This window comes from Geminocystis sp. CENA526 (assembly GCF_050753365.1).
GTDB lineage: Bacteria > Cyanobacteriota > Cyanobacteriia > Cyanobacteriales > Cyanobacteriaceae > Geminocystis.
Genome location: NZ_JBLZFY010000020.1, coordinates 1 through 51,008 on the forward strand (window position 1 = coordinate 1; position 51,008 = coordinate 51,008).

A 51,008-nucleotide genomic window follows, 5' to 3' on the forward strand; every position below is an offset into this window, starting at 1 on the left:
GGCAAATTAATTGTATGTTTACTTTGTGAAAGGCAAAAGGCAAGAGGCAACAAAGATTATGGGTTATTTCCATTAATTTTAAAATATACAATCTATTTTGCTTTAGTGTTGGATAATTTCCGCTTGAAGCCTACACTTTACAAACGTAAGTGTATGGAGCGTCACTACTTATGATAAATTATGTCAAAAAAAAGGTATCAGGTATCGGGTAACAGGTATTAGGTTAAATTCAAACTGTTAATTTATAACAATTGCATTTTTAAAAGAATCGTGCGATAGGTAAGTGAGCATATGGTGCGATAAATTCAGGTAATTAGAGAATTTAACAAAGTATTTTCAATTTATAGATGCTTGTGTTGTTTTCCCAATGGGAAGAATAACCGTTAATCTTCAAATTCACTTGGGTAAACCTTGTATCGCAGGTACACGCATTACTGTACAAAGTATTCTCGAATTGCTTAATGATTGACTTTCTTTTGATTCAATTATTCAGGATTATTACCTCGATTTACAAGTTGAGGATATTCTTGCCTATATCAAATAGCGTTTAATTGCGTATATTTACTAATACTAAAAAAACAATTTAAAGTTATTATAAAGATAAGGTAATTTATCAGTATAAATACGTTAAATTTTATTAAGATTTTAGAGTCTAAATTAAAAAGGGTGCGCAAAAATGAAAAACAATAAAGAAAACATAAGTAACTTGTGGATGTGGGTTTTTCGCAGTCAAGTTTTAAATAGTAAAAATAAAGAAAAAGGTAATACTTTAATTATTGCTATATCTTTAGGATTAGTCATTTTAGCCGCTACCACCACAGGGATTTTTATGGCATCGAAAAATAAAACAAATGTTTATTCAGAGGAAAGTGCTAAACAAAATGTAGCCATTACGGAAGCTGGAATTAATAATTTAATTGCTCAATTCAACGCCAATTCTCAAAATAGAGAGTTACTCATCCGAACCTTTGATCCCAATGGACTTTTGGGAACTGCTCTTAATGAATGGACAGATACGACAAAAGATTTAACTCTTCAATACGCCATTAATTCCTGTGGTTCTTCTGCTGACGATGTCGCTAATAATTTAACAGTTATTACCGTTGACAGTACAACAGGTAGTGTGACTCGCAATAGAGTTTCAACAGGTACAGGTTCTAGTGCTGGTGTATTTGAACTATTAGCTTATCGTTATGATGAACCCAATAATTTAGGACGTTTATTAGTTCAAGGAGAATTAAATCGTCAATCCAATAGTCGCTCTCGTTTGTTAGTGGAATTTCCCGTTACCATTGAACCTGTTGGCGGTGGAGGTTCAGGCCCTGCTCTCATGGCTTCTGATTTTAATATGCGACAAAGTGATGCTATTACAACTAATGTTGTCTGTACAGATCCAGCACAGTGTCAATTATCCTGTTCAGGGGGTGCCACACAACCAAGTACAAATGACTTGAGAGATTCTTTAGGAGCAACCACTAACTCCGTTATCAATAATCCTTATCAAGGACAAACTACAGACATAAAAATAGGTTCTTTAAGTATCCCTGCAGTTCCTCCCCCACCTAGTGGAGTAACAATTAATACTTTTACCTCTCCCGGAGATATTACTCAGAATAGTCATCCAACTCTCCCAAGATCTGGAGATGTGGTTTCTAATGTGGATGTGGACGGAAAAACAAAACAAGTTTATTATTATCAAATTCGTGATTGGGATAGAAGTAGGATTCTAATTAATACCAATGCGGAAGTTCGTATCTATATTTCTGGGAATGTAACTCAAAGTGGAAATGATGATTTAAGATTAGTTGATGCTACGGCTACTCCTCGACCTGGACAAATCAGAGTATATGGTAATCCCCCTTCTAATAGTACTCAAAATTGGTTATTGTCAGGAAACGCTTGTACTATGGCTTTTATCCATGCACCTTATGCTAATGTAGGTATTGATGGGGGGGGTAATGGTTGTTCTGGTCTAGATGTGAATGATGCTGTCAGAGATGCTAATTTGATAGCGGGTAGTGGAACTTATACTGCTTCCAATTTTAATAGTCCTGGGGGAACAAATATTTATGGTGGTGTATGGGCAAAAAGTTATAACGTGATAGGTAATCCTAGTAACAGTTCTGTATTTTTTGAACAACCAGGATTAATGGAAGTTATCGGCAGTGGAATTGGTGGTTTCCCCGGATTTCAAGCTGTTAAAAGTGGTTCATTAACTTCTTGGCAAAAACAACCAGTAAATTAATATTTAATCAATTTTGATTGTGTTAATTGTGAAGTTTTTTTCAGAAAGATTTCGATCGATCCCCATAAACCCAAAGATCGATCGAGTTAGCAATAATTGAGAATAAGAGATTGCTTCAGATTGCTTCGTACCTCGCAACGCAAAGCGCCTCGCAATGACATTTTATTTTAGGTTACAGATCAGCAAAACCTCTTTTTTTCTTAACTTTCTTCGGCTTTTTAGCAGGAGGTTGATTGCGATAACCGGGGCGATTACCTCCGAACATTCCTCCCATGCCCGGCATTCCCGGCATCTGGGGCATTCCTCCTCCCATGCTCATTTGTTGCATCATGGTGCGCATTCTAGTAAAGTCACTGACAAGACGAGACACCTCTTTTTCTTCATGCCCCGAACCCTTAGCGACACGGCGACGACGACTAGGGGATTGCGCTAAAAGTTGCGGATTTGCCCTTTCTTCCTTTGTCATGGAATTGATCATGGATTCAGTTTTTTTCAGTTGCACTTCTCCTTGTTCGAGCGCCCCTGCCCCTAATTTATTCATACCGGGGATGAGTTTCATTACCCCTGCAAATGATCCCATATTTTTTAACAGGCGCATCTGTTTGAGGAAGTCGTTAAAGTCGAATTTCGCCTCCATCATCTTCCGTTGCATTTTTTCTACGTCGGCGATGTCTAATTCTTCCTGCGCTTTTTCTACAAGGGTGACAATATCCCCCATATTTAATATACGGGATGCCATTCGATCGGGATAAAAGGGTTCGAGCGCTTCGACTTTTTCCCCAACCCCAATAAATTTAATGGGTTGCCCTGAAATGGTACGCACGGATAAGGCAGCACCGCCTCGACTATCCCCGTCCATTTTGGTTAAAATTGCACCCGTAATGCCGATTTCTTCATGGAAGGTACGAGTAACGTTAGCGGCTTCCTGCCCAGTCATGGAATCCACCACTAAGAGAATTTCGTGGGGGTGTGCCACTTCTTTGATTTGGGCTAATTCTGCCATCATATCTCGATCGATCTGCAAACGTCCAGCAGTATCGATGATGACGGTATCAACTTTTTGCTCTTGCGCTTGGGCGATACCTTGACGGGCAATTTCTACGGGATTAGCATCTTTGCCTAACTCAAAGACGGGGATATTAATTTGTTTCCCTAAAGTGATTAACTGATCGATCGCCGCAGGTCGATATACGTCCGTAGCCACTAACAAACAAGAGCGATTTTGTTTTTGCAGATATAAAGCTAGTTTAGCAGTAGCGGTGGTTTTACCTGCACCCTGTAAACCAGCCATTAAGATTACTGTAGGAGATTTTTCTGCTTTGGCAAGGGGTACATTACTTTCCCCCATGACTTTAACTAATTCATCGTAAACAATCTTGATAAACTGCTGTTGAGGATTCACCCCAGAGATAACTTCTGCACCGAGGGCTTTTTTTTCGACTTCGGCTACAAAACTTTTGACAACCTGAAAATTAACATCCGCTTCTAATAAAGCCCGTCTTACTTCCTGTAAAGCCTCTTGAACATTGGAGGAGGTTATCTTACCTTGCCCTCGTAACTTTTTCCATGTATCTTCTAAACGTTCCGCTAAAGCATCAAACATAACTTATTGTATCAAAATAAAAATTACCATAATATAACTGATTATTATACTAGGCAAGGGAATAAAAGATATTGATAAGCTAGTTGGTATTTAAGTTTACTGATGATGCTAGGGAATGGAAATTAAATAATTTAGTTAAGTTGGATTGTCATTGCGAGGCACGAAGCAATCTCGAAGCTAATAGCTAAAATCTGCTAAAGCGATTTCATACTGAGTTGCGAAATATTACTTAAATCATTTTTTACCCCATAAATCGTTAATTTTGTCAGATTTTTTGTAAGAAAATGTTTCGCCTATAGATTCATGAATTATAGGGCGAATGAATGTTCGATCGTTCCATAAATTTAACGCCATTTTTAGAGAAAATATCACTTTCATCATTTTATGTCTATAGCCATGCGGTAATAATCTGCACAGGATTAAGAGGATTAAAACGGGTATTTTTAGCGATAGCTAACGATTTTGATATTTGTACATGAAGAATCTCATAATTCCAACTATTCTCTTTAAACCATTGTAAGGCTTCGTTTAAGTTTTCGATCGTGGCTAAGGCTATGACAATTTTTCCTTCGGGATGAATTTTTGTTTGAATAATGTTTAATAAAAGGGTTAAATTTCCACCGCTACCACCGATAAAAATACGATGAGGATTAGGCAAATCTGAAATGATTTTTTCAGCCTTGTTATGAATTACTGTGATATTTTTTACTCGAAATCTCTCACTATTTTCTCTGATTAAATTTGCCCCCATTGCCGTTTTTTCTATGGCATAAATTTTACTAGAATTTACTAATCTACCTATTTCGATCGAAACACTACCAGTACCTGCTCCTATATCCCAAATGATTTGATTTTGTTGTAAAGCTAATGCCCCTAATATCATCAATCTTACTTCTTTTTTGGTGATTAATCCATGTTGATCCCGAAAGGTTTTAAATAAGTTATCTGGCAATCCCATCAGAGGTAATTTTTTGACATCTAAAACATCTCGATCGAACTCCTGTTTTTTAATTAAAATAATGATATTAAGAGGAGATATATTGTCTAGGTTTATATCCTCTGTTGTTGCGATGAGAGTAATTTTTTCATCTTGACTCCCAAGATTTTCACATAACCAAAAATCATAAGAAAAACTAGATTTTAATTGATGATAAACTTGCCAAATAACGAGGGGATTATTAGTATTATCTGTGAGAATAGCCATTTTTTCATAACCTTTTTTTAATGCCTCAATTAAAGCATCAATATTTCTGCCGTGCAGACTGATAAATATTGCATCCTGCCAAGGTATTTTTAATTTATTAAAACCTAGCTGAACACAACTATAATGAGGGTAAAATTCTAATTCTTCTTTAGTAAAATTATTGACTAAAATTCTACCAATACCAAAAAATAAAGGATCACCTGATGCTAAAATAACAATATTTTCTCCTTGTTTTTGATATTTCTTAATATCTGTAATTATTGACTCTAAATTATTAATTTTTATTTTTGTTACTTGATAGTTACTAAAGTATTGTAAGTGTCGATCGGCACCCATTAAAACCGTAGCTTGATTAACAATATCGAGGACAAAATTAGTTAAACTATTTTTACCTTCTAAACCGATACCGACAACTTTAATAGTCATAAATAGGGAGAAAAAATATATATAAAATAAATAATTATTTGCTACACTTTTTAATTCTTAATTCTAATTATTAATTTCAAACATATCCACATAATTAATTTTAGCATAGGGTTCTAACGATCGTAAAATATTAATACCATAACTACGGTAATTAACCCGATTATCTAATAATGCAATTACCCCTTGATTTTTTCTAATAGACATAGTTGATTGTTGTAAAATTTTAATGGCATAAGGTAAGAGAAATAAACGAAACCAATCTTTTTTTTGATTTTTATAATGGGTAACTTGAGCGCCAATAAGGGGATTTTCTAAAGAAGGAATTGGTAAAGTAGCAAAGATTAATAGGATAGGATTTAATAGTTTATCCTGATAGTTTAACCAAAATTTTATATCGCAGACTAAAATACTATTTTCCCCTATATCTAAAGAATTTAGTTTAACTCTCGAACCGAAATAACTCGCTAAATTAGCGGTAATTTGCCCTTGTAATGGCACATCATCAACGATGATAATAATTGGATAGTGATTAACTTTAATACTGCTAACTAAAGCGACTATTTCTTGACTAACTCGATGTTGAAAATGAGGATTATTAGGAAAGGGAAAATTACGAGGAAAATAAAGATTGAGATTCTGATTTTGTCCATCAGGAGAAAATTTTAAGCAAGTAAAATCTTCTAAATTTAATCCTAATGATTGACTATAATCTAGGGGATATTTGTTTGTATCTAAATAACTAGATAGTAAAATAAATGTTCTATTTTGCCAAATATTATTAATTAAATTTTTTAATTCCAAAGGTGAAGATTTGAGGGTAAAAGAACCGTTCGATCGATTCACGGTAAAATAGTTAATATATTGATGATTTTGACTTAATGCTTCACAAAAATTAATCAACTTTTTATAAACAGGCTCTTGAGTAGTTTTTTCTTTGACTAAATTACATAATTCTTGAATAATAATAATTTCTTCATCTTCCAATAAATAACTATTATAGGGATTGTTAGGATGACTATAAATTAGTTTTGTTAATCTAGCTAGTTTTTCCCTAAGAAAATTTTGATGATGGGGTAACAATAATTGCAAATTATACCAATCTTCGGCGGTAATTTCTTGGGTTAAATATTCGGTGATAATATCTAGTAAATTTTCAGCTTCTTCGATAATCGTAACTGCTGATTCATTCAGTACATTATTAAACACTAAATCTAACCAATATTGATAATTAATTACATATAAAGTAGCCGATTTTAAACCTTTTTCTTGACAATTAGTACTTACAAATTTATCTGTATTTAACCATTGTTGTAAACAAGGTATTTTCTCTTTAACTAATAATTGTTGAATCTCCTTTTTTGCTACAATAATTACATCATCATTAGCCAATAATGCAGGGATTAAATAACTAGGATAATATTGCAGATAACTTGTGCCAGTTTGAATGATAGTCGATCGACCTAATCTTAACCCACGAGCTACCATTCTCGCCATAGTTAGATGGTGTATCCAACCTAACTGGGATTTTTGCCGTAAAAAATTTCGTAACTCTGAGTGGACTTCGACTTCTAACATTACCAAATAGTTATATAATGAGTTTATCTCTAATTTTCAAATTTTACCGTTGATAACTCAATGTTATGAGAAAATAGGTAAAGTTATAGTTTAATAAAAAATCATAGGAAATATCATTAATGGCTCAAATACAATTTGCCCAAGGCGTAATCGAAGAATCTATCCCTGATGTTAAATTAACTCGTTCCCGTGACGGTAGCAATGGTACTGCAACATTTCGTTTTGAAAGTTCCAAAATACTAGAAAGTGGCAATACTCAAGAAGTGACTGGTATGTATTTAATCGACGAAGAAGGGGAATTAGTCACCCGTGAGGTAAAGTGTAAATTCGTTAACGGCGAACCCAAGGCGATCGAAGCAATTTATGTGATAAAATCTCCTCAAGAATGGGATAGATTTATGCGTTTTATGGAACGCTACGCAGAAGAACATGGTTTAGGGTTTACTAAATCTTAATAGTGAATAGTTGATAGTGAATAATGAATAATGAATAGTCAATAGTGCATCTCGACTACGCTCGATAACCATAGTGAGAAGTTTTTAATTCTTAATTCTTAATTCTTAATTCTTAATTCTTAATTCTGCATTCTTAATTCTCAATTCTTATGGCTATTCCTCATCAAAATTTACCGATTTCTAGTGTTAATTGTGCAGTAATAACTGTTAGTGATACTCGCACTTTTGAGACGGATATGAGTGGTAAATTAGCTCAAGAATTGTTGATAAATGCTAATCACAAAATTATTCATTATGATATTGTAAAAGATGAACCTGAACAGATAAAATCTTTGTTAATTAGTTTAGTAAAAAATCCCATTTTAGATACTATTATTTTATCGGGAGGCACGGGAATTTCTCCTAGGGATAATACCTATGATATAGTTAGTCAAATGTTAGAAAAAACGTTGTCTGGTTTCGGGGAAATATTTCGCTATTTAAGTTATCAAGAAATTGGCTCTCGATCGATGTGTTCTAGGGCAACGGCAGGATTATATAATGGTAAAATAGTTTTTTCCTTACCCGGTTCGAGTAATGCCGTTAAACTAGGGTTAGAAAAGCTCATTATTCCCGAATTAACTCATTTAGTGACTCAAATAAATCAAGGTTAATGTTATATGTCTAATCCTGATCATCATAACTTAAAATCTGTTAGGCTCGATCGAACTAAGCTCATCAAATTTCAGGAATGGTGTGCTAAAAATGAGTTTAATTATCGAGGTGTAATAGAAAAATTTATAGAGGCTTGTTTAGAAAATAATCCTATTATTATTGAGCAAATAATTCATCAAAAAGATAATATTGATTTTGAGGAAAAAATAAATTTAATTATCAATAAAACTCTACAACCTTTTATTCAAAGAATTGAAGATTTAGAAGCACAATTAGAAACGAAAAAAGATAATAATAGCCAAGAAAAAAAACCTATATCTTATTCTCCACTTTCGACAAATTTACCTCAAGAAGATATTAGTAAAAGAGTTTATTTACCCCGTCAACAAGTATGGCAAAGATTGAAAAAAACCGATTATATTAAATACGCAGGTTATGATAGTTTTTTACAAGCAAAAGGAGATCAACTTATAGAATATGGGATTTTTTTTGATGACGATAAAAAGCGTTTTTATATCCTTGATGATTAGAAAAAAATTATTAATTATTAATTCTTCTATTGTAAGGGAATAATATTATTATTTTCGGGGATAGAAAATGTATTCTCGTCTATTTCTAAGGGAAAAATGGGAATCTCTTTATCTTCTCCCGTGATTCTGCGAACGGGAATAACAGAAAACACTACATCAAAATTTCGATCGAGCCGTTGATTGAGAAACTCTTGTACTAACTTGACTTGTTTTGGTGAGATTTGTTTATCAGTTTGTAGGGTGACAGTAATTAAAGGGTTTTTTGTAGTCCAAACAATTTTGACTCGAACATTTTCTACATCTTTCCCTACCGTAATAGTTTCATTAACTAATTTGCGATTAATCTCCGTTTCAATGCGTTGTTGCTGTAATAAACGGAAAAAACTAGCGCCCAAGGGTATCATTAAAAACACCGTCAATAAAGTAGTTAATCCTAAGGCTTTCGTTGCTTTCGTATAACCAGAAACGATAAAAGCAATCATACAAGCCAGAGTAATACCTAACAGGTTTGTAATATATAACAAAAAAGCTCCAACGGCATAGGGATAGTTACCCATAGCCAAAGAAATTCCCACTACACACAAAGGAGGCATCAAAGCCACCGCAATAGCTGTACCCGCTAAAGTTTCACTGATACCCTCTCGGATTTTGCCAAAACCACTAATGCCTCCAGCAGTGATAGCAATACCTAAATCGATCAAATTTGGTTGAGTTCGAGCTATAATTTCTGAGCCCATATCTGGTAAAGAAGCAATAGTTGCGATCGAACTGGAAAGAAAAAGAGATAATAAAGTAGCCCCAACAATAGAGAAAATAGCCTCTTTAAATAACTTTAAATCTCCTTCACAAGCAGAAAAAGCTAACCCCCTTAAAGGTAACATCAAAGGTGCAACAATCATCGCCCCAATAATCACGGCTGTACTATTACTAAGTAAGCCAAAAGTAGCAATTAAACAAGCAGATATAGTACAGAGTACAAAGTCGGTATTCCAAGAAGAATCATAAGATAATTTTTGATGCAATGATTTAACCTTTTCTGGGGTTGTAGGAGGAATGAGACGATAAAAAGTCATTCTCCACCAACGCAAAACCGCTTTAACTCTTTTCCCATTTAACCCTTTAGGAGAGCGCTTATTGTTTTTCTCAGAATTTTTCACTTTATCCATACATAAACAATTAATAGTGAATAGTAAATAGTTGTTAACTAGGCTAGTACAGATGGGTGAAAGTAATTGATAACTTAAGTTTCAATCTTGTCACCTTTAAGATTGTACACTGCATTTGATTAAGACTCTCTTATAGTCATATTTGGTGATTTTTGAGCAGTTTTGACGTTTTTTCCCGTAAAGACTTCCTTATATCATCTAATTTCTTCTGATTATTAATTGGCTCTCTAGGTTTTGGTAATTCATTATTAGGCCAACCCTCAACATCACTACAGACACAACCTTCCGAAGATAAACCTAATTGTATCATCGGTACAGGCATTTCACAACGGGCGCAGTTACTTATTTCCCATTTTGGGGATAGTAATTCTTGAATGGTTTGTATTGTACCTTCTAAATAGCAATCTCCTGTTTTCTCATCGCTGATTAACGCCCAACATTCCTCAAATTCTACACTATATCGATCGCCATTGATAATTCGAGATGGACATAAAGACAGATTGCCATGGGGAATAATAATTTTTTTCCCTAGTTGAAGCCAATATGCTAAATATTTTTTAACCTCTGTCGATGATGCCATAAAAAACTCACAACTCTTTTTCTTTCTATCCTAACCTCATTCGTCAATGGATGCCAAACACTAATAGGTAATAGAGATTCTCAAAATTAGAAAAAAGTAAGTTAAATGTGTTTGAGTTTATCATCAATTTAAAATTAACTTAACAAAAAATACTTAAGTATAAAAAAAATAGAAAAAATAGAAATAAAAGTTTATAAAGTTAACTTAAAAAATACCGAAATATACTGATGGTTTTCTCAAAAAAAAAAATTATGATGTTATATATAGGGACATATTGTTGAACAGAGGGAAACATCATGGAAGCAGAGTTAGTTTTGAAACCAAAAATGGAAAAACCTTGGTGGAATCGTCCATTAGTCGGGGAAAAAACCCTTGTGGATTATCTGTTAGGGCAAAAATTACGTTCTGATATTCCCTCTGAACATTTATTTCTCTATCATAGTGCGATCGAAAAAATAGAGAATCTTAGTTTAACTCTTAAGGCTTTATTTAACGAAAATTTTAGTAATAAAGACTTTTTAGTTTATGCAAGAATCCAATCTTATTTAGATAAATATTGTCAACAGAAAAAACATTATTTCATCATAGGAAAAGAGTTTTTAAAACCCCTTTTAGATAATCTGGATATTTTTATTAAAATTGATGAAGTAGAAGAAGAATATAACGATGTTGTTTTCTTTGAATTTTATAATGAATGTCTTGAATTGATAAGACAACAACAAAATAAATTGATTTTTCAAGAAAAATTGAGAAAGTTAAAACAATCTTTTCAAGAAAAATTATATGAAGAAAAAGAGAAAGTTATTATTAGTGTTTATGTCAAGTATTTAGTAACAATTTCTGAAATACCTAATTTATTAAACATTTTTTATGAAGTGAAAATTAATGATATTCACCAATGGAATTTATTTAAAAAAATTCAAGAATTTATTAACTATAACCTTGATTATCACACTGAAGAATTAAAGTCTTTTGTGCTTTTAGTTAAAAATAATGAAAAAGAATTAATGAATATTGCCACTAAAATTATTAAAATAAAAAAAGAAGAAACAGAAGATTTTTTGATTCTTTCGGGAATTTTGCAATATATCACTTTAAGCTATAAGTATGAGCAATATTATTTGCAATTTAAGTTGTTTTTAGACTATTTGAGTAAATGGGAAAAAACTTATTTTTATATTCAACATTTCCGAGACAAATATCCTAATCAAGAATATTATCAACCTTCTTCTTTTAAAGTGAAAGTAGCAGGATTTGATCTTTACAAAAGTTATCATGATTATTTAGATTCTACCTATCTCAATAAATACCATAAATAAGGATTCCTCAAATTTGTTGGGTTTCGTATTCTCAACCCAACCTACAATATTTCCAAACTATAAATAATTACGGGAAATTTCCACAATTCGATCGGACGCTTTACCATCCCCAAAAGGATTAATCGCTTCTGCCATTTGTTGATAATTCGCTTCATTGCCTAATAAATCACTGGCTGATGATAAAATTCGATTCGATCGAGTGCCGATGAGTTTTGCAGTACCTGCGGTTACAGCTTCGGGTCTTTCTGTAGTTTCTCGCAATACTAACACAGGTTTTCCTAAACTAGGGGCTTCCTCTTGTAAACCGCCCGAATCTGTTAACAGTAAATAACTGCGTTGAATTGCACCTACTAATTGTTCGTAGTCTAAAGGATCGGTTAAAAAGACTCGATCGTGATCTCCTAATGCTTTTTGTAAAGGTTCACGAACGATCGGATTACGATGTAAGGGTAATAATATGGCAGTATCAGGAAATTTAGCTAAAACTAATTTTAAACCAGCGATGATGTCTTGTAAAGGTTCGCCCCAATTTTCTCGACGATGTACTGTTACTAATAAAACTCGATATTTTTGCCAGTCTAAACCCTCAATATCACAGGGAGGATTTTTTTCGGCAACGGATAATAAAGCATCGATTACCGTGTTTCCCGTGAGATGAATTTCTCCTGTGACTCCAGACTTTTTGAGATTTTCTACGGCTAAAGTGGTGGGGGCAAAATGTAATTGACTGATTTGAGAAATTAAACGGCGATTCGCTTCTTCGGGAAAAGGATTATAAATGTTATCTGTTCGTAGTCCAGCTTCCACATGGGCAACGGGAATTTGTTGATAAAAGGCGGCTAAGGAAGCACTAAAAGCAGTGGTGGTGTCTCCTTGAGAGATAACTAAATCAGGTTTTATCTCTTGAAAAATTTTTTCTAATCCCTGCAAACTGCGACAGGTAATATCACTTAAAGTTTGTTTTGTCTGCATGATGTCTAAGTCAACAGTGGCGCTCAAGTTAAATAATTTCATCACTTGGCTAACCATTTCTCGGTGTTGACCTGTTAAAATCACTTTAGTATCGAAATCTTTGGCTTCTTGAAAACGCTTAATTACAGGGGCTAATTTTATCGCTTCGGGTCGTGTTCCCAATGTTATACAAACAGTTTTTAAACTCATGAAAATTAAAAAGTAAGATGTAAGAATTAAGAATTGAGGGAGTTCGGGTATTTTCCCAATATTTTGATAAAAATTATTTATTCTTTAATAACTCAATAAATTCCTCCACTTCTGAGTCAGCTTGTCGGATAATAGCTCTTAGAGTTCCTTTATCAAGATTTTAGGGAAAGTGTTACTGTTTTAACTTTATCTTCAGGAATAATACGTCCTTCTTCCCGAAGAAGTTCAAGATATAATTCTATTGCTTCTTGAATATTAAAGATTGCCTCCTCTTTTGTTTTTCCTTGACTAATACAAGGAGGCAAACTGGGACATTGAGCAACCCAATAACCGTTTTCTCCGGGATAGATAATTATTTGTCTCATCAATGATTTGTCGATAAAATTTTATCATTTTGATCCTAGCATGATTGTAGAAGATTTCTCTTAGTATTTTTTTTGAGTGCGATCGAGTTTAGGGGGGTTCGATCGATTTTAACTTTGGATAACATCTTCCTGTAAATCTGAGCTTTGGGCGGCTTGGAAGGCAAGTCGATCGCACCTTTCATTTTCTTTGTTGCCTGAATGCCCTCTTACCCAAATAAAATTTACTTGATGTTGTTTACATAATTCTAAAAGAATTTCCCATAAATCAGGGTTTTTCGCCTTTTCCTTGGCGTTACGTTGCCAATTATTTTTTTGCCATTTTTTCGCCCAACCTTTAGTTATGGCATTGACTACATATTGAGAATCGGTGTAAAGATTCACACGACAGGGTTTTTTCAGTGCCTGTAAACCTTTTATCACCGCTAAAATTTCCATGCGATTATTAGTCGTATATTTATACCCTCCTGATAATTCTTTGCGATTATCCCCTGCTAATAAGACTACGCCATAACCTCCTTGCCCCGGATTATTCAAACAAGAACCATCGGTATAAATTTCTACTTGTGGTAATTGGTCATTCATTAATTTTTCTGGTTCGATCGAAGGTTAATAGGTAGTTTTTGGAATAAATCTTTGATCCCCTGTTCATAGTTCGATGCGATCGCCAATAAAGCACCACCGAAAATGTAGAGGGGAAGAGGGATAAAGAAATTTTTTAGCCACAAGACAAATTGAGCTAAGACAAAAATAAGTAAAAAACTGATAAATAGAACTTTCATTGATACTCCTCACAAAAATTGCAGTCTTTAGAATACCCTAAATTTTATAACTGCTATAGAATTTTGATTTATCTTTTATCATTTAACCAAAAAGACGGCATACTCCTTGTAAAATGCCTTGAATTTCCACTTGCTCTAAAGGAGCATTAATGGGTTCATAATTGGGATTAGAGGCTTTTAAGACTACGTTATCCCCAGAAAAATAAATCCTTTTGAGAGTAGTACCTTGTCCTTCGACTCTGGCAGCGACAATATCTCCCTCTTGAACTTCGCTGGAGTCCTCGATCGATCGCATGATCACATAATCTCCCTCCGTGATATGATCATCAATCATACTATCTCCAAGGACTTGTAAAGCAAAACAATTTGAATCATTAAACATTGAGCCTAGATCAAGTCTTTCCTGTTCATCGGAGAAAGGTTCAACTAATCCTCCTGCGGTAATTTTGCCTTGTAATGACAACCCCTGATTATAATTTTTGAGAATTTTCAGAGTTCGGGCTTGTCCTTCTAACCAATCAATATAACCCTTTTCGCGCATTTTTCCTAAACGACTTTGAATCGGTGCTGGCGATCGTAAATTCATTGCCGTCATCATCTCTCGAATAGAGGGAGAGTGTTTATTAGTTTGAATGTATTGAACTAACCAGTCATATAACTGTTTTTGAGGAGGGGTTAAATTTTCCATAATTCACCTATAGAAGAAATTATTATTACTTCTAATTTAACCTAGAACACTCGTACTAAGCAACTATTATCAAAAAATGTACCTCATAATTTTAAAAACCGCTATATTTTCACCTACCTGTACTAGATCTAAAACCTGAACCATCGATCGAGGATCATCAAACACCAACGACGATACCATAATTTTAAGTTAATTTTGCCCTCTAATTTACCAACGGAAAAAGAATCTTTCCACTCGTTATCTATCCATGTTTGAAAGGGAAACATAAAGCCTTTTTTCGGTTTATTTACTACCCATTCTGGCAATTCATCAACGGCATTCACTAACAGTTGTTTTTTCTGGGCTAGTCTTAATTTACTGCTGATGGGGGATATTTGTTCTAGTAAAGTTCGATCGACTAATGGTACTCTTAACTCTAAACCATGACGCATACTCATTACATCACTATCCCTTAACAGTTGATTACGCATATAACCTGTAATTTCCAGATAACTAACTTCATCTTCTAAAGTCGGTTGTGAAATAATTGCTTGAGAATTAACGTTTTTAACTCCCTGCCTTACTAAGCAGATATAACGGCTGAATGACTAGAAAAGCTCATTTTTTTTGTCCATAAAAAAGCCTCAGCTATATAAAACATCGTATAATAAGCTCTTGATCCTGCAAAATTATATAATTTATTTTCTAATAAAAGTTCAGAGGCTTTCAAGCTCTCTTTTGCCTTCTCTATTAATTTTATCGCCTCTATCATCATATAACAATTCCTTCTTTTTTTATATTCTGTAAAAATGGGTTATTACCATGATTAAATTTTTCTAAAGAAACAAAATGACGAGACAAAACTACATCATAATCTAGGCTTATTTGAGCTATAATATTTCCTGTTTTATCTATTTCTTCATAGGGATTAATATTATCTCTTAAAACCACCAGAATATCTATATCAGAATCGATTTGAGCATCTTGTCTAGCTTGAGAACCATATAAAATAATTTTATCTAACTGTTCTCGATATAGATTAGTTAAAGATTTTTTGACCTGATTTAAAATATCTTTTAAGTGAGGATGTATCATCGTTTAAAATTTTACTAATTCTATGTAAAATATGTTTAACTATTAGGATAAATTCCAGCTAAAATAAATAATTTACGTTCTTTTATTCGTTCTTTATTATTAAATTGTAGTAATTTAACTGTAACTCTACCTTTAGCAGTTTTTGGAATAATTTCTCCATTTACAATGGTAAAATGTTCTGACCAAATATCTTGACGAGGGTGAAAGAGTTGTACAATTTTACCCGTCTGAGGATCGATCGATGTTAAATCAGTACCCTTATATTGATTACATAAAGTACAGGATAAAGCTAAATTGTGCAATTCTGTTAAACCTCCGTGTTTTTCAGCAATCACATGCTCAATTTGATGAGATGCAAATGTTGCTATTTGAGGGATTAAACAATATTCACAACTGTTTTTGGCTCGATCAAAAATAATCTTTTTTAAACGAGAGGAGATATAAGTTTTACTCATTCTTTACATTGGTTTTTCCTGTAATTTGATATAGGCTTTAGCTTTAGCAAGACGTACTAAATGTTCTAAATATTGATACTGTTGCCACAATTTTTTTTCATCTTGAGTAAGATTACCATGACGATTTTTTTCTAAAAGGGAATCTATCTTATTTTGTAAGTCAGGAGTTGGATGTAAAGCTATGATTTCTTCGGGAGAAGGTAAAGAAACTAAAAATTCTAATACTTCGGCAAAACCCTTAAATCCCATTTGATTAGAAGCATTAAATTCTCTTATACCTAACTCCATAATTTCTGTTAATTTTTCTTCTAAACCATGAAGACGTATCATCATTTCTTCTGGTAAATCTAAAGTTATTTGTGTCATTAATTACTCCTTTTTTGTATTTAATTATTAATACTTAATATATTAATTTAATTAAAATTAAATCATTACTAGCTTTAGGACAGAAAAATCTTTTTCTCTATTTTAATCTTAAATTACATCAGCAAAAGTTCTTTCCATTTTACGGAAAAACCAAATTCCTGAAACTAAAAATAAACCCACAAAAATCAGGGAAACGGTAAAACCTAATAAATGTAATTGATATTCTCCTCCTAAAATTGCCCAACGGAAACCATCAATTACCCCCACCATCGGATTTAACGAGTAGAGTAAACGCCATTTTTCAGGGACGATCGAACTACTAAAACCGACAGGAGAAACATATAAGCCAAATTGCACCACAAACGGCACGATAAAACGAAAATCTCGATATTGGACATTAAGAGATGCAAACCATAAACCAGCCCCCATAGAAAGGGCAAAAGCGATGAGAATAAATATCGGTAGAGTGATAATTCTCCAAGTGGGTACAAAATTATACCATATCATTAGAGCCAGTAAAATCATCCCCGAAATCATAAAATCCACAAAACTCACTACAACAGCACTCGTAGGTACAATTAAACGGGGAAAATAAACCTTAGAAATGAGATTGGCATTACCAATTAAGCTATTACTACATTCTGATAAAGAGTTAGCAAAAAATTGCCAAGGAAGCATTCCTGCAAAGACTAAAATAGGATATGGTACACCTTCTGAAGGCAATTTGGCTAAGTTACCAAAAATGACAGTAAACACCACCATTGTCAAAAAAGGACGGATTAATGCCCAAGCAATGCCGATCGCAGTTTGCTTGTAACGAACTAGAATATCTCTCCATGCCAAGAAATAAAACAATTCACGGTATTTCCATATATCCTTCCAGTATTGTTTTTCGGTTCTACCTGATTCGATAATGATTTCTTGGATAACTTCTGCCATTGTTATTATTGATAATGGAATTGAGATGACATTTAAAATATTAACCGATGATGCTTAAAATTTAGCAATGAAACAAAAATAGTTTCGTAGGAGTTGAATAATATTTAACCCGAAAGGTTTAGTTTTTTATATTGAAAAACGACAAGAAAAACTTATTGCTATAATCGAGAATGAGAATAGTAATTATGAAAGGTAATTTTTATGACAGTAGCAAAAGAACTCGAAGAAATTAAAAAAAATGCCGAATATTATCGTAAGAAAATCGGTGTAAAAAAGAAAAATCCTGAAGAATTAGACAAGTTATTTTCTCAGATTAATGAAACTTTAGAAAAAATGGCAAAATCAGGCAATATGACAGTAGATGAGTTAATCGAAATTTTAGACCCCAATAATCCTTTTCCTTATTAAGAAATGCTTTTAGTTGTTGATGCCAATATTTTGATCGGAGAATTATTAAGAAAAAGAGGACAAGAATTAATTAAAGATTCTCGCTTAACTTTGTATATTTCTGAGCGAATTATCGGAGAAACAAATTATGAATTGAGTAAAAGAATCAACTTAATGATTGAACAAAATAAAATATCTTATAATGATGGTATAGAAAGACTTTACCATGCCAGAAACATTATTGATAATCTTATTAATATTGTTCCTTTCAATAGTTATCAACATTTAGAAAATAAGGCTAAAAACCTAATTCCCAGATATCCAAATGATTGGGAAATCGTGGCTATTTTTTTGTTGCTAGATATTGATATTTGGACTAATGATTGTGATTTTGTCGGTTGTGGACGTGGTACTTGGACAACCGAAACTTTAATTTATATTTTAAATACCTAAATGCTACTAAATTATTCTTTTATAAGTCGCTTAGTTTTACCCGCAAGGGTAGTATCAATAGAATTAACACGCTGTATAAATGTCTCCTCTAGTCTGGGATTTATTTCTTGTAAACGTCTTTTGATTTCTCTAATTTGTTCAGATGTCAAGAGAGAATCTGAAACATAATTTAATGTGATTTGATAATTTTTTGATTGAATAATCTGATAGTCTGTAATCGATTTTATTCCCTTAATTGCTTGCATAAAAGCAGAAGTTGCGATCGAAACAAAACTACCATCATCTAATGTTATAAAATCATTAGTGCGACCAATTATTTGATCAAACTCTTGCACAAATAGAGAATTAGGACTATCTGTAACAAATATATCCCCAATTTCATATCTAATCAAAGGGAAACATCTTGGATATAGTGTAGTTAAAAGAATTTCATATTGATCAGATTGAGACATCTTTTGTCTGCCTTCTATTAAATAATCTCGCCAAAAAATCGAAAATTTATCCTGTTTTGTTTGATGAGCAATATTTCCTGTTTCCACAGCCCCATATTCCATTGCCACAGGACACCCAAAAGTATCAGAAATAACTTGTACACTATCAGTTTTAGGAAAAGCCTCAGAAGTTCCGATCGCAACTTTTAATTTTAGCTGATGAAATTCTGATTTTCGATGAACATTAACACGAGCAAATCGATCAAGCACTCCTGAATAAGCAAGAATATAATTCGGTTTAAATTTAATTAATTCTTCACCAGCTTTTTCTAAAGATTGTTGTGTCAAATTATAAGCAGAAAATCGATAGTAGCCCAAAAATTGATCTTTAATCAATCTTTTTTGTGCATTAATCCAACCTTTGATTCCACTTCCTAATAAATGGCTATGCCCCCAGATCAAAAATAATTTATCAGAGGGTGTAACATCGTACCAACTTCTTGCATACCAACGATTTGCTTCATCATACTTCGATTCAGAATTCCATGATGGTAAACTAATTGGTTCAGAAGTAGATCCTCCCGTTGTCAGAAAAAAATCTGGTTTTTTTGACTGATCTATAAATTCTTCATAATGATTTTGTATAATTTTTCTTGTCATTATGGGCATTAATTCTTGAAATTCTTGCCATGAAGAAAAAGATTTAGGTAATTTTTGATTTTTGATAAGGTTGAAAAAATAGGGAACGTTTTTCTGGATGTTTTGCCAATTATCATTAAACTGATCTAATTGCCAATTAAGAATATCATTGGAAATTAGATTAATATTATATAATTCTTGATTTTTTTTAATCAGAGGTATTAAATCAATATTTCTTAAATAGCGAATGTAATTCAAAATCATTTTTCTTTACCATTGAATTAAAAATTAGTACAATATTTGATAGTTTTCACAACATATTCTTGAAATTTATCTACACCATCATGAAGAAAATGCTCACTGATACTTTGTTTAGCTGAGTCACTATAATTGTCTAATTCCTCTGTTGAAAGCTCGATCGCACTCCTCATGGCTTGATATAAAGAATCCTCCTTTTCAGCTTTGATTAACCAACCATTATATCCATTCTGAATAAACTCTAATGCCGAACCTGTTTTGTCTGTACCAATGACGGGAAGTCCACTAGCTAAAGCCTCTGGTACAACTAATCCCCACCCATCATACCGAGAGGGAAAACAAAAAATATCTGCTTGTTGATAAAACTCTGGTAACTTTTCCCATGGTTGAAACCCTAAAAATTTAACTCGATTACTATATGGGGATAATTGTTCTTCCAATTTCGCCCTTAAATCTCCTTCCCCTAATAAAATTAGTTCTATATGGTCAAATTCTTTTGCCAATCTGCCAAAGGCTAAAGCTAATAAATCAACTCCTTTACGATAAGTTAAAGAACCAGAAAAAAGAAACTTCAGAGTGTCTCTTTGCTTAATTTTGTCTTCATTTAATGCCACAAATCGATCGAGGTTAGAAAAATAAGGAAAATTAAAATATAATCTTTGATTCCCAAACTCTTTTTTATACCTTTCCACAGCCCAATTACCAATTCCCCAAATCGGTGTATTGGATTTATGCAATATATTTAATTTCCAGTAACGATAGACTTTCCCCAACCAACTAAAATGACGATAATTATACCCCGGTGGTTCGCCCCAAAAACACCAAGGCTTTTTACTTTTATGTCGATTGCTCATTATTTTTAATACCTCTGGATGTTGATAGTATCCAAAAATAATTAGATCAAAATCACTGGCTGAATTTCTCAATTGTTGATATTTATCCAAATTATTATCTAAAATGATGTGCTTATGATTTAGGGATTCATTTTTCCATTTTCTATTAGGACTTTGACCTTGAATATAGGCGATCGTCAAATCTAAATTTGTTTGCTCAACAATAGCGTTAAATAATTCCACTTGATACGGTGAAGGTATATCCGTAAAAATTAAGATTTTAGTTTTACTCATAAATTAAACCTAGTCCTTATCCTCTATAATGTCTTGATTTTGTGCTTGTTTAAATAAGATTAAATTAGATACCATAACCCAAGCAATTAAAGCATAACTCATCAAGACTAAATCTAACATCGATCTTACTCCAGCAAATAAAGTCATTGAGGATAAACAATAAACTAATTTTGCTGAAGATCTTTCCTGTATTAATAGTGGACTAATCATCTTTGCTAATTTGCCATAAAACCAACCGCCAATAAAAACAAATATATATCCCCAAGTTAAGTATAGTTCCCCCATCACAGAAGAAGATAAGGATAATCCACTTAGTCCCACTGCACTGGTTAAATCAAAACCAGCATTAATGGGTTTACCAGGCCAAAAAACTCTAGGAATCGGTCGAACTAAAATATAAACTATCTGTTTCTGATACACAAAAGGATATTGTTTTGGGATCAAGTCAATAACTTGAGATAAACGCAGAAAATTATCGTCCACATGAAGTTTGTCTCTAATTAATTCAATTTCTCCTGTTTTATATATTTGTTGAAACCCAACACCTCTATATTCCACCATGAGTTGCATAAAAAATAATAGCAATCCTGTCATCGATAGGGCAATAAAAAAGTGCCATATTTTTACCTTTTTTAATTGAATAAATCCGTAAATTAAAGCTGCACCAATTACTACTCCGACAATTCTTCTTCCTCCTCCGTGACTAAGAAAAGCCACCATAATCACGCATAAGATAATAGAAAAATTTACCTGAAAATTAAGTTTTTTATATTGCAAAAAAAGTATTAAAGTCAGTGTTGGCAATAAAAATCCAAAATAACCCAAGTGGTCTAAAAAAGCATCCCATCCTCCTAACATTCCTCTACTCCAAGGGGCATTCCAGCGACTTTGTCCGACATAAAATAACATTGTCATGGGATTAAATCCACAGGCATAAGCATATTTAAAAATTCCCAAAGAGAAAAAAATCAGAATTAGTTTAAAGGTAATTTTTTCATCTAAGGAATAATTAGTGGATTCTAATAATGGTTTAGGTAATTGCCATGATTTAGAATTAGAAGCCAACCAAACACCACTCACAAAAAGTGCGATCGAAATAAAAGCCCCTTCAATACCTTCTCTACTCACAGAAACTAAGTCATAACTGCCCTGTAATAAATCTAGTAGTAACCAATAAATGGGAGATAAAACTAAAATATTTTCAATTCTTAAAATCGTTTGAGGATTACGAAAAAAACCTAAAATCACTGGAAAAGCAATACCAATAGTCAAAGCCACCGCCGAATCAAATAAAGCCCCTGCTGGAAAGGGATCTATGGGCATTAACGATAAAGCTGAGATTGCACCAACCCAAACACTTACTATTCCCAAAGTAGGATAAATGGGGTATTTTTCTCGCAAAAGACTATCAGTTAGATTTTTAGGATGTCGGGAAGATAAGATCGTCATTGATTAACCAATTAAGTTTAATATTTTTATTCTAAAGTGATTTTTGATAATTCTTTTTGTAAATTCATCAGGCTAAAATTTTCAAAATAATTTTGTGCATTGTTAGCAAAGTTTTGTAACTCTTGAGGATTATCAATGCAAAACTTTAAGGCTTGAGCAATAGTTTCACCACTAACCTCCGACAAAACTAAACCATTAACACCATGGTTAACCACCTCTCCACAATATTGAGAAGCAATAATCGGTAATTGCCATGATTGGGCTTCCAGTTGTGTTAAACCAAAACCATCCGATAACGTGGGAAAAATAAACACATCTGCCTCTTGATAATAGTGGGCGGTTATACTACGAGGCACTGAACCAATCCATTTTACATTAGGATATTCTTCTAGGCTTGGTTTCCTAATGCCTAAAGAACCAACTATAATAAATTCGATCGGTTGATCTTTCAATAATGTGGCACTTTCTAATAAAGGAATAATTCCTTTACGGAGGATAACTTGCCCTAAAAAAAGTACTTTTAAAGGACGTTGTTGATTAAAACAATCTGGATAACTTCGGGTAAATAATTTATTAGGTTTTTCTGACTCATATACTAAGGGGATTATTTCAATTTTCTGGGAAGGAATACCAACTTTCTGTAAAGCAGAACTTGACCATTCAGAATTAACTATAATTTCATCGGCTAATTCACATTCTAGTTTCCAATCTTTCCAATATTGTGGAGGAGCAGGTTGCCACATAGAATTATGAAATGAATATTGTTGATGGAGTTTTTGAACTAGATTTTCTTCCTCAATAGCAGGATCTATTTGTCCTAAAATGGTTTTCCATCCTTGAGATTTAGCGTAACGAAAAATATCTAAGGCGGCATAACTATAAGCAAAAACACAAACTTGTGTTCTCTTAGGTGACACAAAGGACTGTTTTTTCAATAAATTAACGGTTTTTGTTTGAAACCAATTATTTCTAGCAATTATTTTGTTCCATTCCTTCCTTTTCCGCCATTGTTGTTGTAGTTCAAAAGCGATGAGAGATTCGGTAAAACTAAATATCTGAGCTTGACTCAAATCAGGGTGGAATCTTTCCCTGAGATTTCTCAAAAAATTCTCTGGTAGTTTATTGATTATCGATCGATTGGAAATCCAACTATCTGTAATCAGACAGTCTAACTGATTCATTTTTTCTAAAGCTCTGGGAATGGCATAATGTTCTCTAGCTCCTATTTGACAACATAAATATCGTTGATTCCTGTTGATGGTCATATATTTTATTTGAAAATGTTAATCATCCCAGTTACAACAGAAATTTAACCTACCTAAATCTTTAATATTTGTTTCTAATCCAGGTAAATGATATATACATTGACCGTTAACCTTGGTAAGAGAGTATCCACCTTCACATAAAATATTGTGGATTTTTTGGCATTTATCTTTTCCACATATCTGAGGATGATATTCTAATGCTATAAATTCTATAATATTTTTAGCAATTAAATCCTTGGTCTCCTCAGAAAAAATCAAAAATTCAGAACCTTCACAATCGACTTTTAATAAACGGACTTTCGTAATTTTGTTATCAAGAAAAAAATTGCGTAAATTAGTTGTAGGAACAGATTCTTGCTTATTTCCAATTCTCCAATAACGAAACAAACTACTAGCCCCAGTATTAGTGGAAGGTCGCAAAAATAAAACTGTATTACCTACTTTGTTAGAAATAACAGTAGGGTGAATAACTATATTTTTAATATCATTAAGTTTGATGTTTTTTGTAATAATTTCTCCTAATCTGCTTTGAGGCTCAAATGAACTAAACTATTTTTAACCAAAGATGAAGCAATGATTGAAAAATAGCCTTCATTTCCACCAATATCAATAAAAGTATCAGAGTCACGAAGCAGAAGATATAAAAGTTGAGTCATTTGAGGCTCATAAATGCCTTTAGATAATAAATTGAAACCAAAATTAGAAACAGGATCTATATAAAATAGTTGACCCATGGAAGTTTCTAGGTTAAATCTTTTTATTCCCAGAATAGTCTTAATTAATTCTCCCAATTGAGTTGGCCTAATTGAAAGCAAAAAACGATATAAGAAAGCAGACATTTCAGTAACTTAAAGGTAGTAAATAATTTTTAGCTGATAAGGATTATATAGCAATCCTATTCAATATAGCAATCCTATTCAAACGTGTAAAAATAATTAGGGCTTGCTGAATAAGTCTTTATCGAAACAGGAGATAGGAGTCAGGAGAGAGAGGATAGGAGAAATACTGAAACATCAAGGTTTTGATGCTGTTGATAGATAGAATAAGGTCAAAAGTGTCGAATTTTTGAATAAAAATCCTTAAAACTGCGCACTTTTTTCTTAATATATTATGCCTAAACCTTTGATTTTAATGGCTTTCTGAGTTATTCAGCAAACCTTAATTATTGTAAAGGTTTACTTTGATTATTCATAAATAAATAATTGTTATATTAACTGAATCTTAATTTTGTCCACTCACTGTACAATTTTTTGGACATAGTCTTTCTGTATTCAGCATATTTTGCAAGATTTTTGAATGCCCATATCTCTCCTGTGATCAATCCCAATCGACGTACTTTCACCGTTAAGATTAATCTGGAAATTAAGGTTCTTAGTTGTTTATATACCTTTAACTCATTAGGTACAAACCAATCATTCCAAAATACGTTATTTCGTGAACCATAGAAGTCCATTCTATACCAATTTCTACCCTCATTAGAAGCCGTATGATGAATTAATAAATCGGGGAAGTGGTAGCAATAAAATCCTTGTTGAAAACCTCTTGCGGCAATATCCATTTCTTCTCCTTGGTGAATTAATATTTCCCTATATCCTCCCAGCTTCAGAAAATTTTCGATATGCAGTAAATGACCACAACCAATGAAGGAGCGAACTTGATAAGGTTTTGTTTCAAAAGATTGATTTTGATATTGACCTAAAACTGGATTATAGATGGGAAAACTGACACACAACAAGTTATTATGGGATTCGGCAAAAGTGAGGGCTGATTCTAAGCCCTCGGATACGGGATAGGAATCGTCATCTAAACTCAGATAGTATTTAGTTTTGATGATTTTAGCTAGTTGATTTCTCCTAAAAATATAGCCCTGAGATTGATTAAATCTTTGTAATTCTATATTGAGATTAAATTGTTTGATGTCAAAGGGGCAAACAGTATCGGAGTTGTCATCAAAGACAATGATTGGGATAAGATGATATTGTAATTTTTCTAATTTTTGTAAGGTTATTTCTAAGTCAGACCAGCGATTTTTGGTGGTAATGCCTATGGTAAGTAAGTTCGAGATCATAATCAATTTGAACTTATAAATTTATTCAAAGGGGTTAATAACAGTAATTTGACAATCAATAAAATCTTTCACATTACGAGTAGCAAGTATAGCATTATTACTATAACAGATTGAGGCAATTTGGGCATCAGCCTGAGAAATGGGTTGTCCATTTTTTCTTCTACTGGATACGATTTCAGCAAAAGAAATCGCCGACTTTTCATCAAAAGCAAGAATCCGATTATTAAAATCTTCAGTAAACATTAAAGTAGCTAGATTTTTAAGTTTTTCTTTTCTCTTTCCTTCCGATAAAATGGCAATCCCTAAAAATATTTCAGCTTGAGAAATAGTAGTTGTATAGAGATTATTAAGAGGTTGTCTTGATACCCGTAAATAAACATTATTATGACATCCATCCCCTTTCATCAACTCAGAAATTATATTAGTATCTAAAACAATCATTATTCAAAATTGGGAATAGAACGAATTTCATCTCTTTCAATAACGGGAATATTTACATCTTGTAAACCATTAAATCTATTTTTAATTCTTTCCCCTAGATTATCAGATTTAATTATATCTCTAGCCGTGGGATCATCTCTATCAGACATTAAAACAATTACACGCACCCGTTGAGGTGTTGTAACTGGTAAAGTCTGATCAAGGTTTAAATGTCCTTTTTCATCAATAGTGGCAGTTACTTCTATTGCTTTCATAATTTTAAATGACTATTTCTAAATGTAATAAATGTATATTTTATTGTAATTCTTAAAACTGACCAAGTACTTTTGGTGGTAATGCTTATAGTAACTAAGTCGGAGATCATAATTGTTTTATTTAAGTTCGATATTTTATTATTTGAGCGGGATTTCCCACTGCTATAACATTTTCGGGTAAACTTTTTGTTACAACGCTTCCAGCCCCCACAATGGTGCGATCGCCTATACTTACTCCTTTAAGAATAGTCACATTTGCCCCAATCCAAACATTGTTACCTATTTTAGTCGGTTTTGATACCATTGGTTGCTTTAGGGGGGGCAATTCGGCATCGTAACCGTGATCATGATCAGTAATATAACAATTAGGTCCAATGCCACAATATTCTCCAATAATAATGGATTCTGTGGCATCGATAAAAGTATTGCGATTAATATAAGTATGAGAACCAATATAAATTCTCGGTTTATCTACGGGTTCACCACTACATAAAAGAGTTACACCTCGATCTAATGCACAAGGGCTTTCTATTTCAATATCAGTAAAATTGCGGGGAATTTCTATGTCACGCATCCAAATATAGCCGTGAAGTTTAACTCCTAAACTTTGATAATAATAGTTCCGCCAACGAGACTTAATTCCCTCAGAAACTTTATTGATCAATGATAATCCAGTTTTGATCACCCTTTAACCTCCATAGAACGTTTTTTGGGGAAAAGAATTTCCATAACACCAAATATTTTTCCCATGATCATAGCAAGTAAATTAAGCCACCCCTGAAAAGATTGTAAAGAGGATAAAATACCAAATAATTGCAAGACAAACAGTTTAAAATAGTCATCAAGAGTATTGCGTTCTAAAACTTGAGTCATCACATAATGACGATTAACTAACTCCATTTTAGACAAAACAAAAACACTCTTTTTATGATCTCCGGGTTGGCTATCATGAAATATTTTTGCTGTTCTCACATTTGCTAATTGCCATGTTTTCCCTACTGTTAAGGATAAAGTTACATCTTCCATCAAAGAATAACCCGTAAAAATAGGAGGAAATAAAGGATCGGGTAATACTTTTTTTCGATACAGAGTACAAGTAGTATTTAACCACCCTACGGATACAACATCGGGCAAAGAAGGATTATCTTCAGGCAATAGATTTAATGCACCATCAAGACATTTTCCTGCATAGCTACTTTCTGGCTTACCATTAAGAAATTGAAATAAGAAACGACTTATTTTTCCGGGAGTCTGATATTTCTGATTTGTAATCATGGCATTAACTCCGCCTAAATGGGGATTATCTTCAATAGCCTTCCAAAGTAGCATTAAACAATCTGGTTCAAAAATAATATCATCTTCTATTAGCCAGATTAGCTCTTGAGTCGCATATTTCATGGCTTGGTTGCGTTGGGTAGCTGCTCCAATTTCTTGGGCTTTATGATAAATAATTTTGGTCTGAAGATTAGGAATAGACTGTTCACATAATTTTTTAGTTACTTCATCGGTAGAACCATCAATAACGATCATTTCTAAAGGTTGGACAGACTGTTGAGCAAGACTTTCGAGCATTCTTGTTAATGGTTTGACTCGATCTCTGGTAGGAAGTAGAGCGGAAATTGGCAATAACATCGTCATCTTTTTCTGCAATATTTGTGTTTTTTGATAGTAGGATATTAATTAATCTCTCATTTTCATTAATCTAGCAGGATTACCAACGTAAATACTATTAGCAGGAACGTTTTTAGTAACCACACTCCCCGCACCAATGACAGCACCTTCACCAATAGATACCCCTTTTAGTATTATTACCCCCGCTCCTAACCACGCATTTTTTCCTATAAAGACAGGGGAAGCGATACCATCTGGTTTAATGGAGAAATCATTGTCAGTCAAAGAAATATCATGGTCAAAATCACATATATAGCAATGGGGACCAATCATGACTCCATCATCTATGATGATATTAAAATGACAATCAATGATGGAATAAAAGTTAATGTAAACATTATTCCCTATTTCTAGTTTTCCTTGATTTCCTTTATGAGAGGCAACAATAATTTTGCACCCTTCAGAAATATAAAGATTGCCACAAGTGAAATTCGGTGCATATCCACTAAAAAAGTTATCACAACTCTGAGGTCCGTAATCGACTTTAGCTCCTGCTAACTTTAATGATAACCAACGATACCGCCGACCAACTTTTGCCCATAATGCTTGTATCATTTTATTTTTTTGAATAATTCCTGAAATCTATTTTTCCATGTGTGAGAACTTATTGCTCTTTTATATCCTGCCCATCTTAATTTCTCTGCCTCAGTTGGATGATTTAAGTAAAATTTTGTTTTATCAATAAGTTCCTCGACACTATTATAAGTATCAATTTCTTTACCTAACTGATAAAATTCTTCAATTTCTTCTGTATAACCTGTTATATAGCAAGTACCGCTCATGGGAGCTTCAAAATCTCGTAATCTTACATGGGGAATTAGTTTCGATCCAGGGCGACCATCTGCCCATACATTACTAAAATTCAGGATTATTTCATATTCGGCAAAGGTTTGACTGAGATTATCGGCAAAACCACAGGCTGAATTAGATAAGATAGATAAGAGGTGACGGGTTTCTCTACGGTACTGAAATTGTTTCAGGGTTCTAGCTAATCCTCCAAATAAGCCTTCCTGATTTATATTGCCTTTAATTACTTCAACATAACTGGTAAGATGCCCGGGTGTTTGTTTTTTTCTACCTAAATAAGAATCTTCAGAAGAGGATTGATTATTTGTTTCTGAATCTTGGTTTGTCCAGCCTTTTCCATATATATCTACGGGGATTTCATTTAGAATTAACTGAGATAATAATCTTTCTCGATCGGCATATCTCTGTCCCACAAAACAAGCCTTTTTTCTCCGTTTAATTCCTTGTATTGGATAATAAACTTCAGGATCAGCCCCCATCTGTACCCAGATAGGATTAGCGCCCACCTTTAAATAGAGTTCACGAGCATCTTTTTCGGGATGCCAAGAGTAAGTGACTTTAGACGCAATTTCTTTAACTAATTCAAATTGATAAATGCTATTACAATAAAAATTAATTGTGGGAATGCCTAATTGATGAATTTCCTCAAAACCTTCGGGAATAAAGTGGGCATTGTAGAAGTAGCAAAGGAATAGATCAATGGGTTCTTTTTGATGGGCTTTACGAACTTCATCAATAATTGATGTGGTAATTCTTTCTCTAACTTTTTCTTCTTCAGGTGTATATTCTTTAGGGATTTGCAGAAAATGACTTGCGGGGAGCAAATCTACCTGAGATTCAATAATTTCATGTCCTAATTGAGTTAAGGCAGGATAAAAATTACTACTCCAAAGTCCACCATAATAATATTTAGGATTAATGGAATGCTTGATTGCGGTGAAGATTCTCATGAATTTTTCATTGGAAGATTTGATGATTAATTTCTTCTGGCATAAGAACAAGATTTGTATAAGGACTTTGCCAAATGTCTTCTGTTATTGTTGCTAATGTTTTTTTAATTGAATTAAAGCTATAAATCAAATAATTATATTTTGTCATTAACTGTTTTAATTTTTCTGGGGTAGCACCAAAGGAAGGCCAGGTGTTTGTTCCATATTCAATGACAAAAACAGGTCTTACTTTTTGTAGCAAAAAAAACGGACGAAAAGAGTACATCAAGTTCTCCTCCTTCAATATCAATTTTAACTAAGTCAACTCTTGACAAAGACAAATCTTGAAAAACACTATCAAGTTTCTTTCCTAAAACTTTAAAAGATTGAATATTTTTCCCTGTAACTAAACCGCCCTGACGCAAACTAGAATAAACATCCCCACCATTAGGCATAAATAGTTCTACTTCTCCTTCATTAGAAGTTAAAGCACAGTGAATAGGAACACCAAAATTATTTGTTCTAAGGTTATTTACTAATAATTTATATGTTACTGGATTAGCTTCGATCGAAATGACTTTTCCCGATTCACCGACTAAACTAGAAGCAAGTACGGAAAAATAACCAATATTTGCACCACAATCGATGAAGGTATCACCCTCTTTTAATAAGAATTTAAGGGCTTCTCGCACTTCCGGCTCATAGGTAGAACCATCAATAACGATCATTTCTAAAGGTTGAGCTGATTGTTGAGCAAGACCTTCGAGCATTGTTGTTAATGGTTTGACTCGATCGCGAGTAGGTAGTATGGCTGATATAGGAAGGATTATCATTATTATCATTATTTTCTAAAACGTAACTGTGTCTTTACTCAAAACAATCCTGAATATGGTTGATAAATTGCTCCTGAATTATATCGGTAGAAAAATCACTATTACCAACCATTATCGCTTGGTGACTCAGATTTGTTCTTAAGGATGGTGATTCTCTCAGTTTAAATAAAACTTCTGTCCAAGTGTCAGGATTATTTTCTGTTATTGTTAATACAGATTGAATGTTTTGTAAACCCCACTGCATTCCCGTAGCATATTCTGGTCCAAAAATTAAAATAGGCATTCCTAACGCTAGATATTCAGACAACTTGCTTGGAAAATGAGTTCTATATAAAAGCTCTAGATCTTGATTGTTCGTCCAAAGATAAGGTAAAATAACGGCATCACATTCTGTTTGTACCTTTTCCCAAGTTTCTTCAGGTGTAACAGTATATCCACAATAGCTTACAACGTCAGAAGAATCTAATGGATTCAAGGAGCGGGAGTAAATTCTTAATTTCGCATTTGTTTTTTTGAAAACGGGAATCATTTTTTTAAGCTGTTCTCCGTATCCATAAGCCAGACTTCCAGCATAACCAATAGTTAAACAATCGTTTTGCTTTAATGTTTTGTTATCTACTGGTGAGCGAGGTTTGATGTTTTTTGATCTATGGGGATACAAGACATCACCTGAACTACCATATATTTCTTTTAGATACGCTTCCATTTGCGGACTTACACAAAGCTTTTTTGAAGCATAAGAATAAGCTTCTTTGTTCCTTTTTATTTGTTGCTCTTTAGCCCATTCATAGACTTTTTCAAAAGTTTCCGGAATATCATGGACAATTAAAACTAGAGGTAATTGATGGAATTTAGCATAACGATAAGCAAGATGATAATAGGCTTGAGTCTCCATTAATGAAAGTATAACATCAGGTTTGAAGTCCTTTGCCATCTTTGTAATTGAGCTTATTGTAAACTCAGGAAAAATTTGTAATGAGCGCAGAGAACGAATTAAACGAGAAAATCTAGTACGGGTGCTAAGTCGTTGAAAGGGCAATTTTAATTTTTCATATTTACAATTTAAAACTTTGGAATTTTTTTGAACTGGAGAACCAATAACAGCTAATTTGTCTGAAGGATAACTTTCCAAAAGACGATATAATACTATCGACCCTGAATAAGCTGTTTCTGGAACTTGGGCAGATATTACTAATAAATTCGGCAGTTGATCATACATCGGCTTGATATAGTAAATGATTAAATCATAGTTTTTGGAATTGTCAGTTAAAGCATAATTTTTGAACAGGAGATATCGTAATTTCAATTAAGAATCAAACAGTATCTGCGAAAATAAAGATAATTATTTTCTAATTATTCTATTCCTTAGTGTTCGGTTTTTATTTGGAGTAACTGTAAATAGTAACATAACTTAATGTTATTTTTTGGCTGGGACAATAGTTTAAAATAAAATGGCATTATGAGTGATGGAGATCGATGCTATTCGTAAATCCTGAGTACCAACTCGAAGACGCTGTGATTTGAGGTTTTGGTAAATTATATCTGATCTCCCATCATAGGGTAAAATTCTAAATTCTGACAAAAGCATAACTGTTTCAATTAGTCGCTGATAAGCAACAGTGCGGGTAAATCCACCTTTTGCTTGAGTGACTTGTGCTAAACGTCCTCTTAATTGTTCTTCTACGTTAATCGCCGTTGTTGTCAGTTGAACTTGAGCTTTCAATAAACGAGTTATTAATGGAGGATAGTTTCGTCGGTACAAACTAAGATGATCGGTATCTAAAATGTATCTAGCCATAATTAATCAGTCATCTCATTTGCCTGTTGACGAATTAATTTCAATTTTTCCATAAAATCGTCAAATGTTTGATCCTCAGAGAATATCCCCATATATTTCATTGGCGGAATCTTTTCTTGTTCCTGAATTTCTATGTTCATAAATTTACCCCTAGAAACTGTTTTTTCTAAAGTTGCTGTGATTTTTTGCACTGCTTCTTCTTCCGTTGTGCCTTCTGCCACTAAGTTAGACATCCCAACTATTTCAGCAGTAAAACGTTGTTCAGATTCACTTTGGATAAAAATTTGATATTGCATATAATTACTCAAGATTTGACTTAGGGTAAAAGGATTCAGTGAGATTATACAATTTTCTAATCACAAAATTCCTGCTTGATGAGTATTTTATGGTTTATACACGATCGATCTAAAATAAGTATCAGTATTTTCAAATATCGGTGGAGGAAGCTGATTAGAACGGTAGAATTTGATGATTTTTAATAATCCTCGTCCTAAACGATCCATTAGACCATAATCTTTGAGCATTTGGGCAATTAAAGGATTGCGATAATAAGAAATACCTGCTAAAGCTCGATCGAGATTTAAAGTATTGGGTAAACCACCGGGGGAAAATAACTCTAAACGATCGTTAAATAATGATAGACGAATAGATTGACCAAAAATAGACCAATCCCGATGAGCAAAGGCATTAACCAATAATTCTCGAATCACAAACGGTTCATAGTCGGGTATATCGTGACGGCGAGTTTCTTCTTGATTAAAAACAGGAAAATGACGAGAGTTACGCTTCACGAAAGATTCTCCTGCTTGAATGCCTTCGGGAATAGTTTCGGTTAAAGTCAGACTATCAATTAAAGGGGAAGTAACATCATTTCCTGTAAAAGCATTTAACTCAATTCCTGCTTGGGGTAATATTCGCCCTATTTGTCGAGAGAAAAAAAGACTACCTGCAATAGTTAATCTTTCTTCTTGATCAAGAATTTGTAAATTGTACCAAGCACGAGGGTTATTTTCGTCTTCTGATATGCCCCTAATTTCTTGACAATAATAGTTTAATTTTAAAGGATCTAAGTCCATTATTCCCGATCGAGGCAGAGAAGACACTTCAAAGTGATATTGTCCTCCTTCCTGTAAGAGTCTAATTAATTCTTCTTGAGTCGGTTCGATCGACACACTACCTGCTCTAATATAGTAATGATTAAGGGATTTGACTTTATAAGGCTTGGAAATGCCCTTTTCCACTTCAATCCTCAGAATAAATTTATCTTCATAGGCAATGGAGACTAATTCAGGAATGAGAGATGGTTGAATATTATTACGACAAATGGAAATAATTTTTTCCATCAATAAGGGAACATTTTCAACTCCTGAGATTTCTCCGTTATCTTCCACCCCTACTAAAATTGTGCCACCTTTCATATTGGCAAAAGCAACGATTTCTTTGGCTAAACTTTCATTGCGAAATTCTGTTGATTTAAACTCAACCCTTGAATTTTCTCCTGATTTAATTAATTCTAAAATTGGTTCGATCGACATCTTCAATAAGTTCCCCCTTTCTTTAAGGGGGGTTAGGGGGGATCATATTCTCATATAGCATGATTATTAAATTATATTTCAATTTTTTCCATAAATATTGTTAAATCCTGTTCTAAATAGGATAACAAAACTAAGGCTTTATCTAGGTTCAGTTTAAGTTGTTCAAATTCAATCATTGAACCATAGGCATGACGGAAAAAATGACGAAATCCTCTTAAACTATTTAAAATTGAGTAACTTTCGGAAGACAGCAAAGCAGGGCGAATGCCAGATACTTCTTGAGTCATTCTTCTTAATAAAGCACTATGCCATTGACTGTTATCGGTAATATTATTTTCAAAATAGGTAGCTACAATTTTCAATAAATCTTCAACGGCATTATAAAGATTATGAATTTGATAAGCAACACTTTCTAAACGAATAATATCTTCTGAATTTAGGTTTTCACTACGTTGCTTTAACTTTTCTTCAATTATTGTGACTAATTGTAGTTGAGCATTAAGATCAGTTTTGAAGATTAAGAGACGGTTTTTGTCCATACAATTCCTGTTTGACGTATTCTTTGACTAAAATGGCATTGATCTAGTTTAATTAAGTCCACGTCTCTTTCTAAATAGGTGGATAATAAACTGATGGCTAAACAATATTTTTCAGGATAAATATCTTCAATGGCTATATCAATGTCTGAATTTTCATGAAATCTCCCTTCTTTTGTGACAGAACCAAAAATATATGCTTTGGTAATACCGTATTCGTTGCTAAATTCTTCTAACCATTGTTTGATTTTAATCATCAGTTTTTGTCTTTCTTGTTCTAGTTTTAAATGACGATCGAGCAAGATTCGATCGAGCTTTTCGGTGGCAAATATAGGCATATTTATAATAAAAAAATGAGTCTATTTAACTACTAACATTTCATTTTTGACAAGGTGTAACTTAACATTGGGATAGGTGGATTGATCAAAATAAAAACCTTTAACTGCTTCATTAATATTTGTTTTTAATTCCTCCCAAGTATCTCCTTGAGTAAAAATATCTTCCGTTAAACATTCCGCAACAAATCCTCCATCTTCCTCTTGAGATATTTCAAATATAATAGTATTTTTCATGATTTAATTTACTCCATTTATAATTTTCAAATCAGTTTTTATTTTTTCTGTTCTAGTTTTAAATGACGATCGAACCTTTCGATCTCCAGCTTTTCGGTAAAAAATATAGGCATTAATTAAAACCAACCAAAGTTATTTATTAAGTTTAATGGATTCGATCGCACCTAACCATTGTTTAAAATTTCCTGATATAGTGTGATATATCTTTGAGCTTGTAATTCTAAAGGGTATTCCGTTAAGGCTATATCTCGGCAATTTTTAGCCATAGTTTCCCTTAAATTATCATCTTCCAATAATTGCACAATACCTTGAGCAAAATCTTGGGCATCTTCGGGAGGGGCTAAATATCCAGTGATATTCGGACGTACTAAATCAGGTACACCTCCAATATTAAAAGATACCATGGGCGTTCCACAAGCCATGGTTTCCTGTAAAACTAAGGGCAAATTATCCGCACGGGTAGGAAAAATAAATAAATCGGCGGCGGAATAAGCAATAGATTTAAGTCGATCGCACCCGACATAACCTAAATCCACATGGGGAATATCCACTAATTTGGCAATACTTTGTCCTCCACTACCAATGGTTAAAAGGGTAATTTCTTGTGTCAGACTGGGAGGTAATTTTTGTAAAGCGGATAATAATAAATCTCCTCCTTTTCTCGTGGCTTTTAAACTTTCCGCTCCAAACATCAAGACTTTTCGCTGATTTTCAATGCCTAAAAGGTAACGACATTTTTCTTGATCTAAAGGTTGATAAGCATTAGTATCAATGCCGTAGGGAATGGTTTTAATGGTAAACTGATTGAGCATACTTTTTGTTGCCTGATCCGTTAACCACTGACTAGGACTGACAACAGTTATATTAGAACGATTATAAACCCAGTTTTTTAGTTTCCACTCTAAAGCCGTTGTGTCTCGACTAATAGCTGGATATTCTTCAGGATAAGGGCATTTTCCGCAACCAGCTTGCCACTTATTACAATCATAACTATAGGCACAATGTCCAGTAAAACTCCACATATCATGGAGGGTATAAACCGCAGGTTTTGCTTGGGTTAAGTTCGGAATAGCAAGATAGTTAAAATAGCCTGTGTGGAGGTTATGAAAGTTTAATATATCTGCTTCTTGGTAAAAGGGATGTTGAGGTATATCGAAAGAACTAACTAGATTAAGATAGTTGAAACCTAACCGTGAGGTGAAGCGATAAAGTAAATTTTCGAGGCGATATTTTCTCTTAACTCCCTCCACTCTTTCGTCATCCGTAGCAATATTGCCTACTAATAATTTTGAGTCGATGCCTTGGCGTAGTAATCCTTGATGTAAACGATAACCTGCGATCGCAGCTCCGCCTTTGATGTCGGATTGATTAAGTTGTAAAACTTTGGGGGAATGATTGTTCATTGTTGCTTTAACTTTTCTTCAATTATTTTGACTAATTACAGTTGAGCGTTAAGATCGGTTTTGAAAATTAAGAGACGGTTTTTGTCTTTCTTGTTCTAGTTTTAAATGACGATCGAGCAAGATTCGATCACTCAAAGTGGCGCTGCGCGATCGAAGCGGATAAAATATCATCCTCTGTTTTTAAACTATTGCAAACTACAAATATTAAGAATTAAAAATAATTCTCTGATATAAATTATTAAAAGAAATAGAGAAGTCAATACTAGCTAAAGAAAGCTGATTATTTTCCCCTTCAATGGCATTAAATAACCATTGTTGTTCAGTTTGTTTGATAAACTGTTCGACATAATAACCAGATTGCGAAATCAGAATATATTCCTGTAAACTAGGTAAGGATCGATAGGCTCTAAATTTTTCTGTTTTATCATACTTTTGAGTAGAATCCGATAAAACCTCAATAATTACTTTTGGATTAATTACGATCGTATTGTTATCAGATTGATAAAGAGGTTTACCTTCGATAATCATTAAATCGGGATAGGTATAAAAACGATAATCTTCAATCCATAACTTTACATCATTGATATAAATGTAATAGTCTTTATCGTTAATAGTTAAGGGAAAAGCCCGATAAAAGTTACCAGCGATTTGATTGTGATTAGTTGCACCCCCTGTCATAGCAATTATTTCTCCGTCGATATATTCATTTCTGGTATCTGATTTTTCTTCTAATTCCAGATATTCTTCTGGGGTATAGTATTTGACTTTAAGTTGAGCAACCATAATTTATCTCGATATATTTCTAACTAATATAAAGGCTTCAGTTTCCTCTACTCCAATCATAGCACCTCTGACTTTAGCAAGATATTTTACAGCTTCGTGCGATCGCGCAGCACCGCTTTTGACGATCGAGCAAAATTCGATCGAGCTTTTCTGTAGAAAATATAGGCATATAAAGATAATAACTAAACCGATAAATTAGATTTATTTTTCAAAACATACATAGATAGTATGACCAATAATCAAATTCCGAATAATTGATAAATTTAATAATGGCTTAATAATTTTATTTCCTATACGATACGCAATACTTTTTATTAATCTAATATTTGGTAACCTTGATAGTTGAGTTGCTACATACCAATCAACATGATATTCTGCTAGTGGTTCAAGTTTAAAATGCTTTATTTTTAAAGAAAATTTATTTGCTAATTCACGAAAAGCTATTTCATTCCACTGGGTAACGTGATGGGGAGGTTGATCCAACAAGTTATTTTCAGAATATTTTGAAAAAGAGAGAGAATTAGGAACAGAAATAATTAGTTTTCCATTGGGTTTTAATAACTTAATCATTGCTTCTATAAATTGTAAAAAATTAGGGATATGTTCTAAGACTTGAAATGTACAAATCGCATCAAATGAATTAGGTTTTTCACTCGCTAAATCATAAATATTTTTTTCAATAACTGATATACCCAAATTCTGAGCATATTTAACAGCATTTTTATTCAATTCAATTCCCAAAGCATTGAGATTATATTCTTGAGAAAGCCTTGAAACAAAAGCTCCTTTTCCACATCCCACTTCTAATATTTGTTCGGAATCTAATAAATCTTGAATTGCCATATCATGCTCCCATTTACGGGGCATATAATACCAATAAAATTTTTGTAATTGTTCATATAATTTATCTGAACCTGCAATATCAAAGGGTATAAAAAACTTCAACTGACTATCATTACATTGATAGAGGTATATTTTATCGTAGTTTTTTAGTTCATTACTAATATCTATGTTAAAACTTTTTTTCCAATCAGAAATTAATTGCTCAGAAAGTAAAGTTTTTAGTAAAGTAACATTTTCACTATTGGTTAATGGACTTTTTATCATTATTTTTATTTAAGTTTTTATTAAGTTTAGCTTTAAGTTTTTTGAGAAAAATGACAGGATTAGTAATTAGCATTTTTACTCTATATTTTAATTTATTAACATGATTATTATTAAACTCTTTCAATGGGTAAACGAATTTGGAAATTAGTTCTAAGGTACGAATTTTAGTCCAATTTAAAGATTTTTCTTCTATTTTTTGATAAATTAATTGCCACACTTGAGATAGTTCAAGAGAATTATCAGAAAATTGACCAATTAGTCTTTGGATTTCTTGATAGTCATTCTGGTTGATTTGAGAACTAATTAACATATTCTAATTATTAAATAAATTCAGTTAGCTTAAATTGTAGATTAACGTTAATAAATTAGTTGATTGATTTACGTTTTAAGAATTTTAAGTCATATTTTCATAGTGAATAATTGTCCCAAAACTCTCGATCGACAATCAATATTAATAAAAATTACTTTGTATTTTATGACTAAGTTTATTCTAATTAAAATATCTAATTTTTTTTCTAGGATTCTATAGTATCTTTTTCAAGGTTATTGTTTTGAAACCAATTTTCTAAATCACTCATACCTTGAAAATCTAATAAGGCTTCTCCCAAAGACTCTAACTCAGGAATGGAGAGCGATCGAACCTTTTCCTCTTGAATAGGAGTTAAATCACCACAACGACGTTTTAAAAGGCGAATAGCTAGATTAGCTTCACCCCGTTTTTCACCCCGTTTTTCACCTCGTTTTTCACCTCGTTTTTCACCTCGTTTTTCACCAATTTGTAAAACTTCTTGATAAAAGCGGGTTTGAGTCACGTCTGCTTCTCTCAGATTTAGCATTTTTTGAATCTCCTCTATACTTAATTGAGTAAATTTGTTCACCAATATCGCTTCTACTAAGTCCAATTTTAGTCTAAATTCTATTTCCGTTGTGGCACTGTTTAAAATTTGTCTCGCTTCTGATGGTGCTTGAGCTTCAGGCGTTATGATTAATCTTAGTAGTGCTAAATTGGGGCTTAAATTGTCTTGATGTAATAAATCTTCTAAGTAGAATCTTTCTACTTGAGTATTCAGCAAGTTTTGATAGGGCATTTCTGACCCTAACTCTAATTTTTGGTTTAATACAATTAGTAAACCATGCCAATTTCTTTCTGTTTCATATTGATCAAGATAATTGAATATTCCACTAAAATAGCGCCGATAAAATTTTGTATCTCTTTGCATTTGTGCTTCGAGAAAGATTAACGGAATATTTGGGTTATCACTCATGGGAGTTAATAAACCATCTAAACGAGTTTCCGTTTCTTTGATGACGGGGGCATTATATTCAAATTCACAATCAAGGGGAATATGGGGAATTAATTCAGCGATTAATGACGGTTGACGGAGAAAAATTCGGTAAAATAATTTATCTGTTTTCATTGTTATTGTTTTGAAACCAATTTTCTAAATCACTCATACCCTGAAAGTCTAATAATGCTTCTCCCAAAGACTCTAACTCAGGAATAGAGAGCGATCGAACCTTTTCCATTAGTTCATCGGATAAAACACCACAACGGCGAGTTAATTGACGAATTAATAACTCCGCTTCTCCTTCTTGTAATGCTCGTTCTTTCCAGTAACTAACTACTTCTTTATAGAATACAGGTTCACTGGGCATTTTTGCGGTTTTTAGGTCTAACATAGCTAATATCTCCTCGTTATTTAATTGACTGAATTTACTATTTAGTATAGCTTCGATGATATTTAATCGTCTTTGAAATTCCCTCTCATTGTCTGATTCATCTAAAATCTTTTTCGCCAACTCTACTGCTTCCGTTTCTGGGGTGACGATGAGTTTCAATAAAGATAAATTGGGAGGCAAATCCTTTAATGGTAGTAAATCTTCTAAATATAGTTTTGTTACTTGTGTATTTAAGACATTCTCATAAGGTAATTCTTCTCCTAAATCATCTTGACGGTTTTTGAGTATTAATAAGCCATACCATGATCTTTTAATTTTATATTGATACAGATACAAAAATATTTCTGCAAAATATCGACCATAAAAGTCTGAATCTTTTTGCATTTGTGCCTCTAAAAAAATCAGAGGCAAATCTTCCCTAACGGGAGTTAATAAACCATCCAGACGAAATTCTGTATCTTTAATGACGGGGGCATCATAAATATATTCACTATCAGGAGGAATACTGGGAATTAGTTCATGAATTAGAGATGGTTGAGAAAGAAAGATTGTGTAAAATAATTTATCGGTTTTCATTGATATTTTCCTGCATTATTTTGATAAAATCTATTAATTCTTCCTGTAATAAATGGAAACAATTAGGAAGTTCGATCGCCAATTCTTGTACTCGTTCAGATTTTAGATTAATACTATAAATATTTCTGACGACATGACGAAAAGAATAATACTCATCTAATATTATTTTAGTATCGGAGCTAATAACTGAAGGACGCACATCAGGAATTGTTATTGTCATTTGTCTTAATAATTGTCTGTGCCAGTCTGCTTGATCTGGTATATTTTTATCAATACTTTGGGCAATTTGTTTAAAAATACGCTCAATTCCTGAATAAAAACTGTGCAAATTTAAAGCAATACTTCCTAAATAATCATCATCTTGAGTTATTTTTATTTTGTCTAATAATCTTTTATTACTATTAACTAAAATTTCTAATTCTTTTAATTCTTGCTCTATTTTTCCTATTAAAAGTAAATATTTATTCATTATTTTTAGTTGATTTTTAGCTCTTACTAATGGATATTTAAAAGCTATTTTATCTACAATAATGCCCTGATTTTTAATGGTATTTTGTAGGGGCATAGATGCGGTTTCAAATTGAACTAAGTCTATGGAAAATTCTTGATTTAATTCCAATAAATCACTTAAAGCTCGATAATAATCTTGATCTTTTAACTCCCATACTGCTAAATCAATATCAGAACTATCTCTAAATTTATCGATATGAGACAGTGAGCCGAAAACTGCTACTGTTTGAACACCATATTTTTCTTTTAATAATTTATTAGCTTCGATCGCAACTTGCCATGCTCGATCGAATCTTAATTGTTTCTGAGATTTTGCCGATAAAGTTAAGGGCGAATAATTGGATAAAGTCATCACCTAATTTCTTTGATCATTCTTGTTAATTGCTATATATTGACCAATTTTTTTATCTTACCTTTTACCCTACCTACACGAGAACGTAACTTGGCTTTAAAAGTATCCGCTTCCTTCATGGCTAAACCGCCGAAATTATGGTCAAAAGTATATAAATCTGCTTCTTTATGTTGCACCACAAAAGGAGGATGAATAATCTCCCCAATATCTTCCGTGGGCATATTGGCAAAAGGACTATCCCCAAAAGTGTGAGTGCCATCTTCTCCAAAACCTATATTTGATACTAAATTAACATTAGGTAACACCGTTAAGCCATTTTGTGACCAACAAGCAAAAGTCCATTGATAATCCCAAGTATCGGGTTTTCCTTCTAAAAAAAGTCGATCGAATATTTGTGTCCAGTACTTTTGTTCGTAGGGATCTTCGTGAACAAATTTAATAAAGTCTAAATCTTTATATTCATTCCATTTACTCATTTTATAATCCCAATATTTCCACGCCCGTCGCCAAGATGCCCAGCCCCAACAATGAGGATATTTAGAAAAATAATAGCTATAGGGTGTTCTTTTATTTTCCCCTTGAAAATTATCCCCTGTAATTACCATGACTCGTTCATCTTCTCGATAATAGTCAAGTAGGGTTTCACAATAGCGAAAAAAAGAAGGATGGGGTAAACAGTCATCCTCTAAAATTATAGCTTCCTCCACTTGTTCAAATACCCATGTTATACCACTAGAAACTCTTTCCCTACACCCCAAATTTTGTTCTGCATAGTTGGTATAAACTTGACAATCCCAATCGACTTGTTTAATAATATCCTGTGCCTGTTGACATTTTTCTACTTCTTCGGGGTTTCTCGCACCATCAGCAATAACGAATAGTTGTTTAGGTTGAGCTTGACGAATGGCGTTAAAGACTTGTTGAGTTTGTTTTGGTCTTTTGAAGATAATTAAGGCAACGGGGGTATTAAGCATAAATCAACTTATATTTTTTCACCCTATTATTATAATTTCTTCGGGTTCGATTCTCATCACAAAAGCTCGATCGAACTTTGTTTTGTCATTGCGAGGTAACGAAGCAATTTCTTAAAATTAGAGATTAATTCAATCAGTAATATTTAAAACTATACAGTGACGGGAGTTAATTGGTAAATACGGGCAAGTTGAGTCGCCGTTTTTAGATCGTTATTTTGTAAGGCAAGGCGTAAATCATCTAGTTTTTGAGCTTCTTCAAGGGATAGATAAGGAGACCAATCTTCGTTAGTATAGGTAAGCATAACTTCAATTTCAGCGATATATTTACCTTGACGGATAATTTTAGTTTGAGTTTTAGTACTGTTCATAGTATTTATTTTCGAGTTTTGTAGTCTTTTTCCCAACGCTCTAAGGTTGGACGATAGGCGGTGATTAAAACGGCAGGAGAATCGGCATTTTTAGGAATCCCCCATACCGTATGAATTGGTAAGCCCTTGTTATCTATTTGTAATAACAAAACACAAGCCCCTTTTCCGTAGTCAGGATAATCTTCAATAATTTGAGCCTGTTCAATACTTCTCAGAATATCTTTAATAAAAATATTATCGTTTGCCAATTCATCATATCCATGAGCCGATACTTTAACTTCTTTCGCTTTAATTAACTTTAATATTTTAGTAAATGTTTCGCTCATATTTTTAATGTTTCATTTTTTATGGGTTCGATCGAACCTCATCACTTTCAACGATCGAACTACACCACACGATTTTCTTTTTTCATTGCGAGATAACAATGAATAAATTTGCCCACCCAGAAGTATCGACAAATATTTGATTCAATTTTAATCCTCCTTCTGTTGTGCCAAATTAGCACCTAAATACAGATCATGGTTTTCTCCTATATCATCCATTTCTCCTCTTAAAGTACCTAACAAAGGGGTAATCGGGTCTATTTCTTCTCTATTTTGATTTTCCTTTAATTGCCATAAGAAATCGACAATCATCTGTTCAAGGGTAGTTTGTTTTTCCCAAGCCTGATGGGTCAAATTTGAGATTAATTCTGAGGGTAATTCGAGGATTACTTTATTATTCATATTATCAATACTTAAACAAAATTAGCTCATCTAATTTAATTATAAACTCGATCGATACCCACTACTTTCAGCTACTGACCCTTCTTTTGTCATTGGCAGGATACGAAGCAATCTCTTGAAACTTGATTTTTTGGAAAAGCTCGATCGCACCCCCTCACAAAACCTCGATCGAACCCCTCCACTTTCAACGATCGAACTCTCTTTTCTATTTATTAACCTGATTTAACCAGTCGATCGCATCTTCAAAGGTGTTAAAATCAAACAGACTTTCTCCGAATAACTCTAATTGTTCTACAGATAGAGTGTTAAGACGAGGTTTAATAGTTTCGGAAATCTCCCCAAAACGCTTTTTGAGTTGACGACTGACTAAAGCCATTTCACCTTTTTCAAAACCATCACTAAGAATCCTTTGATAGGTGACGGACTCTTTTAAAATATCGTGGTGTAAGTACATTTTGATTAATTCCTCCGAATAGTTGATACCTGCTAATAGTTCCACACAAGCGGAAATATTACTTTTTTGCCGTTGATTTTCAATGGCGTTTACTTTTTCTGCTACCTGAGATAATAGCATTTCTGGTTTTTCACTTTTTGCTAATACCGCTAAGGGTAACAATTCTGGTTTAGAGAGTAAAGGAGTGGGATCACATTCCCAAATTCTAATTACTCGATAATAATGGGTTGTCTTACCTAGTTGAAAATTATCTTCAAAGACTTTGGGGGAAGTATCTCTACGCAGAAAAATGATTACTTGTTCTAATTGCAGATTTTTTTCATAAAGTTTATGCAGACGATATAATCTTACCCAATAATCTAACATTCTTAACGGTAAAGGGGGATCTGATTTTGGTCGAGTTTGAAATTCCAGATGAATGATTTTATTGCCTACTTGTAAAAAGAATACTCCATCGGCTCTAATGGGTTCTATATTTAATTCTGTAGGTAACATTTCGATTTCTTCGTTAATTTCTCGGTTTAATAACCAACTTAAAATCGGTTTTGTATATTCATCGATGAGGAATTTGAGAATACTATCGTAACTCATCGTTTTATGTTGTTAATGTTTTCATATTATTGTATTGAATATTATCACAAAAGAATGATTCTTCCTTCGTTTAATTCTTCGGCTAAAACTACTAAGGAAGCATCTGCATAATCCATTGGCAAATTTTGATATTGATTAATTAGTAATGCCATCCGATGGAAATGTTGATACTTTAATTCAAAAATTTTAAAAGCGTCTTCAGCTATATCTTTTAAAAATTGACATTCTTGTTTAATTCCTCCTCCCTTCGTTACAAGCAAATAACAAGTTTCTGTAATTACTGGGTGGGTAGCAATTAAAGATTCAGTGAAATTATATAAAACACTTTGAGCTTTTAAGTGATATTTATCTTTAGAGTTGAATAAAGCTAAAAAAAAGCCTGTATCTGCAATAATCATTTATTTTCTAGGGAATAACGGAAAATTTTCTCGCAGTTTTCGGATAAATCCGCATCTCCTTCAAAACTCGCAATTAAAGGACTTTGTTTGAGTCTTGCGAGGGGATCTTCTTGGGATTTTATTTGTTTAAAATAAATTTCAATGGCTGTAATAATTGAAGATTCTATATCTTGATTAGTTTTTTCTTGAATATATTGGAGTTTTTCTTGATTTTCTTTATTAAAATTAATACAAGTTTCCATGATTCTTTAATTAAATATCTAAATGTTTTAATCACAATGATATTATAGCGTGAAGGGTCAAATTTGATATTAATTCTGAGGGTAATTCGAGGGTTACTTTATTATTCATATTATCGGTACTTAAACGAAATTTGCTCATCTAATTTAATTATAAACTCGATCGAATTTTGATAAAATAAACTTTGTCGAATAAAAAACAAAAAAAATAAATGAAAGCTACTTTACAAGAAATTTTCACTCAAATTGATAGTTTAAATAAACCTGAACAAATAAAAGTTTTTCGTTATTTAGAACAAAAAATTCAAGAGCAATCATTCTCTAATCATCAATTTATTGAAAATTCAGAATATGAAGCGTTACTTCAATATATTTCTCACAATTCTGGCTTCAAATCGGAACGCTCTCTAAAAGAATTTAGAGGAATTTGTCCTGATTTATTAAATGGGGAAGATGCTCAAATTTGGATTAATCAACAACGTGAGCAATGGTAAATCTTAGACAATAAAAGCTATAAATGAAATTAGATAATTATTTAATCGGTGTTCAAAGAATTTTTCTTGATACAGCACCTGTAATCTATTATGTGGAAAATCATCCTATCTATGGGGATGTAATGCAAAAAGTAATCGATAGATTAGATGATGGCAGTTTGAAAGGGATCATTTCTCCCGTAACTTTAGCCGAATGCTTCATTATTCCTCTAAAACAACAACAAAAGAAAATACTACAAGATTTCGCCGATTTTTTATTACATCATCAGTCAATTAACATGGTTACAATTGAGACAAATATTGCTCTTTTAGCGGCACAGTTACGAGTACAATATGGTTTGAAACTACCAGACGCTTTTCAGATTGCCACAGCCATAAGAAGTAATTGTGATGTTTTTTTAACTAATGATCAACAAATTAGACGTGTTGCTGATTTACAAATCCTTGTGATTGCAGATTTTATCAATTCCTAAAACTCCCTTTTACACAAACTCGATCGATACCCAATACTTTCAGCTACTGACCCTTCTTTTGTCATTGGCAGGATACGAAGCAATCTCTTAAAACTTGATTTTTTGGAAAAGCTCGATCGCACCCCCTCACAAAACCTCGATCGCACCCCTCCACTTTCAACGATCGAACTACACCACACGATTTTCTTTGTCATTGCGAAGTAACGAAGCAATCTCTTGAAAAACTTGATTTATACGAAGGGATCGATCGACCCCCTCCACTTTCATCGATCGAACTACACCACACGATTTTCTTTGTCATTGCGAAGTAACGAAGCAATCTCTTGAAAAACTTGATTTATACGAAGGGATCGATCGACCCCCTCCACTTTCATCGATCGAACTACACCACACGATTTTCTTTGTCATTGCGAGGTAACGAAGCAATCTCTTGAAAAACTTGATTTATACGAAGGGATCGATCGAACTTCATCCTTGATTTATTGCCCAAAGTACGATCGACTATTTTTTTGATGAAATGTTAGATTATCATTAGGATTTGTGATCAATTTTTATTTCTAAACCTAAAGCTGATAATAAAGCAATGAAAGCATAAATTTCAGTTCCATCGGTGTTGACTAAGATTTGATCTAATTTGTTAAAAGCTAATTTTGCATCATTACTAAGAGTCTTATTTTTAATTTTCGCCTCAATAATATCCGTTAAAGTTAACCTTAATAATCCTGATAAATCTTCTGAATCCTGTAAAACTACTTCGATCGTCTTTGCAATTCTTTCAGGATGATTAAAAGCTGATAATAAATAATCTTGATAATTTTTACTGGTTGGTGTTTTCACGGTTTGCATAATCTTTCCAGTACTCCTGTGCTTTAATAATATCTTTTTTTTGAGTGCTTTTATCACCACCACATAATAATAATATAATGGTATTTTCTATTTGTCCAAAATAAATGCGATAACCCTTACCATAATCGATTCTTAATTCAAAAACTCCATATCCTACAGATTTATGATCTCCTAAATTCCCTAATCTAATTCGTCTTAAACGATTATCAATAATAGCTTGAGTTTTATAATCCCTGATTGAATTTAGCCATTCTTCAAAAGGACTTTTCCCTCGTGGTGTTAGATAAATTTTTAGTTCTTTTGGCTGAACTTCCATAAAAATCTTTAAAAACGAATTATGTCATTATAACTCCAAAAAATATAGCCAAATACGACATTTAATTTAATTATAAACTTGATCGCACCTTCTCACAAAAGTTCGATCGAACCCCACTACTTTCATCGATCGAACCTAATTATAAACTCGATCGAACCCTACCCCTTTCATCGATCGAACCTCATCTCAAAATCCCCTTTGTCATTGCGAGGTAACGAAGCAATCTCTCAAAAAACTTGATTTCTACGAAGGGATCGATAGTTACAATATTAAAAAATACGAGTAATTTACTTATTTTTTGTATCAATAAAAAATAGTGTATTCACAGTTTTTGCATATATTTCATAATCTAATTTATCCAAAAAACAAAACACTTCAGAATTTTGCATTTGTTTAAGAGATAATCTACTTAAATCTTCCACAAGAATTAATTTTGGTCTGTACTTTTCCCAATTATTCGATTTCAAAACCTCTAAATCTAAACCTTCAACATCAATGCTTAAAAAATCTATACTTTGATTTGGCGGTAAATATTTATCTAAAATTTCTGATAATTTATAGGTTTGAATTTCTGTTTGATCTATGATTTTATATTCACCTCTTAACCCATCTCTTTGTTTTGAAATTTCTGGAGAAAATCCATTCAATGCAGGTTCATTAAATTGATAATAAACTAATCTTTCACCATTATTAGATATAGCTAACTCCAAATTAATATCATTTGGTCTTAATTCATTAAATTTGTCCATTGAGTGTGGTAAGGGATCAATATTAATTCCTTTCCAACCTCGTAAGTAAAACATATATGTATTAGAAAATCTTTGAGGATGATGAGCTCCGACATCAACAAAAAATCCGTCTTTTTGTCTTTCAAAGAAACGAGCAAGAACTAAATCCTCCCCTTCTTGAGAAAAACAAATATTGTGAAAATTATAAGTGTTTTTTTTATAGAGATAAAAATTTTGAGGATATAAAATTAAGTTAATACCATTAAATATCCGACGATAAACATTGATGATTTTTCGCAAAAGATAGTTCATAAAGTGACCTCTTCTAAGTCTAATGAATCATAAAACCAGTTACCTCTTATTAAAACTGAACCTATGCCACTATGATTAACAGTTCCTGTTTTATAAAAATCTCCAGCCTCAACATCTAAACAACCAATAAACCCTTTTGGCCAGTCTAGTTCGATTCCATTACTGATAATTCTCACCCCAATAAAATATCTACCGTTAGAATATGGAAAATCTCTAATTTTACATTGAAAACAACCTTTAGAAGAATTAACATTAAAATAATAGCCCATATAATCACTATACAATACAGAAATAGTATCTCCAAATATATTATGTATGGAAAAACCTAAACTGACATTTTTAATATTTGTTTTTCTAGCCTCATAATAAAAACATAAATTTATATCCTCACCACAAGCTACAGATGAAACTTTATGTCCATCGGAATCCTTTATACAAAATCCTGTGAGTCGAATATCACCATTACCAGAACGGGGCAAATTAACTATTTCGACATTTCTTGTTGAATTTTCTAAATCTTGTAAATAAAAATTAATTCCAGATGAAGTTATACCATCGAATTTTACTTCCCCTCTGGATAAAACTAAAGTTCTTGAACATAATTTTTGAATAGCCGCCATTTGATGACTAACAAACAAAACTGTTCTTCCTTCATTTTGGGCTACATCCTCCATCTTCCCTAAACACTTCTTCTGAAACTGAGCATCTCCCACCGCCAAAACCTCATCCACAATCAAAATCTCAGGTTCTAAATGGGCGGCAACGGCAAAGGCTAACCGCACATACATCCCCGATGAGTAACGCTTGACGGGAGTATCCAAAAACTTTTCTACCTCGGCAAAGGCGACAATTTCATCAAACTTTTTCTTAATCTCCGCCTTGCTCATGCCCAAAATCGCCCCATTGAGAAAGATATTTTCTCTACCTGTTAATTCGGGATGAAAACCAGTACCTACTTCCAACAAACTAGCAACTCGCCCCTTTATAGAGATTTTGCCTGTCGTGGGTTCGGTGATGCGACTAAGGATTTTTAAGAGGGTGGATTTTCCTGCTCCGTTTCGTCCAATAATACCGACTCTATCTCCCCTTTTAATCTCAAAGGAAACGTCTTTTAATGCCCAAAATTCCTCTCTTTCGGCAGTGTCGAGGGTTTTTTGACCTTTAAACAGTTTTTCCCCAAAAGATTTAGCACCATTGGCGATGACATCCCGTAGGGCAGTATAGCGTTCAGGTTTTTCGTGGGCGATGACATATTTTTTACCCAGATTTTCAACGGTGATAATGGTATCTGACATATTTAGGTCAATGATGACAGTTTTGAGAATTTTATCTTAGTTAAGTAAATATTACCAACAATCTTGATAATAATCGAATTTGCTAAGAATTAATTTTGATTTTCTGTGAACCAATTATCTAAATCATCCATACCTTGAAAATCTAATAAGGCTTCCCCCAAAGACTCTAATTCAGAAATAGAGAGAGTTCTAATTTTACTTTGTAACTCATCCGATAAAGCACCACAACGACGATTTAACAAACGAATTAATAACTCCGCCTCTCCTTCTTGTCGTCCTTCTTGTAAGCCTTCTTGTCGTCCTTCTTGTAAGCCTTCTAGTCGTCCTTCTTGTAAGCCTTCTAGTCGTCCTTCTTGTAAGCCTTCTAGTCGTCCTTCTTGTAAGCCTTCTTCTTTTGCCAATTGTTTCCAGTAACTGACTACTTGTTTATATAAAACAGGTTCACTAGGCATTTTCGCAGTTTTTAGGTCTAACATAGCTAATATCTCCTCATTATTTAATTGACTGAATTTACTATTTAGTATAGCTTCGATTATATTTAATCGTCTTTGAAATTCCTGATCATTGCCTGATTCATTTAAAATAGTTTTAGCCAAGTCAAAAACTTTTGTTTCTGGGGTGACTATGAGTTTCAATAACGATAGATTCGGTGGTAAATCCGTTAATGGTAGTAAATCTTCTAGGTATAATCTTTTGACTTGATGATTGAGCAATAATTCATAAGATTTTTCTGAACCTAAATCATAGTTACGATTTTTCAGAATTAGCAATCCATACCATGATCTTTTTACCTTATATTGATACAGATACAAAAATATTTCGGCAAAGTAGCGACCATAAAAGTCTGAATCTTTCTGCATTTGTGCCTCTAAAAATATCAAGGGTAAATCTTCCCTGATGGGAGTTAATAAACCATCCAAACGAAATTCTGTGTCTTTAATGACAGGAGCATCATAAATATATTCACTATCGGGGGGAATACTGGGAATTAGTTCATGAATCAGAGAAGGTTGGGACAGAAATATTGTGTAAAAAAGTTTATCCGTTTTCATGGGTTTTGTTTTGAAACCAGTTTTCTAAATCATCCATGCCTTGAAAATCTAACAAGGCTTCCCCTAAAGATTCTAACTCAGGTATGGAACTCGATCGAACTTTTGCCATTAATTCATCGGATAAAGCACCACAACGGCGAGTTAAAAGGCGAATTAATAACTCCGCTTCTCCTTCTTGTAACGCTCGTTCTTTCCAGTAACTAACTACTTGTTTATAGAATACAGGTTCACTGGGCATTTTTGCAGTTTTTAGGTCTAACATAGCTAATATGTCCTCGTTATTTAATTGACTGAA

At 33.0% G+C, this 51,008-nt stretch carries 69 protein-coding genes; 12 read left to right on the forward strand and 57 right to left on the reverse strand.

Features of this window, described 5'->3' with window-relative positions; translation table 11 throughout:
* Nucleotides 1–367: 367 nt before the first annotated feature.
* The gene (locus tag ACN4EE_RS07975; RefSeq protein WP_431705888.1) at nucleotides 368–469 is read left to right on the forward strand and encodes a DUF433 domain-containing protein; all 102 of its coding nucleotides are present in this window, start codon (nucleotides 368–370) and stop codon (nucleotides 467–469) included.
* Nucleotides 470–676: 207 nt separating this feature from the next.
* Complete coding sequence (locus ACN4EE_RS07980; protein ID WP_431705889.1) at nucleotides 677–2,245, forward strand: DUF7305 domain-containing protein; 1,569 nt, start codon at nucleotides 677–679, stop codon at nucleotides 2,243–2,245.
* Nucleotides 2,246–2,417: 172 nt separating this feature from the next.
* On the opposite strand, the gene ffh is transcribed toward ACN4EE_RS07980, so the two are convergent.
* The 3 genes from ffh to ACN4EE_RS07995 all read right to left on the reverse strand — a co-directional run bounded on the left by ffh (nucleotide 2,418) and on the right by ACN4EE_RS07995 (nucleotide 7,053).
* Nucleotides 2,418–3,848, reverse strand: coding sequence for a signal recognition particle protein (gene ffh / locus ACN4EE_RS07985; RefSeq protein ID WP_431705890.1), 1,431 nt, complete (start codon nucleotides 3,846–3,848; stop codon nucleotides 2,418–2,420).
* 388 nt (nucleotides 3,849–4,236) lie between these two features.
* Nucleotides 4,237–5,478 carry a precorrin-6y C5,15-methyltransferase (decarboxylating) subunit CbiE gene (gene cbiE, locus ACN4EE_RS07990; protein WP_431705891.1) on the reverse strand — a complete coding sequence of 414 codons (1,242 nt, stop codon included), beginning with the start codon at nucleotides 5,476–5,478 and terminating at the stop codon, nucleotides 4,237–4,239.
* Between the two features lie 63 nt (nucleotides 5,479–5,541).
* Complete coding sequence (locus tag ACN4EE_RS07995; protein WP_431705892.1) at nucleotides 5,542–7,053, reverse strand: helicase C-terminal domain-containing protein; 1,512 nt, start codon at nucleotides 7,051–7,053, stop codon at nucleotides 5,542–5,544.
* A 119-nt stretch (nucleotides 7,054–7,172) separates the two neighbouring features.
* On the opposite strand from ACN4EE_RS07995, the gene psb28 reads away from it, so the two are divergent.
* The 3 genes from psb28 to ACN4EE_RS08010 all read left to right on the forward strand — a co-directional run bounded on the left by psb28 (nucleotide 7,173) and on the right by ACN4EE_RS08010 (nucleotide 8,692).
* Complete coding sequence (gene psb28 / locus ACN4EE_RS08000; protein WP_431705893.1) at nucleotides 7,173–7,508, forward strand: photosystem II reaction center protein Psb28; 336 nt, start codon at nucleotides 7,173–7,175, stop codon at nucleotides 7,506–7,508.
* Nucleotides 7,509–7,657: 149 nt separating this feature from the next.
* Complete coding sequence (locus tag ACN4EE_RS08005) at nucleotides 7,658–8,161, forward strand: MogA/MoaB family molybdenum cofactor biosynthesis protein (RefSeq protein WP_431705894.1); 504 nt, start codon at nucleotides 7,658–7,660, stop codon at nucleotides 8,159–8,161.
* 6 nt (nucleotides 8,162–8,167) lie between these two features.
* Entirely contained in the window at nucleotides 8,168–8,692 is a 525-nt protein-coding gene (locus ACN4EE_RS08010) for a hypothetical protein (RefSeq protein ID WP_431705895.1), read from the forward strand.
* A gap of 26 nt (nucleotides 8,693–8,718) precedes the next feature.
* Here ACN4EE_RS08010 and ACN4EE_RS08015 read toward each other — a convergent pair whose 3' ends face one another.
* Entirely contained in the window at nucleotides 8,719–9,858 is a 1,140-nt protein-coding gene (locus tag ACN4EE_RS08015) for a DUF389 domain-containing protein (protein ID WP_431705896.1), read from the reverse strand.
* Between the two features lie 136 nt (nucleotides 9,859–9,994).
* Nucleotides 9,995–10,438 carry a hypothetical protein gene (locus ACN4EE_RS08020; RefSeq protein ID WP_431705897.1) on the reverse strand — a complete coding sequence of 148 codons (444 nt, stop codon included), beginning with the start codon at nucleotides 10,436–10,438 and terminating at the stop codon, nucleotides 9,995–9,997.
* A gap of 296 nt (nucleotides 10,439–10,734) precedes the next feature.
* On the opposite strand from ACN4EE_RS08020, the gene ACN4EE_RS08025 reads away from it, so the two are divergent.
* On the forward strand, nucleotides 10,735–11,757 hold the full coding sequence (locus ACN4EE_RS08025; RefSeq protein ID WP_431705898.1) for a hypothetical protein: 1,023 nt from the start codon (nucleotides 10,735–10,737) through the stop codon (nucleotides 11,755–11,757).
* 57 nt (nucleotides 11,758–11,814) lie between these two features.
* Here the strand turns inward: ACN4EE_RS08025 and wecB are convergent, their stop codons facing one another.
* From wecB to ACN4EE_RS08080, 11 genes are all read right to left on the reverse strand, one after another.
* Nucleotides 11,815–12,918, reverse strand: a complete 1,104-nt coding sequence (gene wecB, locus ACN4EE_RS08030; protein ID WP_431705899.1) for a non-hydrolyzing UDP-N-acetylglucosamine 2-epimerase — start codon at nucleotides 12,916–12,918, stop codon at nucleotides 11,815–11,817.
* A 152-nt stretch (nucleotides 12,919–13,070) separates the two neighbouring features.
* On the reverse strand, nucleotides 13,071–13,283 hold the full coding sequence (locus ACN4EE_RS08035) for a type II toxin-antitoxin system HicB family antitoxin (protein ID WP_431705900.1): 213 nt from the start codon (nucleotides 13,281–13,283) through the stop codon (nucleotides 13,071–13,073).
* Nucleotides 13,284–13,391: 108 nt separating this feature from the next.
* On the reverse strand, nucleotides 13,392–13,865 hold the full coding sequence (gene rnhA / locus ACN4EE_RS08040; protein ID WP_431705901.1) for a ribonuclease HI: 474 nt from the start codon (nucleotides 13,863–13,865) through the stop codon (nucleotides 13,392–13,394).
* Nucleotides 13,865–14,062, reverse strand: a complete 198-nt coding sequence (locus ACN4EE_RS08045) for a hypothetical protein (protein WP_431705902.1) — start codon at nucleotides 14,060–14,062, stop codon at nucleotides 13,865–13,867. The genes rnhA and ACN4EE_RS08045 overlap by 1 nt, the downstream gene beginning before the upstream one ends.
* 82 nt (nucleotides 14,063–14,144) lie before the next feature.
* Entirely contained in the window at nucleotides 14,145–14,750 is a 606-nt protein-coding gene (lexA, locus tag ACN4EE_RS08050) for a transcriptional repressor LexA (protein ID WP_431705903.1), read from the reverse strand.
* Nucleotides 14,751–14,878: 128 nt separating this feature from the next.
* Nucleotides 14,879–15,322 carry an asparagine synthase-related protein gene (locus ACN4EE_RS08055; protein WP_431705957.1) on the reverse strand — a complete coding sequence of 148 codons (444 nt, stop codon included), beginning with the start codon at nucleotides 15,320–15,322 and terminating at the stop codon, nucleotides 14,879–14,881.
* Nucleotides 15,313–15,504 carry a HEPN domain-containing protein gene (locus ACN4EE_RS08060; protein WP_431705904.1) on the reverse strand — a complete coding sequence of 64 codons (192 nt, stop codon included), beginning with the start codon at nucleotides 15,502–15,504 and terminating at the stop codon, nucleotides 15,313–15,315. Before ACN4EE_RS08060 ends, ACN4EE_RS08055 begins: the two co-directional genes overlap by 10 nt.
* Nucleotides 15,501–15,824, reverse strand: coding sequence for a nucleotidyltransferase domain-containing protein (locus ACN4EE_RS08065; RefSeq protein WP_431705905.1), 324 nt, complete (start codon nucleotides 15,822–15,824; stop codon nucleotides 15,501–15,503). Before ACN4EE_RS08065 ends, ACN4EE_RS08060 begins: the two co-directional genes overlap by 4 nt.
* Nucleotides 15,825–15,859: 35 nt before the next feature.
* Nucleotides 15,860–16,279 (reverse strand): HNH endonuclease, encoded by a 420-nt coding sequence (locus ACN4EE_RS08070; protein WP_431705906.1) that lies wholly within the window; start codon nucleotides 16,277–16,279, stop codon nucleotides 15,860–15,862.
* 3 nt (nucleotides 16,280–16,282) lie between these two features.
* A complete protein-coding gene (locus ACN4EE_RS08075) occupies nucleotides 16,283–16,645 on the reverse strand; it encodes a hypothetical protein (RefSeq protein ID WP_431705907.1) in 363 nt (120 codons plus the stop codon).
* Between the two features lie 108 nt (nucleotides 16,646–16,753).
* Nucleotides 16,754–17,584 (reverse strand): ABC transporter permease, encoded by an 831-nt coding sequence (locus ACN4EE_RS08080; RefSeq protein WP_431705908.1) that lies wholly within the window; start codon nucleotides 17,582–17,584, stop codon nucleotides 16,754–16,756.
* A 201-nt stretch (nucleotides 17,585–17,785) separates the two neighbouring features.
* On the opposite strand from ACN4EE_RS08080, the gene ACN4EE_RS08085 reads away from it, so the two are divergent.
* Both ACN4EE_RS08085 and ACN4EE_RS08090 read left to right on the forward strand, forming a co-directional pair.
* Nucleotides 17,786–17,992: a hypothetical protein gene (locus ACN4EE_RS08085; RefSeq protein WP_431705909.1), complete on the forward strand. Its 207-nt coding sequence runs from the start codon at nucleotides 17,786–17,788 to the stop codon at nucleotides 17,990–17,992.
* Between the two features lie 3 nt (nucleotides 17,993–17,995).
* Entirely contained in the window at nucleotides 17,996–18,424 is a 429-nt protein-coding gene (locus ACN4EE_RS08090; RefSeq protein WP_431705910.1) for a PIN domain-containing protein, read from the forward strand.
* A gap of 11 nt (nucleotides 18,425–18,435) precedes the next feature.
* On the opposite strand, the gene ACN4EE_RS08095 is transcribed toward ACN4EE_RS08090, so the two are convergent.
* The 35 genes from ACN4EE_RS08095 to ACN4EE_RS08265 form a co-directional block, all read right to left on the reverse strand.
* Nucleotides 18,436–19,758 (reverse strand): phenylacetate--CoA ligase family protein, encoded by a 1,323-nt coding sequence (locus ACN4EE_RS08095; RefSeq protein ID WP_431705911.1) that lies wholly within the window; start codon nucleotides 19,756–19,758, stop codon nucleotides 18,436–18,438.
* Between the two features lie 17 nt (nucleotides 19,759–19,775).
* Complete coding sequence (locus ACN4EE_RS08100; protein ID WP_431705912.1) at nucleotides 19,776–20,879, reverse strand: glycosyltransferase family 4 protein; 1,104 nt, start codon at nucleotides 20,877–20,879, stop codon at nucleotides 19,776–19,778.
* 9 nt (nucleotides 20,880–20,888) lie between these two features.
* Nucleotides 20,889–22,328 carry an O-antigen polymerase gene (locus ACN4EE_RS08105; RefSeq protein WP_431705913.1) on the reverse strand — a complete coding sequence of 480 codons (1,440 nt, stop codon included), beginning with the start codon at nucleotides 22,326–22,328 and terminating at the stop codon, nucleotides 20,889–20,891.
* A gap of 26 nt (nucleotides 22,329–22,354) precedes the next feature.
* Nucleotides 22,355–23,593: a glycosyltransferase family 4 protein gene (locus ACN4EE_RS08110; protein ID WP_431705914.1), complete on the reverse strand. Its 1,239-nt coding sequence runs from the start codon at nucleotides 23,591–23,593 to the stop codon at nucleotides 22,355–22,357.
* Nucleotides 23,594–23,611: 18 nt separating this feature from the next.
* Nucleotides 23,612–24,106: an FkbM family methyltransferase gene (locus tag ACN4EE_RS08115; RefSeq protein ID WP_431705958.1), complete on the reverse strand. Its 495-nt coding sequence runs from the start codon at nucleotides 24,104–24,106 to the stop codon at nucleotides 23,612–23,614.
* A gap of 5 nt (nucleotides 24,107–24,111) precedes the next feature.
* The gene (locus ACN4EE_RS08120; protein ID WP_431705915.1) at nucleotides 24,112–24,432 is read right to left on the reverse strand and encodes a hypothetical protein; all 321 of its coding nucleotides are present in this window, start codon (nucleotides 24,430–24,432) and stop codon (nucleotides 24,112–24,114) included.
* A gap of 371 nt (nucleotides 24,433–24,803) precedes the next feature.
* Nucleotides 24,804–25,661: a glycosyltransferase family 2 protein gene (locus ACN4EE_RS08125; protein WP_431705916.1), complete on the reverse strand. Its 858-nt coding sequence runs from the start codon at nucleotides 25,659–25,661 to the stop codon at nucleotides 24,804–24,806.
* Nucleotides 25,662–25,682: 21 nt separating this feature from the next.
* A complete protein-coding gene (locus ACN4EE_RS08130) occupies nucleotides 25,683–26,102 on the reverse strand; it encodes a type II toxin-antitoxin system VapC family toxin (RefSeq protein WP_431705917.1) in 420 nt (139 codons plus the stop codon).
* Nucleotides 26,102–26,356, reverse strand: coding sequence for a hypothetical protein (locus ACN4EE_RS08135; RefSeq protein WP_431705918.1), 255 nt, complete (start codon nucleotides 26,354–26,356; stop codon nucleotides 26,102–26,104). The genes ACN4EE_RS08130 and ACN4EE_RS08135 overlap by 1 nt, the downstream gene beginning before the upstream one ends.
* 121 nt (nucleotides 26,357–26,477) lie before the next feature.
* Nucleotides 26,478–27,041, reverse strand: a complete 564-nt coding sequence (locus ACN4EE_RS08140) for an acyltransferase (RefSeq protein WP_431705919.1) — start codon at nucleotides 27,039–27,041, stop codon at nucleotides 26,478–26,480.
* Nucleotides 27,038–27,988, reverse strand: coding sequence for a glycosyltransferase family 2 protein (locus tag ACN4EE_RS08145; protein ID WP_431705920.1), 951 nt, complete (start codon nucleotides 27,986–27,988; stop codon nucleotides 27,038–27,040). The genes ACN4EE_RS08140 and ACN4EE_RS08145 overlap by 4 nt, the downstream gene beginning before the upstream one ends.
* Nucleotides 27,989–28,036: 48 nt before the next feature.
* On the reverse strand, nucleotides 28,037–28,582 hold the full coding sequence (locus tag ACN4EE_RS08150) for an acyltransferase (protein WP_431705921.1): 546 nt from the start codon (nucleotides 28,580–28,582) through the stop codon (nucleotides 28,037–28,039).
* A complete protein-coding gene (locus ACN4EE_RS08155; protein ID WP_431705922.1) occupies nucleotides 28,579–29,784 on the reverse strand; it encodes a glycosyltransferase family protein in 1,206 nt (401 codons plus the stop codon). Before ACN4EE_RS08155 ends, ACN4EE_RS08150 begins: the two co-directional genes overlap by 4 nt.
* Before the next feature lie 206 nt (nucleotides 29,785–29,990).
* A complete protein-coding gene (locus ACN4EE_RS08160; protein WP_431705923.1) occupies nucleotides 29,991–30,533 on the reverse strand; it encodes an FkbM family methyltransferase in 543 nt (180 codons plus the stop codon).
* A gap of 97 nt (nucleotides 30,534–30,630) precedes the next feature.
* Nucleotides 30,631–31,815 (reverse strand): glycosyltransferase family protein, encoded by a 1,185-nt coding sequence (locus ACN4EE_RS08165; protein ID WP_431705924.1) that lies wholly within the window; start codon nucleotides 31,813–31,815, stop codon nucleotides 30,631–30,633.
* Between the two features lie 222 nt (nucleotides 31,816–32,037).
* Complete coding sequence (locus ACN4EE_RS08170) at nucleotides 32,038–32,394, reverse strand: type II toxin-antitoxin system VapC family toxin (protein WP_431705926.1); 357 nt, start codon at nucleotides 32,392–32,394, stop codon at nucleotides 32,038–32,040.
* Nucleotides 32,395–32,396: 2 nt separating this feature from the next.
* Nucleotides 32,397–32,690, reverse strand: coding sequence for a type II toxin-antitoxin system HicB family antitoxin (locus ACN4EE_RS08175; protein WP_431705927.1), 294 nt, complete (start codon nucleotides 32,688–32,690; stop codon nucleotides 32,397–32,399).
* Between the two features lie 87 nt (nucleotides 32,691–32,777).
* Nucleotides 32,778–33,929, reverse strand: a complete 1,152-nt coding sequence (locus tag ACN4EE_RS08180) for an RNA-binding domain-containing protein (RefSeq protein ID WP_431705928.1) — start codon at nucleotides 33,927–33,929, stop codon at nucleotides 32,778–32,780.
* A gap of 71 nt (nucleotides 33,930–34,000) precedes the next feature.
* Nucleotides 34,001–34,468 carry a ribonuclease toxin HepT-like protein gene (locus tag ACN4EE_RS08185; RefSeq protein ID WP_431705929.1) on the reverse strand — a complete coding sequence of 156 codons (468 nt, stop codon included), beginning with the start codon at nucleotides 34,466–34,468 and terminating at the stop codon, nucleotides 34,001–34,003.
* On the reverse strand, nucleotides 34,447–34,803 hold the full coding sequence (locus ACN4EE_RS08190) for a nucleotidyltransferase family protein (protein WP_431705930.1): 357 nt from the start codon (nucleotides 34,801–34,803) through the stop codon (nucleotides 34,447–34,449). Before ACN4EE_RS08190 ends, ACN4EE_RS08185 begins: the two co-directional genes overlap by 22 nt.
* A 21-nt stretch (nucleotides 34,804–34,824) precedes the next feature.
* Nucleotides 34,825–35,037 (reverse strand): type II toxin-antitoxin system HicB family antitoxin, encoded by a 213-nt coding sequence (locus ACN4EE_RS08195; protein WP_431705931.1) that lies wholly within the window; start codon nucleotides 35,035–35,037, stop codon nucleotides 34,825–34,827.
* Nucleotides 35,038–35,201: 164 nt separating this feature from the next.
* On the reverse strand, nucleotides 35,202–36,440 hold the full coding sequence (locus ACN4EE_RS08200) for a glycosyltransferase family 4 protein (protein ID WP_431705932.1): 1,239 nt from the start codon (nucleotides 36,438–36,440) through the stop codon (nucleotides 35,202–35,204).
* A gap of 204 nt (nucleotides 36,441–36,644) precedes the next feature.
* A complete protein-coding gene (locus ACN4EE_RS08205; protein ID WP_431705933.1) occupies nucleotides 36,645–37,223 on the reverse strand; it encodes a Uma2 family endonuclease in 579 nt (192 codons plus the stop codon).
* Between the two features lie 201 nt (nucleotides 37,224–37,424).
* Nucleotides 37,425–38,330: a class I SAM-dependent methyltransferase gene (locus tag ACN4EE_RS08210; RefSeq protein ID WP_431705934.1), complete on the reverse strand. Its 906-nt coding sequence runs from the start codon at nucleotides 38,328–38,330 to the stop codon at nucleotides 37,425–37,427.
* A complete protein-coding gene (locus ACN4EE_RS08215) occupies nucleotides 38,305–38,640 on the reverse strand; it encodes a hypothetical protein (RefSeq protein ID WP_431705935.1) in 336 nt (111 codons plus the stop codon). The genes ACN4EE_RS08210 and ACN4EE_RS08215 overlap by 26 nt, the downstream gene beginning before the upstream one ends.
* Nucleotides 38,641–38,845: 205 nt before the next feature.
* On the reverse strand, nucleotides 38,846–39,748 hold the full coding sequence (locus tag ACN4EE_RS08220; protein WP_431705936.1) for a DUF2887 domain-containing protein: 903 nt from the start codon (nucleotides 39,746–39,748) through the stop codon (nucleotides 38,846–38,848).
* Nucleotides 39,735–40,586, reverse strand: coding sequence for a DUF2887 domain-containing protein (locus tag ACN4EE_RS08225; RefSeq protein WP_431705937.1), 852 nt, complete (start codon nucleotides 40,584–40,586; stop codon nucleotides 39,735–39,737). The genes ACN4EE_RS08220 and ACN4EE_RS08225 overlap by 14 nt, the downstream gene beginning before the upstream one ends.
* The gene (locus tag ACN4EE_RS08230; RefSeq protein WP_431705938.1) at nucleotides 40,573–41,448 is read right to left on the reverse strand and encodes a nucleotidyltransferase family protein; all 876 of its coding nucleotides are present in this window, start codon (nucleotides 41,446–41,448) and stop codon (nucleotides 40,573–40,575) included. The genes ACN4EE_RS08225 and ACN4EE_RS08230 overlap by 14 nt, the downstream gene beginning before the upstream one ends.
* 32 nt (nucleotides 41,449–41,480) lie before the next feature.
* Entirely contained in the window at nucleotides 41,481–42,422 is a 942-nt protein-coding gene (locus ACN4EE_RS08235; RefSeq protein WP_431705939.1) for a glycosyltransferase family protein, read from the reverse strand.
* A 149-nt stretch (nucleotides 42,423–42,571) separates the two neighbouring features.
* Complete coding sequence (locus ACN4EE_RS08240) at nucleotides 42,572–42,790, reverse strand: hypothetical protein (protein WP_431705941.1); 219 nt, start codon at nucleotides 42,788–42,790, stop codon at nucleotides 42,572–42,574.
* Nucleotides 42,791–42,795: 5 nt separating this feature from the next.
* On the reverse strand, nucleotides 42,796–43,116 hold the full coding sequence (locus tag ACN4EE_RS08245; RefSeq protein ID WP_431705942.1) for a DUF4258 domain-containing protein: 321 nt from the start codon (nucleotides 43,114–43,116) through the stop codon (nucleotides 42,796–42,798).
* A 147-nt stretch (nucleotides 43,117–43,263) separates the two neighbouring features.
* Nucleotides 43,264–43,515: a hypothetical protein gene (locus tag ACN4EE_RS08250; RefSeq protein ID WP_431705943.1), complete on the reverse strand. Its 252-nt coding sequence runs from the start codon at nucleotides 43,513–43,515 to the stop codon at nucleotides 43,264–43,266.
* A 205-nt stretch (nucleotides 43,516–43,720) separates the two neighbouring features.
* On the reverse strand, nucleotides 43,721–44,560 hold the full coding sequence (locus ACN4EE_RS08255; RefSeq protein ID WP_431705944.1) for an Rpn family recombination-promoting nuclease/putative transposase: 840 nt from the start codon (nucleotides 44,558–44,560) through the stop codon (nucleotides 43,721–43,723).
* 44 nt (nucleotides 44,561–44,604) lie between these two features.
* On the reverse strand, nucleotides 44,605–44,958 hold the full coding sequence (locus ACN4EE_RS08260) for a type II toxin-antitoxin system VapC family toxin (protein WP_431705945.1): 354 nt from the start codon (nucleotides 44,956–44,958) through the stop codon (nucleotides 44,605–44,607).
* A complete protein-coding gene (locus tag ACN4EE_RS08265; protein WP_431705946.1) occupies nucleotides 44,955–45,200 on the reverse strand; it encodes a hypothetical protein in 246 nt (81 codons plus the stop codon). Before ACN4EE_RS08265 ends, ACN4EE_RS08260 begins: the two co-directional genes overlap by 4 nt.
* A gap of 209 nt (nucleotides 45,201–45,409) precedes the next feature.
* On the opposite strand from ACN4EE_RS08265, the gene ACN4EE_RS08270 reads away from it, so the two are divergent.
* The 3 genes from ACN4EE_RS08270 (at nucleotide 45,410) to ACN4EE_RS08280 (ending at nucleotide 46,384) form a co-directional block, all read left to right on the forward strand.
* On the forward strand, nucleotides 45,410–45,691 hold the full coding sequence (locus ACN4EE_RS08270) for a hypothetical protein (RefSeq protein ID WP_431705947.1): 282 nt from the start codon (nucleotides 45,410–45,412) through the stop codon (nucleotides 45,689–45,691).
* 23 nt (nucleotides 45,692–45,714) lie between these two features.
* A complete protein-coding gene (locus tag ACN4EE_RS08275; protein WP_431705948.1) occupies nucleotides 45,715–46,164 on the forward strand; it encodes a type II toxin-antitoxin system VapC family toxin in 450 nt (149 codons plus the stop codon).
* A gap of 94 nt (nucleotides 46,165–46,258) precedes the next feature.
* Nucleotides 46,259–46,384: a hypothetical protein gene (locus tag ACN4EE_RS08280; RefSeq protein WP_431705949.1), complete on the forward strand. Its 126-nt coding sequence runs from the start codon at nucleotides 46,259–46,261 to the stop codon at nucleotides 46,382–46,384.
* 311 nt (nucleotides 46,385–46,695) lie between these two features.
* On the opposite strand, the gene ACN4EE_RS08285 is transcribed toward ACN4EE_RS08280, so the two are convergent.
* Together ACN4EE_RS08285 and ACN4EE_RS08290 are read right to left on the reverse strand one after the other, a co-directional pair.
* Entirely contained in the window at nucleotides 46,696–47,010 is a 315-nt protein-coding gene (locus tag ACN4EE_RS08285; RefSeq protein ID WP_431705950.1) for a hypothetical protein, read from the reverse strand.
* The gene (locus ACN4EE_RS08290; protein ID WP_431705951.1) at nucleotides 46,982–47,326 is read right to left on the reverse strand and encodes a type II toxin-antitoxin system RelE/ParE family toxin; all 345 of its coding nucleotides are present in this window, start codon (nucleotides 47,324–47,326) and stop codon (nucleotides 46,982–46,984) included. The genes ACN4EE_RS08285 and ACN4EE_RS08290 overlap by 29 nt, the downstream gene beginning before the upstream one ends.
* Before the next feature lie 78 nt (nucleotides 47,327–47,404).
* Between ACN4EE_RS08290 and ACN4EE_RS08295 the strand changes: the two genes are divergently transcribed.
* On the forward strand, nucleotides 47,405–47,566 hold the full coding sequence (locus tag ACN4EE_RS08295; protein WP_431705952.1) for a hypothetical protein: 162 nt from the start codon (nucleotides 47,405–47,407) through the stop codon (nucleotides 47,564–47,566).
* A gap of 47 nt (nucleotides 47,567–47,613) precedes the next feature.
* Here the strand turns inward: ACN4EE_RS08295 and ACN4EE_RS08300 are convergent, their stop codons facing one another.
* The 4 genes from ACN4EE_RS08300 to ACN4EE_RS08315 all read right to left on the reverse strand — a co-directional run.
* Nucleotides 47,614–48,366 (reverse strand): FkbM family methyltransferase, encoded by a 753-nt coding sequence (locus tag ACN4EE_RS08300; RefSeq protein ID WP_431705953.1) that lies wholly within the window; start codon nucleotides 48,364–48,366, stop codon nucleotides 47,614–47,616.
* Nucleotides 48,363–49,661: an ABC transporter ATP-binding protein gene (locus ACN4EE_RS08305; protein ID WP_431705954.1), complete on the reverse strand. Its 1,299-nt coding sequence runs from the start codon at nucleotides 49,659–49,661 to the stop codon at nucleotides 48,363–48,365. The genes ACN4EE_RS08300 and ACN4EE_RS08305 overlap by 4 nt, the downstream gene beginning before the upstream one ends.
* Before the next feature lie 89 nt (nucleotides 49,662–49,750).
* Nucleotides 49,751–50,713, reverse strand: a complete 963-nt coding sequence (locus ACN4EE_RS08310) for a DUF2887 domain-containing protein (RefSeq protein ID WP_431705955.1) — start codon at nucleotides 50,711–50,713, stop codon at nucleotides 49,751–49,753.
* Nucleotides 50,700–51,008 (reverse strand): DUF4351 domain-containing protein (locus ACN4EE_RS08315; protein WP_431705956.1); only part of this gene is annotated, 309 nt, incomplete at its 5' end. The genes ACN4EE_RS08315 and ACN4EE_RS08310, both read right to left, overlap by 14 nt.

What these genes read in the sequence shown, in the direction of transcription:
- ACN4EE_RS07975 (WP_431705888.1), top strand. Translation starts at nt 368, where the DNA reads ATGGGAAGAATAACCGTTAATCTTCAAATTCACTTGGGTAAACCTTGT.
- ACN4EE_RS07980 (WP_431705889.1), top strand. Translation starts at nt 677, where the DNA reads ATGAAAAACAATAAAGAAAACATAAGTAACTTGTGGATGTGGGTTTTT.
- ffh (WP_431705890.1), bottom strand. Translation starts at nt 3,848, where the DNA reads ATGTTTGATGCTTTAGCGGAACGTTTAGAAGATACATGGAAAAAGTTA.
- cbiE (WP_431705891.1), bottom strand. Translation starts at nt 5,478, where the DNA reads ATGACTATTAAAGTTGTCGGTATCGGTTTAGAAGGTAAAAATAGTTTA.
- ACN4EE_RS07995 (WP_431705892.1), bottom strand. Translation starts at nt 7,053, where the DNA reads ATGTTAGAAGTCGAAGTCCACTCAGAGTTACGAAATTTTTTACGGCAA.
- psb28 (WP_431705893.1), top strand. Translation starts at nt 7,173, where the DNA reads ATGGCTCAAATACAATTTGCCCAAGGCGTAATCGAAGAATCTATCCCT.
- ACN4EE_RS08005 (WP_431705894.1), top strand. Translation starts at nt 7,658, where the DNA reads ATGGCTATTCCTCATCAAAATTTACCGATTTCTAGTGTTAATTGTGCA.
- ACN4EE_RS08010 (WP_431705895.1), top strand. Translation starts at nt 8,168, where the DNA reads ATGTCTAATCCTGATCATCATAACTTAAAATCTGTTAGGCTCGATCGA.
- ACN4EE_RS08015 (WP_431705896.1), bottom strand. Translation starts at nt 9,858, where the DNA reads ATGGATAAAGTGAAAAATTCTGAGAAAAACAATAAGCGCTCTCCTAAA.
- ACN4EE_RS08020 (WP_431705897.1), bottom strand. Translation starts at nt 10,438, where the DNA reads ATGGCATCATCGACAGAGGTTAAAAAATATTTAGCATATTGGCTTCAA.
- ACN4EE_RS08025 (WP_431705898.1), top strand. Translation starts at nt 10,735, where the DNA reads ATGGAAGCAGAGTTAGTTTTGAAACCAAAAATGGAAAAACCTTGGTGG.
- wecB (WP_431705899.1), bottom strand. Translation starts at nt 12,918, where the DNA reads ATGAGTTTAAAAACTGTTTGTATAACATTGGGAACACGACCCGAAGCG.
- ACN4EE_RS08035 (WP_431705900.1), bottom strand. Translation starts at nt 13,283, where the DNA reads ATGAGACAAATAATTATCTATCCCGGAGAAAACGGTTATTGGGTTGCT.
- rnhA (WP_431705901.1), bottom strand. Translation starts at nt 13,865, where the DNA reads ATGAATGACCAATTACCACAAGTAGAAATTTATACCGATGGTTCTTGT.
- ACN4EE_RS08045 (WP_431705902.1), bottom strand. Translation starts at nt 14,062, where the DNA reads ATGAAAGTTCTATTTATCAGTTTTTTACTTATTTTTGTCTTAGCTCAA.
- lexA (WP_431705903.1), bottom strand. Translation starts at nt 14,750, where the DNA reads ATGGAAAATTTAACCCCTCCTCAAAAACAGTTATATGACTGGTTAGTT.
- ACN4EE_RS08060 (WP_431705904.1), bottom strand. Translation starts at nt 15,504, where the DNA reads ATGATGATAGAGGCGATAAAATTAATAGAGAAGGCAAAAGAGAGCTTG.
- ACN4EE_RS08065 (WP_431705905.1), bottom strand. Translation starts at nt 15,824, where the DNA reads ATGATACATCCTCACTTAAAAGATATTTTAAATCAGGTCAAAAAATCT.
- ACN4EE_RS08070 (WP_431705906.1), bottom strand. Translation starts at nt 16,279, where the DNA reads ATGAGTAAAACTTATATCTCCTCTCGTTTAAAAAAGATTATTTTTGAT.
- ACN4EE_RS08075 (WP_431705907.1), bottom strand. Translation starts at nt 16,645, where the DNA reads ATGACACAAATAACTTTAGATTTACCAGAAGAAATGATGATACGTCTT.
- ACN4EE_RS08080 (WP_431705908.1), bottom strand. Translation starts at nt 17,584, where the DNA reads ATGGCAGAAGTTATCCAAGAAATCATTATCGAATCAGGTAGAACCGAA.
- ACN4EE_RS08085 (WP_431705909.1), top strand. Translation starts at nt 17,786, where the DNA reads ATGACAGTAGCAAAAGAACTCGAAGAAATTAAAAAAAATGCCGAATAT.
- ACN4EE_RS08090 (WP_431705910.1), top strand. Translation starts at nt 17,996, where the DNA reads ATGCTTTTAGTTGTTGATGCCAATATTTTGATCGGAGAATTATTAAGA.
- ACN4EE_RS08095 (WP_431705911.1), bottom strand. Translation starts at nt 19,758, where the DNA reads ATGATTTTGAATTACATTCGCTATTTAAGAAATATTGATTTAATACCT.
- ACN4EE_RS08100 (WP_431705912.1), bottom strand. Translation starts at nt 20,879, where the DNA reads ATGAGTAAAACTAAAATCTTAATTTTTACGGATATACCTTCACCGTAT.
- ACN4EE_RS08105 (WP_431705913.1), bottom strand. Translation starts at nt 22,328, where the DNA reads ATGACGATCTTATCTTCCCGACATCCTAAAAATCTAACTGATAGTCTT.
- ACN4EE_RS08110 (WP_431705914.1), bottom strand. Translation starts at nt 23,593, where the DNA reads ATGACCATCAACAGGAATCAACGATATTTATGTTGTCAAATAGGAGCT.
- ACN4EE_RS08120 (WP_431705915.1), bottom strand. Translation starts at nt 24,432, where the DNA reads ATGTCTGCTTTCTTATATCGTTTTTTGCTTTCAATTAGGCCAACTCAA.
- ACN4EE_RS08125 (WP_431705916.1), bottom strand. Translation starts at nt 25,661, where the DNA reads ATGATCTCGAACTTACTTACCATAGGCATTACCACCAAAAATCGCTGG.
- ACN4EE_RS08130 (WP_431705917.1), bottom strand. Translation starts at nt 26,102, where the DNA reads ATGATTGTTTTAGATACTAATATAATTTCTGAGTTGATGAAAGGGGAT.
- ACN4EE_RS08135 (WP_431705918.1), bottom strand. Translation starts at nt 26,356, where the DNA reads ATGAAAGCAATAGAAGTAACTGCCACTATTGATGAAAAAGGACATTTA.
- ACN4EE_RS08145 (WP_431705920.1), bottom strand. Translation starts at nt 27,988, where the DNA reads ATGTTATTGCCAATTTCCGCTCTACTTCCTACCAGAGATCGAGTCAAA.
- ACN4EE_RS08150 (WP_431705921.1), bottom strand. Translation starts at nt 28,582, where the DNA reads ATGATACAAGCATTATGGGCAAAAGTTGGTCGGCGGTATCGTTGGTTA.
- ACN4EE_RS08155 (WP_431705922.1), bottom strand. Translation starts at nt 29,784, where the DNA reads ATGAGAATCTTCACCGCAATCAAGCATTCCATTAATCCTAAATATTAT.
- ACN4EE_RS08160 (WP_431705923.1), bottom strand. Translation starts at nt 30,533, where the DNA reads ATGCTCGAAGGTCTTGCTCAACAATCAGCTCAACCTTTAGAAATGATC.
- ACN4EE_RS08165 (WP_431705924.1), bottom strand. Translation starts at nt 31,815, where the DNA reads ATGTATGATCAACTGCCGAATTTATTAGTAATATCTGCCCAAGTTCCA.
- ACN4EE_RS08170 (WP_431705926.1), bottom strand. Translation starts at nt 32,394, where the DNA reads ATGGCTAGATACATTTTAGATACCGATCATCTTAGTTTGTACCGACGA.
- ACN4EE_RS08175 (WP_431705927.1), bottom strand. Translation starts at nt 32,690, where the DNA reads ATGCAATATCAAATTTTTATCCAAAGTGAATCTGAACAACGTTTTACT.
- ACN4EE_RS08180 (WP_431705928.1), bottom strand. Translation starts at nt 33,929, where the DNA reads ATGTCGATCGAACCAATTTTAGAATTAATTAAATCAGGAGAAAATTCA.
- ACN4EE_RS08185 (WP_431705929.1), bottom strand. Translation starts at nt 34,468, where the DNA reads ATGGACAAAAACCGTCTCTTAATCTTCAAAACTGATCTTAATGCTCAA.
- ACN4EE_RS08190 (WP_431705930.1), bottom strand. Translation starts at nt 34,803, where the DNA reads ATGCCTATATTTGCCACCGAAAAGCTCGATCGAATCTTGCTCGATCGT.
- ACN4EE_RS08195 (WP_431705931.1), bottom strand. Translation starts at nt 35,037, where the DNA reads ATGAAAAATACTATTATATTTGAAATATCTCAAGAGGAAGATGGAGGA.
- ACN4EE_RS08200 (WP_431705932.1), bottom strand. Translation starts at nt 36,440, where the DNA reads ATGAACAATCATTCCCCCAAAGTTTTACAACTTAATCAATCCGACATC.
- ACN4EE_RS08205 (WP_431705933.1), bottom strand. Translation starts at nt 37,223, where the DNA reads ATGGTTGCTCAACTTAAAGTCAAATACTATACCCCAGAAGAATATCTG.
- ACN4EE_RS08210 (WP_431705934.1), bottom strand. Translation starts at nt 38,330, where the DNA reads ATGATAAAAAGTCCATTAACCAATAGTGAAAATGTTACTTTACTAAAA.
- ACN4EE_RS08215 (WP_431705935.1), bottom strand. Translation starts at nt 38,640, where the DNA reads ATGTTAATTAGTTCTCAAATCAACCAGAATGACTATCAAGAAATCCAA.
- ACN4EE_RS08220 (WP_431705936.1), bottom strand. Translation starts at nt 39,748, where the DNA reads ATGAAAACAGATAAATTATTTTACCGAATTTTTCTCCGTCAACCGTCA.
- ACN4EE_RS08225 (WP_431705937.1), bottom strand. Translation starts at nt 40,586, where the DNA reads ATGAAAACCGATAAATTATTTTACACAATCTTTCTTTCTCAACCATCT.
- ACN4EE_RS08230 (WP_431705938.1), bottom strand. Translation starts at nt 41,448, where the DNA reads ATGACTTTATCCAATTATTCGCCCTTAACTTTATCGGCAAAATCTCAG.
- ACN4EE_RS08235 (WP_431705939.1), bottom strand. Translation starts at nt 42,422, where the DNA reads ATGCTTAATACCCCCGTTGCCTTAATTATCTTCAAAAGACCAAAACAA.
- ACN4EE_RS08240 (WP_431705941.1), bottom strand. Translation starts at nt 42,790, where the DNA reads ATGAACAGTACTAAAACTCAAACTAAAATTATCCGTCAAGGTAAATAT.
- ACN4EE_RS08245 (WP_431705942.1), bottom strand. Translation starts at nt 43,116, where the DNA reads ATGAGCGAAACATTTACTAAAATATTAAAGTTAATTAAAGCGAAAGAA.
- ACN4EE_RS08250 (WP_431705943.1), bottom strand. Translation starts at nt 43,515, where the DNA reads ATGAATAATAAAGTAATCCTCGAATTACCCTCAGAATTAATCTCAAAT.
- ACN4EE_RS08255 (WP_431705944.1), bottom strand. Translation starts at nt 44,560, where the DNA reads ATGAGTTACGATAGTATTCTCAAATTCCTCATCGATGAATATACAAAA.
- ACN4EE_RS08260 (WP_431705945.1), bottom strand. Translation starts at nt 44,958, where the DNA reads ATGATTATTGCAGATACAGGCTTTTTTTTAGCTTTATTCAACTCTAAA.
- ACN4EE_RS08265 (WP_431705946.1), bottom strand. Translation starts at nt 45,200, where the DNA reads ATGGAAACTTGTATTAATTTTAATAAAGAAAATCAAGAAAAACTCCAA.
- ACN4EE_RS08270 (WP_431705947.1), top strand. Translation starts at nt 45,410, where the DNA reads ATGAAAGCTACTTTACAAGAAATTTTCACTCAAATTGATAGTTTAAAT.
- ACN4EE_RS08275 (WP_431705948.1), top strand. Translation starts at nt 45,715, where the DNA reads ATGAAATTAGATAATTATTTAATCGGTGTTCAAAGAATTTTTCTTGAT.
- ACN4EE_RS08285 (WP_431705950.1), bottom strand. Translation starts at nt 47,010, where the DNA reads ATGCAAACCGTGAAAACACCAACCAGTAAAAATTATCAAGATTATTTA.
- ACN4EE_RS08290 (WP_431705951.1), bottom strand. Translation starts at nt 47,326, where the DNA reads ATGGAAGTTCAGCCAAAAGAACTAAAAATTTATCTAACACCACGAGGG.
- ACN4EE_RS08300 (WP_431705953.1), bottom strand. Translation starts at nt 48,366, where the DNA reads ATGAACTATCTTTTGCGAAAAATCATCAATGTTTATCGTCGGATATTT.
- ACN4EE_RS08305 (WP_431705954.1), bottom strand. Translation starts at nt 49,661, where the DNA reads ATGTCAGATACCATTATCACCGTTGAAAATCTGGGTAAAAAATATGTC.
- ACN4EE_RS08310 (WP_431705955.1), bottom strand. Translation starts at nt 50,713, where the DNA reads ATGAAAACGGATAAACTTTTTTACACAATATTTCTGTCCCAACCTTCT.